At 40.1% G+C, this 57,671-nt stretch carries 60 protein-coding genes, 2 pseudogenes and 1 riboswitch (2 of these 63 cut by a window edge); of the genes and pseudogenes, 58 read left to right on the plus strand and 4 right to left on the minus strand.

The window, feature by feature from the left end:
- A protein-coding gene (gene ribH, locus RUMTOR_RS00380; RefSeq protein WP_004844980.1) for a 6,7-dimethyl-8-ribityllumazine synthase crosses the window boundary here: on the plus strand, positions 1–254 show its 3' portion. The gene continues 220 nt to the left of window position 1, outside the view; the window shows 254 of its 474 coding nt (coding positions 221–474); its start codon lies off the left edge, out of view; its stop codon occupies positions 252–254.
- Between the two features lie 15 nt (positions 255–269).
- Entirely contained in the window at positions 270–920 is a 651-nt protein-coding gene (locus tag RUMTOR_RS00385; RefSeq protein WP_004844981.1) for an HAD family hydrolase, read from the plus strand.
- 117 nt (positions 921–1,037) lie between these two features.
- On the opposite strand, the pseudogene RUMTOR_RS13850 reads toward RUMTOR_RS00385, so the two are convergent.
- Positions 1,038–1,220, minus strand: a pseudogene (locus RUMTOR_RS13850) (hypothetical protein); the annotation flags it as partial.
- Between the two features lie 46 nt (positions 1,221–1,266).
- Between RUMTOR_RS13850 and RUMTOR_RS13340 the strand changes: the two are divergent.
- Together RUMTOR_RS13340 and RUMTOR_RS13855 are read left to right on the plus strand one after the other, a co-directional pair.
- On the plus strand, positions 1,267–1,473 hold the full coding sequence (locus tag RUMTOR_RS13340) for a hypothetical protein (protein ID WP_044929370.1): 207 nt from the start codon (positions 1,267–1,269) through the stop codon (positions 1,471–1,473).
- A gap of 168 nt (positions 1,474–1,641) precedes the next feature.
- Positions 1,642–2,703, plus strand: a pseudogene (locus tag RUMTOR_RS13855) (Fic family protein).
- 120 nt (positions 2,704–2,823) lie between these two features.
- Here RUMTOR_RS13855 and RUMTOR_RS00400 read toward each other — a convergent pair.
- Positions 2,824–3,705, minus strand: a complete 882-nt coding sequence (locus RUMTOR_RS00400; protein WP_004844985.1) for a LysR family transcriptional regulator — start codon at positions 3,703–3,705, stop codon at positions 2,824–2,826.
- Positions 3,706–3,834: 129 nt separating this feature from the next.
- Between RUMTOR_RS00400 and RUMTOR_RS00405 the strand changes: the two genes are divergently transcribed.
- From RUMTOR_RS00405 to RUMTOR_RS00445, 10 genes are all read left to right on the plus strand, one after another.
- Positions 3,835–4,074 carry a hypothetical protein gene (locus RUMTOR_RS00405; RefSeq protein WP_004844986.1) on the plus strand — a complete coding sequence of 80 codons (240 nt, stop codon included), beginning with the start codon at positions 3,835–3,837 and terminating at the stop codon, positions 4,072–4,074.
- Positions 4,075–4,085: 11 nt separating this feature from the next.
- Complete coding sequence (locus RUMTOR_RS00410) at positions 4,086–5,855, plus strand: 1-deoxy-D-xylulose-5-phosphate synthase (RefSeq protein ID WP_004844987.1); 1,770 nt, start codon at positions 4,086–4,088, stop codon at positions 5,853–5,855.
- A 31-nt stretch (positions 5,856–5,886) separates the two neighbouring features.
- Positions 5,887–6,018 (plus strand): aldo/keto reductase, encoded by a 132-nt coding sequence (locus tag RUMTOR_RS12865; RefSeq protein WP_114148659.1) that lies wholly within the window; start codon positions 5,887–5,889, stop codon positions 6,016–6,018.
- A gap of 31 nt (positions 6,019–6,049) precedes the next feature.
- A complete protein-coding gene (locus RUMTOR_RS00415; RefSeq protein WP_044997862.1) occupies positions 6,050–6,580 on the plus strand; it encodes a flavodoxin family protein in 531 nt (176 codons plus the stop codon).
- 155 nt (positions 6,581–6,735) lie between these two features.
- Positions 6,736–7,170, plus strand: a complete 435-nt coding sequence (locus RUMTOR_RS00420) for an Rrf2 family transcriptional regulator (protein ID WP_009243644.1) — start codon at positions 6,736–6,738, stop codon at positions 7,168–7,170.
- Positions 7,171–7,381: 211 nt separating this feature from the next.
- A complete protein-coding gene (locus RUMTOR_RS00425) occupies positions 7,382–7,777 on the plus strand; it encodes a pyridoxamine 5'-phosphate oxidase family protein (RefSeq protein WP_004844992.1) in 396 nt (131 codons plus the stop codon).
- Positions 7,778–7,797: 20 nt separating this feature from the next.
- Positions 7,798–7,909, plus strand: a riboswitch (FMN riboswitch).
- 74 nt (positions 7,910–7,983) lie between these two features.
- The gene (locus RUMTOR_RS00430; protein WP_004844994.1) at positions 7,984–8,607 is read left to right on the plus strand and encodes an ECF transporter S component; all 624 of its coding nucleotides are present in this window, start codon (positions 7,984–7,986) and stop codon (positions 8,605–8,607) included.
- Positions 8,604–9,218 carry a 4Fe-4S binding protein gene (locus tag RUMTOR_RS00435; protein ID WP_004844995.1) on the plus strand — a complete coding sequence of 205 codons (615 nt, stop codon included), beginning with the start codon at positions 8,604–8,606 and terminating at the stop codon, positions 9,216–9,218. The genes RUMTOR_RS00430 and RUMTOR_RS00435 overlap by 4 nt, the downstream gene beginning before the upstream one ends.
- Positions 9,215–10,159 carry an SIR2 family NAD-dependent protein deacylase gene (locus tag RUMTOR_RS00440; RefSeq protein ID WP_004844996.1) on the plus strand — a complete coding sequence of 315 codons (945 nt, stop codon included), beginning with the start codon at positions 9,215–9,217 and terminating at the stop codon, positions 10,157–10,159. The genes RUMTOR_RS00435 and RUMTOR_RS00440 overlap by 4 nt, the downstream gene beginning before the upstream one ends.
- The gene (locus tag RUMTOR_RS00445) at positions 10,156–10,932 is read left to right on the plus strand and encodes a protein-ADP-ribose hydrolase (RefSeq protein ID WP_004844997.1); all 777 of its coding nucleotides are present in this window, start codon (positions 10,156–10,158) and stop codon (positions 10,930–10,932) included. Before RUMTOR_RS00440 ends, RUMTOR_RS00445 begins: the two co-directional genes overlap by 4 nt.
- Positions 10,933–11,135: 203 nt before the next feature.
- Here the strand turns inward: RUMTOR_RS00445 and RUMTOR_RS00450 are convergent, their stop codons facing one another.
- Complete coding sequence (locus RUMTOR_RS00450; RefSeq protein WP_004844998.1) at positions 11,136–11,372, minus strand: DUF6061 family protein; 237 nt, start codon at positions 11,370–11,372, stop codon at positions 11,136–11,138.
- A 312-nt stretch (positions 11,373–11,684) separates the two neighbouring features.
- On the opposite strand from RUMTOR_RS00450, the gene RUMTOR_RS00455 reads away from it, so the two are divergent.
- The 9 genes from RUMTOR_RS00455 to RUMTOR_RS00495 all read left to right on the plus strand — a co-directional run bounded on the left by RUMTOR_RS00455 (position 11,685) and on the right by RUMTOR_RS00495 (position 19,986).
- Positions 11,685–12,287, plus strand: a complete 603-nt coding sequence (locus RUMTOR_RS00455) for a Type 1 glutamine amidotransferase-like domain-containing protein (RefSeq protein ID WP_004844999.1) — start codon at positions 11,685–11,687, stop codon at positions 12,285–12,287.
- Positions 12,288–12,346: 59 nt separating this feature from the next.
- On the plus strand, positions 12,347–12,862 hold the full coding sequence (locus RUMTOR_RS00460) for a GNAT family N-acetyltransferase (protein ID WP_004845000.1): 516 nt from the start codon (positions 12,347–12,349) through the stop codon (positions 12,860–12,862).
- A 336-nt stretch (positions 12,863–13,198) separates the two neighbouring features.
- Positions 13,199–13,603, plus strand: coding sequence for a single-stranded DNA-binding protein (locus RUMTOR_RS00465; protein ID WP_004845001.1), 405 nt, complete (start codon positions 13,199–13,201; stop codon positions 13,601–13,603).
- A 202-nt stretch (positions 13,604–13,805) separates the two neighbouring features.
- Positions 13,806–14,228, plus strand: coding sequence for a DUF3847 domain-containing protein (locus RUMTOR_RS00470; RefSeq protein ID WP_044997880.1), 423 nt, complete (start codon positions 13,806–13,808; stop codon positions 14,226–14,228).
- A 1-nt stretch (position 14,229) separates the two neighbouring features.
- A complete protein-coding gene (gene mobQ, locus RUMTOR_RS00475) occupies positions 14,230–15,777 on the plus strand; it encodes a MobQ family relaxase (RefSeq protein ID WP_044997863.1) in 1,548 nt (515 codons plus the stop codon).
- A gap of 15 nt (positions 15,778–15,792) precedes the next feature.
- On the plus strand, positions 15,793–17,700 hold the full coding sequence (locus RUMTOR_RS00480; protein ID WP_004845005.1) for an AAA family ATPase: 1,908 nt from the start codon (positions 15,793–15,795) through the stop codon (positions 17,698–17,700).
- 102 nt (positions 17,701–17,802) lie between these two features.
- On the plus strand, positions 17,803–18,006 hold the full coding sequence (locus RUMTOR_RS00485; RefSeq protein WP_009243293.1) for an excisionase: 204 nt from the start codon (positions 17,803–17,805) through the stop codon (positions 18,004–18,006).
- An 86-nt stretch (positions 18,007–18,092) separates the two neighbouring features.
- Positions 18,093–19,355 carry a tyrosine-type recombinase/integrase gene (locus RUMTOR_RS00490; protein WP_004845007.1) on the plus strand — a complete coding sequence of 421 codons (1,263 nt, stop codon included), beginning with the start codon at positions 18,093–18,095 and terminating at the stop codon, positions 19,353–19,355.
- Positions 19,356–19,515: 160 nt separating this feature from the next.
- Positions 19,516–19,986, plus strand: coding sequence for a low molecular weight protein-tyrosine-phosphatase (locus RUMTOR_RS00495; protein WP_004845008.1), 471 nt, complete (start codon positions 19,516–19,518; stop codon positions 19,984–19,986).
- Here the strand turns inward: RUMTOR_RS00495 and RUMTOR_RS00500 are convergent.
- Entirely contained in the window at positions 19,975–20,685 is a 711-nt protein-coding gene (locus RUMTOR_RS00500; RefSeq protein ID WP_004845009.1) for a J domain-containing protein, read from the minus strand. The two genes, RUMTOR_RS00495 and RUMTOR_RS00500, sit on opposite strands and share 12 nt — an antisense overlap.
- A gap of 242 nt (positions 20,686–20,927) precedes the next feature.
- Between RUMTOR_RS00500 and RUMTOR_RS00505 the strand changes: the two genes are divergently transcribed.
- The 35 genes from RUMTOR_RS00505 to RUMTOR_RS00670 all read left to right on the plus strand — a co-directional run.
- Positions 20,928–22,232 carry a D-alanyl-D-alanine carboxypeptidase family protein gene (locus tag RUMTOR_RS00505; RefSeq protein WP_009242706.1) on the plus strand — a complete coding sequence of 435 codons (1,305 nt, stop codon included), beginning with the start codon at positions 20,928–20,930 and terminating at the stop codon, positions 22,230–22,232.
- A 153-nt stretch (positions 22,233–22,385) separates the two neighbouring features.
- Complete coding sequence (locus tag RUMTOR_RS00510) at positions 22,386–23,261, plus strand: metallophosphoesterase (protein ID WP_004845012.1); 876 nt, start codon at positions 22,386–22,388, stop codon at positions 23,259–23,261.
- A 227-nt stretch (positions 23,262–23,488) separates the two neighbouring features.
- A complete protein-coding gene (locus tag RUMTOR_RS00515; protein ID WP_004845013.1) occupies positions 23,489–24,247 on the plus strand; it encodes a segregation and condensation protein A in 759 nt (252 codons plus the stop codon).
- Entirely contained in the window at positions 24,237–24,806 is a 570-nt protein-coding gene (gene scpB / locus RUMTOR_RS00520) for an SMC-Scp complex subunit ScpB (protein ID WP_004845014.1), read from the plus strand. Before RUMTOR_RS00515 ends, scpB begins: the two co-directional genes overlap by 11 nt.
- 181 nt (positions 24,807–24,987) lie before the next feature.
- A complete protein-coding gene (locus RUMTOR_RS00525; protein ID WP_004845015.1) occupies positions 24,988–26,268 on the plus strand; it encodes a D-alanyl-D-alanine carboxypeptidase family protein in 1,281 nt (426 codons plus the stop codon).
- A gap of 135 nt (positions 26,269–26,403) precedes the next feature.
- Positions 26,404–28,398 carry a 2-isopropylmalate synthase gene (locus RUMTOR_RS00530; protein ID WP_004845016.1) on the plus strand — a complete coding sequence of 665 codons (1,995 nt, stop codon included), beginning with the start codon at positions 26,404–26,406 and terminating at the stop codon, positions 28,396–28,398.
- Between the two features lie 329 nt (positions 28,399–28,727).
- Positions 28,728–31,181 carry an Ig-like domain-containing protein gene (locus tag RUMTOR_RS00535; protein ID WP_004845017.1) on the plus strand — a complete coding sequence of 818 codons (2,454 nt, stop codon included), beginning with the start codon at positions 28,728–28,730 and terminating at the stop codon, positions 31,179–31,181.
- A gap of 24 nt (positions 31,182–31,205) precedes the next feature.
- The gene (locus tag RUMTOR_RS13600) at positions 31,206–31,334 is read left to right on the plus strand and encodes a hypothetical protein (protein ID WP_004845018.1); all 129 of its coding nucleotides are present in this window, start codon (positions 31,206–31,208) and stop codon (positions 31,332–31,334) included.
- Positions 31,335–31,510: 176 nt separating this feature from the next.
- On the plus strand, positions 31,511–31,939 hold the full coding sequence (locus RUMTOR_RS00540) for a S24/S26 family peptidase (protein ID WP_004845020.1): 429 nt from the start codon (positions 31,511–31,513) through the stop codon (positions 31,937–31,939).
- 131 nt (positions 31,940–32,070) lie between these two features.
- Positions 32,071–32,793, plus strand: coding sequence for a hypothetical protein (locus tag RUMTOR_RS00545; protein WP_004845021.1), 723 nt, complete (start codon positions 32,071–32,073; stop codon positions 32,791–32,793).
- A gap of 57 nt (positions 32,794–32,850) precedes the next feature.
- Positions 32,851–33,117, plus strand: coding sequence for a PqqD family protein (locus RUMTOR_RS00550; RefSeq protein ID WP_004845022.1), 267 nt, complete (start codon positions 32,851–32,853; stop codon positions 33,115–33,117).
- A 113-nt stretch (positions 33,118–33,230) separates the two neighbouring features.
- Positions 33,231–34,670 (plus strand): acyl-CoA carboxylase subunit beta, encoded by a 1,440-nt coding sequence (locus RUMTOR_RS00555; protein ID WP_004845023.1) that lies wholly within the window; start codon positions 33,231–33,233, stop codon positions 34,668–34,670.
- Between the two features lie 14 nt (positions 34,671–34,684).
- Positions 34,685–35,464 (plus strand): OadG family transporter subunit, encoded by a 780-nt coding sequence (locus RUMTOR_RS00560; RefSeq protein WP_009242698.1) that lies wholly within the window; start codon positions 34,685–34,687, stop codon positions 35,462–35,464.
- An 18-nt stretch (positions 35,465–35,482) separates the two neighbouring features.
- Positions 35,483–35,851, plus strand: a complete 369-nt coding sequence (locus tag RUMTOR_RS00565) for a biotin/lipoyl-containing protein (protein WP_004845026.1) — start codon at positions 35,483–35,485, stop codon at positions 35,849–35,851.
- 23 nt (positions 35,852–35,874) lie between these two features.
- The gene (locus RUMTOR_RS00570; protein WP_004845027.1) at positions 35,875–37,026 is read left to right on the plus strand and encodes a sodium ion-translocating decarboxylase subunit beta; all 1,152 of its coding nucleotides are present in this window, start codon (positions 35,875–35,877) and stop codon (positions 37,024–37,026) included.
- An 18-nt stretch (positions 37,027–37,044) separates the two neighbouring features.
- The gene (locus RUMTOR_RS00575; RefSeq protein WP_004845028.1) at positions 37,045–38,460 is read left to right on the plus strand and encodes an oxaloacetate decarboxylase subunit alpha; all 1,416 of its coding nucleotides are present in this window, start codon (positions 37,045–37,047) and stop codon (positions 38,458–38,460) included.
- A 123-nt stretch (positions 38,461–38,583) separates the two neighbouring features.
- Positions 38,584–40,383 (plus strand): aminopeptidase P family protein, encoded by a 1,800-nt coding sequence (locus RUMTOR_RS00580; protein ID WP_004845029.1) that lies wholly within the window; start codon positions 38,584–38,586, stop codon positions 40,381–40,383.
- A gap of 90 nt (positions 40,384–40,473) precedes the next feature.
- Positions 40,474–41,409: a MurR/RpiR family transcriptional regulator gene (locus RUMTOR_RS00585; protein ID WP_004845030.1), complete on the plus strand. Its 936-nt coding sequence runs from the start codon at positions 40,474–40,476 to the stop codon at positions 41,407–41,409.
- Positions 41,402–42,658 carry a BaiN/RdsA family NAD(P)/FAD-dependent oxidoreductase gene (locus RUMTOR_RS00590; RefSeq protein WP_009321148.1) on the plus strand — a complete coding sequence of 419 codons (1,257 nt, stop codon included), beginning with the start codon at positions 41,402–41,404 and terminating at the stop codon, positions 42,656–42,658. The genes RUMTOR_RS00585 and RUMTOR_RS00590 overlap by 8 nt, the downstream gene beginning before the upstream one ends.
- A 30-nt stretch (positions 42,659–42,688) precedes the next feature.
- Complete coding sequence (cmk, locus tag RUMTOR_RS00595; protein WP_004845034.1) at positions 42,689–43,345, plus strand: (d)CMP kinase; 657 nt, start codon at positions 42,689–42,691, stop codon at positions 43,343–43,345.
- 15 nt (positions 43,346–43,360) lie between these two features.
- Complete coding sequence (ispH, locus tag RUMTOR_RS00600) at positions 43,361–44,212, plus strand: 4-hydroxy-3-methylbut-2-enyl diphosphate reductase (protein ID WP_009242693.1); 852 nt, start codon at positions 43,361–43,363, stop codon at positions 44,210–44,212.
- On the plus strand, positions 44,193–45,296 hold the full coding sequence (gene rpsA / locus RUMTOR_RS00605) for a 30S ribosomal protein S1 (RefSeq protein ID WP_004845039.1): 1,104 nt from the start codon (positions 44,193–44,195) through the stop codon (positions 45,294–45,296). The genes ispH and rpsA overlap by 20 nt, the downstream gene beginning before the upstream one ends.
- 238 nt (positions 45,297–45,534) lie before the next feature.
- Positions 45,535–46,854, plus strand: coding sequence for an electron transport complex subunit RsxC (gene rsxC / locus RUMTOR_RS00610; protein ID WP_004845041.1), 1,320 nt, complete (start codon positions 45,535–45,537; stop codon positions 46,852–46,854).
- Positions 46,855–46,872: 18 nt separating this feature from the next.
- Complete coding sequence (locus RUMTOR_RS00615; RefSeq protein ID WP_022003092.1) at positions 46,873–47,805, plus strand: RnfABCDGE type electron transport complex subunit D; 933 nt, start codon at positions 46,873–46,875, stop codon at positions 47,803–47,805.
- Positions 47,805–48,413, plus strand: coding sequence for an RnfABCDGE type electron transport complex subunit G (locus RUMTOR_RS00620; RefSeq protein WP_004845045.1), 609 nt, complete (start codon positions 47,805–47,807; stop codon positions 48,411–48,413). The genes RUMTOR_RS00615 and RUMTOR_RS00620 overlap by 1 nt, the downstream gene beginning before the upstream one ends.
- The gene (rsxE, locus tag RUMTOR_RS00625; RefSeq protein ID WP_004845046.1) at positions 48,406–49,143 is read left to right on the plus strand and encodes an electron transport complex subunit RsxE; all 738 of its coding nucleotides are present in this window, start codon (positions 48,406–48,408) and stop codon (positions 49,141–49,143) included. The genes RUMTOR_RS00620 and rsxE overlap by 8 nt, the downstream gene beginning before the upstream one ends.
- A complete protein-coding gene (locus tag RUMTOR_RS00630) occupies positions 49,144–49,755 on the plus strand; it encodes an electron transport complex protein RnfA (protein ID WP_004845048.1) in 612 nt (203 codons plus the stop codon).
- Between the two features lie 13 nt (positions 49,756–49,768).
- A complete protein-coding gene (locus tag RUMTOR_RS00635) occupies positions 49,769–50,575 on the plus strand; it encodes an RnfABCDGE type electron transport complex subunit B (protein WP_004845050.1) in 807 nt (268 codons plus the stop codon).
- 61 nt (positions 50,576–50,636) lie between these two features.
- Positions 50,637–50,993, plus strand: coding sequence for a NusG domain II-containing protein (locus tag RUMTOR_RS00640; RefSeq protein ID WP_004845051.1), 357 nt, complete (start codon positions 50,637–50,639; stop codon positions 50,991–50,993).
- Positions 50,994–51,008: 15 nt separating this feature from the next.
- Positions 51,009–51,506, plus strand: a complete 498-nt coding sequence (locus tag RUMTOR_RS00645) for a Gx transporter family protein (RefSeq protein ID WP_009242691.1) — start codon at positions 51,009–51,011, stop codon at positions 51,504–51,506.
- 4 nt (positions 51,507–51,510) lie between these two features.
- Positions 51,511–52,125 (plus strand): Holliday junction branch migration protein RuvA, encoded by a 615-nt coding sequence (ruvA, locus tag RUMTOR_RS00650; protein WP_004845054.1) that lies wholly within the window; start codon positions 51,511–51,513, stop codon positions 52,123–52,125.
- Positions 52,126–52,167: 42 nt separating this feature from the next.
- The gene (ruvB, locus tag RUMTOR_RS00655) at positions 52,168–53,172 is read left to right on the plus strand and encodes a Holliday junction branch migration DNA helicase RuvB (protein WP_004845056.1); all 1,005 of its coding nucleotides are present in this window, start codon (positions 52,168–52,170) and stop codon (positions 53,170–53,172) included.
- A 98-nt stretch (positions 53,173–53,270) separates the two neighbouring features.
- The gene (locus tag RUMTOR_RS00660) at positions 53,271–53,681 is read left to right on the plus strand and encodes a cell division protein ZapA (RefSeq protein ID WP_009242690.1); all 411 of its coding nucleotides are present in this window, start codon (positions 53,271–53,273) and stop codon (positions 53,679–53,681) included.
- A 122-nt stretch (positions 53,682–53,803) separates the two neighbouring features.
- On the plus strand, positions 53,804–56,194 hold the full coding sequence (locus RUMTOR_RS00665) for a peptidase U32 family protein (protein ID WP_004845059.1): 2,391 nt from the start codon (positions 53,804–53,806) through the stop codon (positions 56,192–56,194).
- Positions 56,195–56,224: 30 nt separating this feature from the next.
- Positions 56,225–57,671, plus strand: partial view of an FtsW/RodA/SpoVE family cell cycle protein gene (locus RUMTOR_RS00670; protein ID WP_009242686.1) — the 5' portion only. It continues 26 nt past the right edge of the window; the window shows 1,447 of its 1,473 coding nt (coding positions 1–1,447); it begins with the start codon at positions 56,225–56,227; its stop codon lies beyond the right edge, outside the window.

Raw genomic sequence — 57,671 nt, forward strand, 5'->3', positions numbered from 1 at the left:
GAAAATATGATGCAATTATCTGCGTTGGAGCTGTCATCCGTGGAGATACTTCACATTATGATCTGGTGTGTAATGAATCTGCCAAGGGAATCGCACAGGTTGAACTTGCAACAGGAATCCCGGTTTTATTCGGAGTGATCACGACTGAAAATATCGAGCAGGCTATTGCGCGTGCAGGAAGCAAAGCGGGAAATAAAGGCTATGATTGTGCATTATCTGCGATTGAGATGGTCAATCTGATGAAGCAGCTCTAAAAGACAGGAAAATAAATGATGACAAAAACGATCATATTCGATTATGATGGAACGATCCATCATACCCTTGGAATCTATGAACCGGCATTTCGTGAAACCTATCAGTGGCTGACAGAACAGAAGGTTACCGAAGAACGGGAGATAGGCTCGGTGGAAATTGCCGGCTGGCTGGGACTTAACAGTAAGGAGATGTGGAATACATTTTTGCCGGAACTGGATCAGAGCTATAAAGAGCAGGCAAGCAGGATGGTAGGAGATCTGATGGTAAGACAGATCAGGAAACATAAGGCAGTGTGGTATCCGGGAGCAGAGGAGATGCTAACAGCTTTGAAGAACCGGGGATATCACCTTGTGATCTTAAGTAACTGTAAAGCTTCATATCGTGAGGCACACTGGAAGGAATTTGGGATGGAACGATGGTTTGATCGTTTTTATGACTGTGAATCATACAGATTCCGTCCAAAGACAGAAATTGTGCAGGAAATCATCCGGGAATATAGTGGCCCTTATCTGGTAGTCGGAGACAGGAGACAGGATCTGGAATGTGCCAGGTCCTGCAAAAGCCCTTTTATAGGATGCCTGTATGGATATGGTGAGAAAGGGGAACTGAATGGGGCTGATTATTATGCAGAACATATAGAGGATATACTGCAGATGGTGATATGATTTTTGCAATATAAAAATCTGAAGGAAAAAAGTTAAAAATAAGTACTTCTGTAAAATAAAAGGATATAGAAAATTTGCAACAATTTGTTGCAAATTCTGAGGCGGGGATGATTTTAGGATAGTCATAGTGATAGAGGTAATCCACTTTCCTAACCCCATCTGTACAGTAAAGTTCTCAAGTCCAGTTGTACAAAGCGCTACTGCACGAGGAACCAGATGGAATGCATCTCCACTTCCTAAAAGAACTGCCATAATTCCAAACATGGTAAACTGTCGGTTTCCTTTGCCTTTGCGGATTATTTATAGATTTTACTGTGGAAGATTTTGCATAAAGTGTTTTCCGTGCTTGTGTGTACCATTATCTGATATCAAAGCAGTACAGGGTGATTCCGGCCATGCACAGGTCAATATGATTACGGATGCGTACTCTCATATTCCGGATGATGACCAAAGGAAAAATGCAGAGCTTTTTAAAGAAGCATTTTATGAGAAAAAGAATCTGAATCCAGAGAGGCGGGCGTTGCTCAATTCGTTGGCGAAAACGATGAAGTAATGAAAAATAGTGAAAAAATAGTGTAATTTTAGTGAAAAAAACAATTCGTAAAACGATATAATATATGGATGAAATGAGGATATTTATTGTGTATACGGATATTCTATCTCCATCAAATCTATCGAGATCTCCATCATTTGATGATAGAATGATGGAGATAAATCTGAAATGAAGGAGATTCCTATGAGAGACTTTGATTTTATTGTAAGTCCTGCAAAGTTGTTAACACCTGAAATTGTTCAGATGGTTAGCAGCATCCATGAACATAAAGGCAAACAGGAATTATTTCTCGAAGCCAATGTAGATGAATTGAAAACACTCTTAGAAGTTGCATTGATTCAGAGTACGGGAGCATCCAACCGAATCGAAGGTATATTTACAAGCGATAAGCGTTTGGAAGAATTGGTAAGTCAAAAAGCAGAACCCCGCAACCGATCTGAGCAGGAAATTGCTGGTTATCGTGAAGTACTTTCCACAATTTACGAAGGTTATGAATATATCAACCCAAGACCGAACATTATTTTGCAGTTACATTGAGATCTGTACTCCTATTCACAGGGGGCTGCTGGTGGAAGTTATAAGAATTCCGATAATGTAATTGCAGAAACAGATGCCGAGGGTCATCAGAAGGCACGTTTTATTCCAGTTCCCGCATTTCAGACTGATGAAGCAATGGAAGAACTTTGCGCTCGCTTCCTTGAAGCATGGGAAGCTGACCGCATTGATAAACTGGTTTTGATTCCCATGTTCATTCTGGACTTTCTGTGTATCCATCCTTTCAATGACGGAAATGGTAGGATGAGCCGTTTGCTCACTTTATTGCTTTTTTATAAGGCGGGATACATCGTTGGAAAATATATCAGTATGGAAATGTTGATTGAAAAGACAAAGGAAACATATTATGAAGCCCTTCAAGCAAGTTCTACTGGCTGGCATGAGGGAGAAAACAGCTATGAGCCTTTTGTTAAATATTATCTGGGTATCATGTTGAAAGCATACAATGAATTCGAAAGCCGTGTAGAGCATTTGAAGCATCGGAGTCTTTCTAAGCCTGATAGAATTAAAGCGGTTATTGATAACAAGGTTGGCAAAATTACAAAGAAAGAAATCATGGAGCTTTGTCCTGATATAAGCAAAATTACCGTGGAAAGGACTTTGACGAATCTGGTTAAGAGTGGGTATATCGCAAAAGTTGGTGCAGGTCCATCTACTGGTTATGTCCGTGTTTAAAAATATGAAAGCAGCTTATAAATTTAAAGTGTCCTTGACAAAGGGTACACTTTACAGGTGAAATCTAAATCGAAGTTTGTCTTGCTGTGTTCAAATCACAAAAAGGTCATCGTTTCACGATTATGGTAAAACGATGATCTTTTTTATTTCTTCCAATAACAGATTAGCAACAGGAGTGAATATTTGATATTTTTTCCATATAACATACATTTTTGTGTGGAGAGGTGGTGTGATCGGACGGAAGCATAAATCACTTTCTGCATTTGTTTCTACTAACTTTTCAAAGGTAAGCTCAACCCCCAGCCCTTCACGGACAAAAACGGCACCGTTATTGCAGAGATTAAATGTCGCTAATATATTAAGTCGGTCAAGGTTATCGGAACACCAACGGGGTAAATCCATTTTAGCAGACTGTTCCGAACAAAAAATAGGAATATCCAATAAATCATCAAAGGCAATAGCCTCTTTTGCGGCTAATGGATTGTCCTTTCTCATCAGAACACCCCATGTATCGTATTCAGGCACTTCAAGATAATTGTATTTTGATAAATCGGGCGGTTCTACTATAAATGCCATATCCAGAAGTCCACGGTCTAATCGTTCTGTTACCTGTTCGGTATCACCGCTGGTAACATGATAATGGATATTGGGATAAATGCTGCTTAACTTTTTTACAGCACGGGCAAGATATTTTACAAGATAGGATTCTGCACAGCCAATATAAATATCACCTCCTGTGATATCATCCATTGCCTGAAATTCGTTTGTGATTTTGTCAGCCATGGCCAGTAAATCTTCTGCTCTTTTTCGCAGAAGCATACCCTCATCAGTAAGACTGACGCTTGTGCTGCCACGCTTAAATAGTTTTTTGCCAAGCTCTTGTTCCAGATCTTTCATCTGTTTAGACAGCGTTGGCTGTGTAACATGAAGTCTTTCAGCAGCCCTTGACATATTTCCTTCACGTGCAATTTCAAGAAAATAACGAAGTACACGAATTTCCATAGTACACCTCCAACCTTTTTTATTATCCTATACTCAAATGATATTCCTGTCAAGAATATCGTGATATGAATTATAAGTATTAGATATATCGTTTGAAGCATGTATAATTTAAGCAGGAGGTGCAGACAGATGGCAGAAGCAAATGACAAATATGGAATAATTTATCAGAATCTTGTGGACGCAGGCTGTAATCAGAAAACAATCCAGTGTTGCATGAAACTGGCACAAGAAAACAATGTAGAAGCGCTGTTATCACAGTTATGTATGTATAGAAAACATTTAATGGAACAGACACATATTTATCAGGATAACATAGATTGCCTGGATTATTTGATCTACTCGTTAAAGAAATCTAATGAAAATAGATAAGGAGAATGTAAATGACAGATTATAAAATTATTCAAACAATTAACGGACCGGAAGATGTAAAAAAATTGTCTATGGAGCAGCTGGAGGAACTTGCTTCGGAAATCAGAGAGGCATTGTTTAACCGGCTGACTAAAATCGGCGGTCACTTTGGTCCAAATTTCGGTATGGTGGAGGCAGAGATTGCCATGCATTATGTTTTCTCTTCGCCTAAGGATAAGTTTATATTTGATGTATCTCATCAGAGCTATCCTCATAAGATTTTGACCGGAAGAAAGAATGGATATATTTCCGATGAGCACTTTTCAGAGGATTCCGGTTATACAAATCCGGAAGAAAGTGAACATGACTTCTTCAATGTAGGTCACACTTCGACCTCAGTTTCTTTAGCTACGGGTCTGGCTAAGGCGAGAGATATAAAAGGAGATAAAGAAAATATTATTGCAATTATTGGTGATGGCTCCCTCTCAGGCGGTGAAGCACTAGAGGGATTGAATGTAGCTGGATCAGAGATTAACTCCAATTTAATTATTATAGTAAATGATAATGAGCAGTCGATTGCCGAAGTACATGGCGGAATGTATAAAAATCTTGCCGAATTAAGAGAGACAGGCGGAACTGCTTCCAATAATCTCTTCAAAGCGTTTGGATTAGATTATATATATGAGGAAAACGGCAATGACATAGCATCACTGATTTCCTTATTCCGCAAGGTGAAAGATACGGATCATCCAATCGTAGTCCATATCCATACACAAAAAGGAAAGGGATATGAGATTGCTGAAAAAGACAAAGAGGGATGGCATTGGTGTATGCCATTTGACCGTGAAACAGGCAAACCAACAATCTCTTTTGGCGATGGAGAAGATTATACATCTATCACTGCTGAGTATATTATGCGAAAAGCAAAAAGTGATTCTGAGCTTCTTGTGATTACTCCTGCTATGCCGGGCAGTGCAGGCTTAAATCAGGAACAGCGAAAGGAGCTTGGATTGCAGTATGTGGATGTAGGGATTGCGGAAGAACAGGCGGTTGCCATGGCATCTGGTGCTGCAAAAAACGGTGCGAAGCCGCTTGTGGTTACAAACACAACCTTTATTCAAAGAGCGTATGACCAGATTTCCCATGATGTATGTATTAACAATAGTTCTGTCACGATTCTCTTAAACTACAATTCTTTTGATAGTTTGACAGATGTTACGCATCTTGGAATTTTTGGACTGGCGGCATACACGAATGTTCCGAATCTGGTAGTGCTTGCACCTACCTCAAAAGATGAATACCTTTCTATGCTTGATTGGTCAGTTGATCAAAGGGAACATCCTGTTATGATTCTCATCCCCGGAAATCAGGTAACCTATCGTGAAGCAGATAAGGATTTTGACAGACTGAATCATTTTAAAGTGGAAGAAGCTGGTGAAAAGGTTGCAATTCTGGCACTTGGTGATTTTTATCAGCGTGGTGAACAGCTCAGTGCAAAAATAAAAGCAGAACTTGGCTTTACGCCGACATTGATCAATCCTCGTTTTGCTTCTGGTATTGACAAAGAATTACTGGAAAGTCTTTCCGAAAGACATCAGATGGTAATAACCATGGAAGACGGTATTTTAAGCGGCGGTTTTGGCGAGAAAATAGCTTCCTTCTATGGTAGTTCTGATATGAAAGTGAAAAATTACGGACTTGATAAGAAATTTTATGACCGATATGACCCAAATGAATTACTGAAAGAGGTTGGTATGACACCGGTTCAGATTATTGCGGATATTTGCAATCAGATAAAATAGAAATTGGGAGGCTGGAAGTAGTGACACCAGAATTGTAATTCCGGGTTCAAGCAATACTGATCACATCATGGAGAACACGCAGTTGTATGATTTTGAATTAACTGACGAAGAGATGGAGCAGATTGAGGCTTTGGAAAAAAATGAGAAGCATGACTGGTACTAAGATTGAAGAATAAAAAGATAAGGTGATGGAAATGAAGATATTAGTATTAAATGGAAGTCCACATCCACAGGGAAGTACAAAAGATATGGTTAATGCATTTAAGAAAGGAGCTGAGAGTGCAGGATATATCGTTGATGTGGTGGATGTATGCAAAAAGAAGATAGGTGGGTGTTTGGCATGTGAATACTGTCATAGCAAAGGACACGGTGAGTGTATTCAGAAGGATGATATGCAGGAAGTATATAATCTTTTGAAAGAAGCAGAAATGCTTGTTATTGCATCGCCCATTTATTATCACGGCATATCCGGTCAGCTAAAATGTGTAATCGACAGATTTTATTCTGCGGCATATCCGAGAGGACCGAAGAATTTGAAAAAAGTTGCCATGATACTTAGCTCCGGAGATGCTAATATGTATGAGGGTGCTCTTTTCTCGTTCAAAGGAGACTTTCTGGATTATCTTGGACTTGAAAACATGGGTGTGTTTACAGCACATGGGTCTGAAAACAAGAGCGAGAAAAAGAGAGAAGAACTAAGGGCGTTCGGGGCATCGCTGCGTTAGGTAAATTCCATTTGGCGAGATGTCGATAGACCATAAAATTGTTTTTTTCTAAAGCAGACTATTGATTGTATTTATATTAAGTTTTCAACAACAATGTAACCATTGAAATTACATCTGTTTTTTGATATGATTACTGTCAAAGAGAGGTGTTTATAATGCAGATTTCAAGCAGATTTACAATGGCAATCCATATGTTTGCCTGTATAGATACATTTTCAGATCAGAAGATGACTAGTGATTTTATGGCAGCAAGCATTGGAACTAATCCGGTGATTGTTCGTAAAATATTGCAACAATTAAAGGCTGCTGGTCTTATTGAAGTTGCAAGAGGGACAGGCGGTGTGACAATTACCAGACCATTGGAGCAGATTACATTCCTTGATGTGTATAAAGCAGTGGAATGTGCACCAGATGAAGAACTGTTTCATTTTCATGAGAATCCCAATCAGAAATGTCCGGTAGGAAAGAATATTCACCATGTTCTTGATAAGAGACTGTTAGAAGTACAGAAGGCAATGGAGGAAAAACTTTCAGAAATGACACTTGCTGATGTGAAAAAAGATATTGCAGTGTATACAGAGGAAGAGTAGCCTACAGAAGGCTTCGGATGAGTGATTATACCATCACAATTTCCGGAGCCTTTTTGTTTTTCATAATCAATGTAAAATCTTCAAAAGGAGTTGTAACAAAAAAAGTTACAAAAAGCTTGATGTAACTATTGACATTACATTAAACGAATGATATTGTATAGCTACAAGATGTAATAATCATTGTTACAACATATCAAGGAGGTAATTTAAAATGCAGAAAGTAGTAGAATTTTTACAGAAAAACCCGGTTCAGTATTTAGCAACCGTCGGAAGAGATGGAAAGGCAAAATGCCGTCCATTCATGTTCTGTTTTGAGCAGGACGGAAAGCTTTGGTTCTGTACTAACAACACAAAGGATGTTTACAAGGATATGTTAGCAAATCCTGAAGTAGAAGTATCAGTATCTTCCCCTGAATACGCATGGATTCGCCTTCATGGCAAAGCAGTATTTGAGGACAACAAGAGTGTAAAGGAAGGATGCATGAACAATCCTATCGTTAAGGGACAGTATCAGACAGCAGATAATCCTATTTTTGAGGTATTCTATCTTGAAAATCCGCATGGTTTAATCGCAGATTTCTCTGGAAATCCACCTTATGAATTTTAAAGATAATTAACAGAAAAAATTACAGTCTTCGGGGCAAGGTGTAATTCCTGACCGGCAGTATAGTCTGCGAGCAAAAGCTGATATGGTGCAATTCCATAACCGACGGTAAAGTCCGGATGAGAGAAGATATGATAAAACAAGTCCCGCAGGGAATCCCGTCCTGCGGGCTGTTTTAAATTCAGGCATATCTCACAAAAAGGAGATTTATGAGTAACAATACAGCAACTATTAAAACAAGAAAAAATTTAGTTTCTACAAGAACGATAACAATGACAGCTCTACTGGCAGCTATATCATATGTGTTGGCATTTTTAGAGTTTCCGGTTCCTTTGAGTCCATCATTTGCACGAATGGATCTGTCAGATTTACCTGCACTGATTGGGACGTTTGCGTTTGGACCGGTTACAGGAGTGATGATAGAATTGATAAAAAATATATTACAGCTTCTGTCAACATCAACAGGAGGAATTGGTGAACTTGCCAATTTCCTAATGGGGGCATCCTATGTACTGGCTGCCGGTTTTATATACAAATACAAAAAGACTAAGAAAATGGCGAGGTGGGCATGTGTTATTTCAAGTGTGGTTATGGGAATAGCGGCAGCGATTGCAAATTATTTTATTCTACTTTCACTGTTTGAAACATTTATGCCTCTGGAGCAGCTGATTGCATCATTTGGCGAATTTCTGCCATTTATTAAGACTAAGCTGGACGTTGTTCTATTCAATGCATTGCCGTTTAATATCTTAAAAGGCTTGGTAATTGGAGCAATTACCATGATGATATATAAAAAACTTACACCGATACTGAAAGGAGAGACTTTGAAATGACAAAAATGGATTATCTTGAACTTCTGGTGGATGAAATTCATTCAACAACAGTTGCAACGATAGGTTCAGATGGACATCCTCAGACAAGAATCATAGATATGATGTACTATGATGAAGAAGGTGTGTATTTCCTTACAGCAACGGGAAAAACATTTTATGACCAGTTAATGGAGCAGCAGTATGTGGCAATATCCGCAACAAAAGACAAAATTGCGGTGTCTCTGCGTGGAAAAATAAAGAACATCGGAAAAAAGAATCTTGATATTATGTTTGAAAAAAATCCATATATGAAGAAAATCTATCCGGGAGATACGAAAGACGCAATCGAAGTGTTTCGGCTGTATGAGGCACAGGGAGAGTATTTTGATATCAGCAATCCATCAAATATTGTGAGGGATACTATAACAATTGGAAAAACCGAGGCAGTTCAGACAGGGTATTTTATTGGAAAAGAATGTATTGGATGCAAACTGTGTTACTCTGTATGTCCGCAAAAATGCATTGATATATCTTCAGTTCCGGTTACTATCAACCAGAATCATTGTCTGCATTGCGGAAGATGTGCAGAAATTTGTCCGAAGCAGTGTATTGAGAAAAGAGGTTCATTATGATTTTTAAGAAAATCAGAAAAGGGTATGCTGACTGGAGAAACTTTTTATGTAGTACTCCGGCAAGGGATTATGTATTCCAAAAGGATGCATATGAAGACCAGATTGACAGGGCAGCAAAGAATATAAGAAATACAGACTGTGTTATAATCGGGGCAGGAGCCGGGGCATCGACAGCTGCGGGAATCCAATATGGTGGTAAAAGGTTTACAGACAATTTTGCAGAATTTATAAAAAAATACGGTGAGTACTACATGACAGATATGTATGCAGCCGGATTTTATCCATATCCGTCTGAGGAGGCAAAGTGGGGATACTGGTCAAAACATGCATTGATGAACCGCTTTGATCCTCCGGCATTGCCGCTTTATACAGAGCTTTATGATCTTGTAAAGAATAAAGAATATTTTGTACTTACAACCAATGTGGATCATCAGTTTTATAAAGCGGGATTCGATGAAAAAAGAATATTTGCAACACAGGGAGATTATGGGAAAATCCAGTGCCAGAAAGCCTGTCATTCAAAGACTTACGATGCAAAAGACCTGTTTCGTAAAATGGATAAAGCAAGAAGAGACTGCCTGATTCCATCAGAACTTGTACCAAAATGTCCGGTGTGTGGCGGCAATATGGCTATGAATCTCCGTTGTGATAATTATTTTGTGGAAGATGAAGCGTGGCATGAGGCAGCCGACAGGTATGCGGGGTTTCTGGAACAGTATAAAGATAAAAAGGTTGTTCTTTTGGAACTTGGAGTTGGATTTAATACGCCGATTATTATACGTTTCCCTTTTGAAAAGATGGTGAGGGAGAACTCGTCTTATAGTTTGATACGCCTGAATATGGATGAAGCGGTAGTTCCGGAAAGCTTCGGGGAACGTGCAATCGGTATTGGCGGTGATATGGCAAAGGCAATTACTGATATAAGGGGGCTGGTATTATGACACAGGATGAGCGAAGAGAATATCTGATTCAGTATCTTTTAAAAGAAGAAATACCGTTTGGCAGACAGAACATTCCTACGGATAAGCAGGGGCAGGAAAATCTGCTCCGCTCACTTATGAATGTCAGACCGCCAAGACCAATCAGTAATGATTTTTTGAAAATACAGGATGAGTATCTTACAGAAAGAAATATAGAGCGTGGAATTACAGATGTTGACACGCTTGCACCTGTAAAATCCGATTCGAGATTATATATCTGGCAGGGGGATATTACCACTTTGAAATGTGATGCGATCGTGAATGCGTGTAACTCACAGATGCTTGGTTGTTTTTCACCGATGCATGCCTGTATTGATAACTTTATTCATACTTATGCTGGAATGGAACTGCGTCTGAAAATGCATGAAATTATGGCAAAGCAGGGGCAGGAAGAAGAGACCGGCAAAGCAAAGATAACATCGGGATACAATCTTCCGACAAAATATATTCTTCATACGGTAGGACCTATTATACAATGGAAAGTCACAAAAGAAGATGAAGACCTGTTGGCAAGCTGCTACACAGAGTGCCTAAAGCTTGCAGCTGATACTGGTGTGGAATCTATTGCATTCTGTTGTTTGTCTACAGGTGTATTCCGTTTTCCACAGCAACGAGCTGCCGAGATTGCAACGAACACTGTAAAGCAGTATCTTAACAAAGACAGCAGAATAAAAAAGGTAATCTTTAATGTGTTTAAAGATGAAGATTTAAAAATATACAGTGGATTGTTATAAGCGTTTGTTGAAATATCCGATAAATCTTATTGTACTGTTACTGCCTGAGAATGTGATTTATATTGGAATCCGATGTTAAGTGAACGACTGGTGGGAAGAGCGAGAATATTATTAAAAAAAGTGGACAGTTCACCAATTGGGGGCTGTCCACTGAGAGGACGGCGGTTAGTCACTGCCTCCTACTCAATTTTTAACAGGAAATATTAAAGTTCAAGTGAATCTTCTGCATCAACCCACATCTGTAAATTTCCATCAAGATATAATCTTGCATATTCCAGTGGTTCGTCAATAGCAAGTGTATTTAATGCACAGTCTGATCCAGGCGTGATTTTTAAGTCCTTCTCAGCTTCCCAGCAGTCAATGCGAAGCATATAGCCGGCACTGGTATAAACATCAATACTGTTGCATTGTGGATTATATTCTGCAAATATTGTTCTCATCGTATCTTATCTCCTTATCGATCAATAAATCATCAGTTATAAAAATCAGAAGCATTTCAATCAGTTCACCATGTCACTTTTATTTTGTGTTATACTGTTTTATATGATTTTCTTGCCCTTGTATTTTCCCTTATCAGAGTTTGTAAACACTGGCGGGACGATATAACACAAGGGAAACAATAAGGGAAAGCTCACCTGCGACAAATCCAGTGTTTTCAAGGGTTTACAGAGAATTTAATAACAAAATATAACAGTTATTAAATCTCTTAAAACAGGTGAAATCTCAATCGGAATTTATAAAGGAGAATATTGATGAAACTATTTTTATGTTCGCACTTTTCAAGTGTAGGAAGTCTGATAAAGGAAGAAATTGAAAATAAGAAAGTCGCATTTATTCCAACAGCTTCACTGCGTGAAGGCTACACCGGTTATGTCGGCTCGGCTCGAAAATTATTCAAAAAGTTGGGAGCAATCGTAACTGAAATTGATATTTCAACGGAGGCTTATTCAACGATACAGTCTGTTTTTGAAGAAGCAGATGTGATATATTTTACCGGCGGAAATTCTTTCTTCCTTATGGACCAGCTCCGTAAAACGGGAACGGATGAGCTATTGAAGAAGGAATTGGAAAAGGGAAAACTGATGATCGGTGAATCGGCAGGTGCGATTATATGCGCTCCAACTATCCAATATATTGAACAAATGGATGAAAAGCCGGAGGACTACTCACAAGAAGATGATGCAGGGCTTGATTTGATTGATTTCTATGTTCTTCCGCATTATCTTACAGCACCATTTAAGAAAGTTACCGAGAAAATAATAACTGAGTTTTCGGATTTGAATCTATACCCAATTAACAACAGTCAGGGAATTGTAATTGATGGTGAAGATTCAAAGGTTATTTGCAAAGACTAATTTGAAAATTCAAGTTTGTTAAATTGGAAAACTAGAATTTTTGAGGAGATAGATATAAAATGACCTTCCAATTAGTTTGTATAGAACCAAAAGAATTAACGCAATACAAGGCGGCTATGCAGGAAGCATTTCAGAAAGGTTTTGAAGATGCTTTTGGGAAAACAGATGCTGTTATTCTGCCTGAAAAGGACATTGACCAGTCGCTGAATGCGGAGGGTTCTGCTGTCTATAAAGCCGTTGTCGATGGAGAAATGGTGGGCGGTGCTGTTGTTATTATCAATGAGAGTACACAGCATAACCATCTTGACCTGCTTTTTGTAAAGAACGGAGTTCAGAGCAATGGTATCGGTAAGAAGATATGGTTTGAATTGGAACGAATATATCCGAACACGAAAGTATGGGAAACCTGTACGCCGTACTTTGATAAGCGCAACATTCATTTTTATGTGAATGTCTGCGGCTTTCATATTACAGAATTTTTTAATGAAAAACATCCTATGCCGGATACACCGGACGATTTTGTCGGTGATGGCAATGAGGGAATGTTTGCGTTTAAGAAGCAAATGCGTTTATGAAATTTCAGCTTGTCGAACTGAAAAACACTGTAATGACATGTGTAAAACAAAATATAAAACACCCCACTGAGTAGGTAGGACTAAATACTCCTATGATTTCGATTTTGAAGTCATAGGGGTATTTTTTTGTGCAGAAAAATAAAAAATTTCCTTTTCCACCCTGTATTTTCCCCTCTGAACCTTTCGTTATATGAGGGCAAATAAATAAAATTCCTTTTTTATTTGTAAAAAGTCCTCTCTACGTTCTGATATATGAGGAACAAATTACATTTGCCTTAAAAGAATCGGGCCTGATTCAAGAACAAAGAAAAAACGAAAAGAGAAAGGAGAAACTACATGAACAAAACAATCTTAATGGGAAGACTGACAAAAGATCCAGAGGTGAAATATCTCCAGGATGAAAACAGTACTGCAATGGCACGATACACGCTGGCAGTAGACAGACGATATCGAAAGGATGGAAAGGCAGAAACAGATTTTATTTCTTGTGCCACCTTTGGGAAGAATGCTGAGTTTGCAGAAAAATATCTGAAAAAAGGTTTGAAGATTTTAGTAAGCGGACGGATCCAGACAGGAAGCTATGTGAATCAGGAGGGGAATAAAGTTTATGCCACCAACGTGATTGTAGAAGAACATTATTTCGCAGAAGGGAAGAAACTGTCAGGAGCAGAAAAGAAAGAAGATACCGATCCAGATGGATTTATGCATCTTCCAGACGGAGAGGAACTTCCGTTTAAGTAAGAAAAACTCGGATGCTGAAAGCAAAAGAGCGCACTTATATACCTTACAAGGTATGTGCGTCCTACGGAAGTAGCATCTTTCTGAAGGGGAATTCCGAAAGTGTTTGCGGATGCTCCATCCGAAGAAGGGTTCCCCTTCCGGCAGAAATGCCTATCCCATAACAGAGAAAATTGAAGAGTTGAAAAAGGAGAAAAAGAACGATATGGCGAAGAAGAAAACATTTCAGGAATATACTCAGGAAGCGCTTCTTGAGATTGAAAAAACAGAAGCTGCATTGAAACAGGCAAAGCTTGAGAAGGAACAGGCAGAGCATAGGATCCAGAGATCCTTGAACTATCTAGATACACAGAAAAAGAAAAAACGAAAGGCACGAACCCATCTGTTGATTCAGAAAGGAGCAGCCATAGAAGCAATCTGTAAAGATACCAAATATCTGACAGAGGCAGAATTTTATCAGTTGATGGATGAACTTCTTCATGATCCCGCTTGTAAGTTTTGTGATGTCGTTCATGAAATGGTTCGTGGACGGGCGGAAACTGCAGAAGCAAAAGAACGAGAATTAGCAGAAGAGGAAGCATTATTAAAGGCGATGCAACGAGGTGAACTGCCACAGGGAGATGAGTAAGATGGGATGTTATCACTTTCATCTGAATCAATTATCCAGAGGAAAAGGACAGTCTGCCATTGCCAGTGCTGCTTACCGAGCCGGTACAAAACTGGAATGTACGTATTATGGAGAAGTAAGTGATTATACGAGAAAAGGCGGTGTGGTATTAGCGGAGATCCATCTTCCCAAACAGGCTCCGGAGAGATTCAAAGACAGGGAGACCCTTTGGAATGAGGTGGAATGGATTGAAGGAAACAAGAAAGCACAGCTGGCACACAGCTTTGATATTGCCTTGATGAATGAGTTTTCTATGGAAGAAAATATTGAGCTTGCAAGAAGATTTGTGGAAGAACAGTTAGTTGCAAGAGGGATGATCGCAGATCTGGCAATCCATGATCCGAAGAAGGCAAAGGATAAAATTCCCAATCCCCATATGCACATCATGGTTCCCATCCGCCCTTTAAAGGAAGATGGCACCTGGGGACAAAAACAAAAAAAGGTTCCAGTACTGACACCGGATGGACAGCCGGTTCTGAATCAGAAAGGACAACTGGTATTTCGGGCGGTACATACAACGGATTGGAGCAGGAAAGAAACCTTGGAAGAATTGAGAAGTGCCTGGGCGAAGATGTGCAATGAACTGTATGAAGAAAAAGGACTTACAGAAAGAGTCGATGCCAGATCTTATGAGGAACGGGGGATTGATAAGATCCCGATGGTGCATGAAGGACCGAATGTACAAGCAATGGAAGCACGAGGAATTTCCACTGCACCGGGAAGTTTAAACCGACTCATCCGAGCCTTAAATGATATGAAAGAACGGGCAAAGAATCTTCTTCAATGGTCTTTGCTTCGACAAAGCCAGTTGATGGAACGGATGCTGTTCTTACATCAGCCAACCTTAGCGGATTATCTAAGAAACTATTATGACAAGAGAAATGCAGTCGCAGAATCCTACGCTTATGGAACACAAAAGGCGAAGAATACAAATCTGAAACAATTTGCAGAGACGATTCGCTTTCTGGAAGAGCAGGATGTGAGAACCCCGGAACAGCTGACAGAGAAAATCCAGGAATTCGATACGCAGCTGAATGAAGTGAGCCAGCGGTTGAAAAAACAACTGGCTGCTTTACAAAGGGTCAATGTTAACCTTTATGCAATGAAAGAGTATTTTGAAACGAGACCTGTTTATCTGGAATTAAAGAACAAATATTTTGGCAGGGAAAAATTCAAAGAGGAACATAAGAAGGAACTTAGCGGATATTATCGTTCGGAAAGGATCTTAAAAGAAAATCTGGATGCGAATGGAAAAATACCAGAAGGAAAATGGAAGCGAGAAGCAGATTGTTTATCGGAAGAGATTGCTGCTTTACGAAAAGAAGATAAACGGATCCATGCCATGTTACGAAAGTATGAGAAAGTCAAAAATCATGTGGAAGTTTTGATGGCAGAGGAAGGAGAAGGTGTCTCTCTTCCAGAAACAAACAAACGGGAGCAATCCACAGAAACAAAAGAAGCAGTGAGAACCATGAAACCAAAGAAGAAACATCATGGAATGGAATTATAGGAGGAATTTTAGAAGATGGAAGAATATACAAGAGAACAGCTTCAAAGAGCAGATGATACCGATTTATATGTTTTTCTTTCTGGGAGAGGAGAACAGTTCAAACGATGTGGAAAGGAATACCGGTGGTTACGACATGACAGTGTGATGATCAACAAGAACGAATGGTATCGTTTTAGTCAGAATAAAGGCGGTCATGCCATCGATTTTATGAAAGAATTCTACGGTCTTTCTTTTGCAGAGGCAGTCAAAGAATTATTAGGAGAAGAGGGAGTTGGAGAAACCAACAGAAGAACGGCGAAGGAAGATGCAGGCAGACAGAAGGTCTGCCCCATCCCCTTGCCTGGATTGGAATTGCCAGAAAGAAATGAAAGCTGTGAGATTGCAAGGAAGTATCTCATTGAACAGAGAAAACTATCGGAACAACTGGTAGATCAGATGATTGAAAAGGGGGATATTTATGAAAGTAAAAACTATCACAATGTGGTGTTCGTTGGAAGAGATAAAGAACAGAATCCCAGATATGCAGCTATGCGTGGAACTGATGAGAACAGATATCGTGGGGAGGCAAGAGGTTCGGAAAAAGCCTATGGATTTGGCCATATAGGAACGGATGAAAAACTGTTTGTGTTTGAATCTCCCATTGATCTTTTGTCTTATATCACTGCAGTTCCAGAAGAATGGGAAAAGCATAGTTATATTTCCCTGGGAGGATTGAGTGAAAAAGCAATGAAACGGATGTATACAGAATATCCTCATATCCATTCCATCTACTTGTGTCTGGATAATGATGAGCCTGGAAATGAGAGATGCAGGCAGTTTGTTTCTCTTATTCCGGAGGAACTGAGTGTGTACCGATTAGAACCGGTGAAGAAAGACTGGAATGAATGTCTGGTAGCAGAAGTTCCGGTAGAAAATATGGCAAAGCAGATGTGTTGGAGAGATGCCAGGGAAAAACCAGTTCCGGTCATGAAGATGTCGGAGGTTGAGGAAACGGTGGTTCAGTGGTTATGGTATCCGTTCATTCCCTTTGGAAAGGTTACTTTGATCCAGGGGAATCCGGGAAAAGGAAAAACATGGCTTGCAATGGCAATCGCCGCATACTGTACGAATGGAAAAGAACTTCCCAATGCACTTCCCATAGAACCCTTTAATGTGTTGTATCAAACAGCAGAGGATGGGATAGCAGATACCATTAAGCCTAGATTAGCGAAATGTGGTGCAGATATGACAAGGGTGCGATTCATCAATGAAGAAGAAAAACAGCTTTCTATGACGGACGATCGGATTGAAAAAGCCATCCGCCAGAACAATGTACGACTCATGATCATGGATCCCATACAGGCTTATCTGGGATCCAATGTGGATATGAACCGGGCAAATGAGATCCGTCCCTTATTCCGGCATCTCAGTACGATTGCAGAGAGAACTGGATGTGCCATTGTTCTCATTGGACATTTGAATAAGTCATCGGGAAGTCAGAGCGATTACCGTTCCCTGGGATCCATTGATATTGCAGCGGCAGTACGAAGCATCTTATTTGTAGAAAAGGTGGAAAAAGAGAAGGAACAGGATATCCGAGTAGTATATCAGCAAAAGGATTCTCTTGCTAAGAAGGAAAATCCGGTAGCGTTTTCTTTAGGAGAAGGAGGCTTAAAATGGTTAGGAGAATACGATATATCCATTGAAGATCTGCTGATGGGGAAAGCAGGAACGAAAAAGGAAACGAAACTGGAAAAGGCACAGAAGTTGATCCTGGAGTTATTAACCAAACGAAAAGTAATGTGTTTAGAAGAATTAGAGGCAGAACTACTAGCCTATGGGATTTCTTCCAGAACAGGAAGAGATGCAAGAAAACAGTTGGAAAACAGATTGAGCTACGACTGGTGTCAGGGAAGAAAAACAGTTGCGTTAATCACAGAATAAAAGATGACATTGGCAAAAAACTACGTTGGCATTGGCAGTCTTTATAGATACCTTTGCCAGCCGCCAATGTCAAAAACAAAGATAATAGAAGGAGGCATACAAATGACAAGTTATGATATACCTTATTGGAAGAAGTATACATTATCTATTGAAGAGGCAGCATCCTATTTTCGTATTGGAGAAGGAAAGCTTCGTAAGTTAGTCAGTGACAATCCAAATGCAGAGTATTTACTTTGGAATGGGAATCGTGTACAGATAAAACGAACAAGATTTGAAAAATTTATTGATACACTCAGTGCGATATAAAATGAAATTTAAAATAAGGAGGTGTTCGAATTAGGGGTTACATGATATACTAACAATATCATGTTGCGTCCCCTTGGAGGTAGGATATGATTTCAAAGAGACGTGATGATAAAGGCAGAGTTCTCCAGCAAGGAGAATGGCAGGAACCAAGTGGACGTTATCGCTATAAATATACAGATTCACTTGGTAAGCGTAAAATATTATATAGTTGGAGATTGACAGAAGCAGATAAGATGCCGGAAGGTAAACGGGCAGATCTTTCTCTCAGGGAAAAAGAAAGAAAAGTTCAGTCCTTACAGATGCAAGGGATTACAGGAAGTAACATTACAGTGATTGAACTTGTGGAACGATATCTTTCCCTGAAAACAGGAGTAAAGCATAATACATTAGCGAATTACAAATTTGTGGTGAATGTATTGAAAAAGGAAGAATTTGCGTATAAGAAAGTGGATGATGTGAAACTCTCTGATGCAAAGATTTTTCTGATAAAACTACAGAGAGATGGTAGAGGATATAGTTCCATTCATTCCATCAGAGGTGTTTTAAGACCTGCTTTTCAGATGGCTGTGGATGATGACTTGATTCTAAAAAATCCATTTGGATTTGAATTAGGTACAGTACTTGTTAATGACAGTCAGAAAAGACAAGCTGTTTCTCTGGAAGATGAAGCAAAATTTCTCGAGTTTGTAAAGAATGATCCACATTATAATCAGTATTATGATGCATTTTATATCTTATTCAAGACAGGTCTTAGAATATCTGAATTTTGTGGGTTTACTGTAAAAGACTTGGACTTTAAAGAAGATATTATCAATGTGAATCATCAGTTGCAAAGAACTCGAGAAATGAAGTATATCATCGTATCTACAAAGACAACAAGTGGTACTCGGTTACTTCCAATGGAAGCGGATGTAAAAGAAGCATTTCTTCGAATCTTGAAGAATAGAAGGAAACCAAAACGTGAGCCGATGGTGGATGGATATGGAGGGTTTCTGTTTCTGGACAAGAATGGAAGGCCAATGGTTGCACTTCACTGGGAAAAGTACATGCAGCATGCAAGAGAAAAATATAATCGTGAGCATTTGTTGCAATTGCCGCCAATTACTCCTCATGTATGCAGGCATACTTATTGTACCAATATGGCCAATTCAGGGATGAACCCAAAGACACTGCAATATCTGATGGGACATTCAGATATATCTGTAACACTCAATATTTATACGCACACCGGCTATGATGATGCAAAGAAAGAACTTTCCAGATTAAAAGAAGCAAGGGATGAACTGGAAAAGAAAAAGTTTGTAACCCAAAAACATGCACAAATAACTCATGTAAGCCTTATTTCATAAGGAATTTGGGACTTTAAAAATAACCCATTTGTACCACAAATGCCCGAAAAAACATGAGAAAATACAAGAATTTATAAGAAAAAGAACCTTTCAAGAAAAAATGCACAAAAGGCTGAAAAGCCAGTATTTATAAGGCTTTGAGAGGATATGAGGAGATAAAATGGAGAAAATAAAGGTACTATTTATCTGCCACGGCAATATCTGTCGTTCTACTATGGCAGAATATGTAATGAAGGCATTAGTTAATAAATCTGGTTTATCGGATACTTTTTTCATTGACTCTGCGGCTACAAGTCGCGAGGAGATCGGTAATCCGGTTCACTACGGAACGCGTCATAAGTTAGAAGAAGTCGGAATTTATTGCGGAAATCATAAAGCGCGTCAAATGCAGAAACATGAATATGATGAATATGATTATATTATTGGTATGGATTCATGGAATATTAGAAATATAAACAGAATTATAGGTAATTCAGATCCTGAAGGGAAAGTATCGAAGCTGCTTGATTTTACAGAGGAAAAAGGAAAAGACATTGCAGATCCGTGGTATACAGGTGACTTTGATACGACTTACAGAGATGTAAAAAAGGGTTGCGAGGCTCTTTTGAATGACTGCCTCTTACGCTTTTAAAGCGTAGGAGAGCAGTTTTTTTAAATTGTGATGAAAACGTTTGTTTTGATTTTTTAATCGAATTTTTTCGGAATTTGACAATGTTTCTTCTACATAATCATCATAGCGTGAAAAGAGAGTATGATAATCGACAGATTGTTTTTGCCCCCAACGTACAAGTATCCAATTCATTGCATCGGAACTCCAGTAATCCATCGGAATTCCAGCCATTTTAAGAGCGGTAATATATTGGACGGCCTGTGTGGATAATTTTGCGATCTGCTGATTGCGGATCGTTTCTTCTTTTTGATATTTGCCCCATTTCTGAAAAACGCGTTGGGTCAGTGTTTTCTTTTGTGTTTCCTGCTTCATCAACCGAATGCTTTTATTGAGTATAGTTCTAAGCTGATTAGACATATTCCAATATGTGACAAAAGAACCTGTATTTTCTTCTTCGTTTTCCGGAGTTAATGTAAATGTTTTGAAAACGCGTTCGGTTTCGCCGAATGTTTCTTGGTTATATTTGCGGCGCTTTTCCGGATTCGATAAAACCCGGTATGCCTCAAGTATCTCCTGCATAAAAGCGGTTGTGTCAATATTTTTATGTGCATTTGCATCTGGATGATATACTTTCGCCAGTGCATTTTTAGCAGTTGTGATCTCGTCTAAAGTCGCATCTCTTGAAACACCTAAAATATCATAATAAGTATGAGACTTCATTAGTGACCTCCTTATTAATTTTCCCGTTGATTCTCCCTTGCTTAATATACTCTACGGATTGATAAAAGTCAATGAAACAGGTAAAAATGAGCAAGATTTGAGAGGCTTTTATAGGATAGTTATTTTTAGTCAGCGCAGTTATATGCTGAAATCTATCTTGAGGAAAAAGAGAGATTAAGTAATACTTTTTGCAGGATTTGCTTATATTTATAATAGATGAAATTTTGGAGAGTGGATCAAAAATGAGAAATGCAAGAACGGTAATCGCAGGTGTTTTATGTGCATTGATGATCTGTTGCATGTTGGGAAACGCATATACGGTAAAAGGCAAGGAAATGTTATTAGCGCCGGAAAATAAAGAAACAAAAGATCAAAATACAGAAAACAGCAAGATAGAAGATAACAATACAGAGAATGAAGAAGAACTAAATAAAGGCGCAAAAAAGGAGGATACAAGTATGCAAATCGGTGCTCCTTCAGCTCTTTTGATGGAAGCATCTACCGGAACGGTATTGTTTGAACAGGATGCGGATACGAAACGTCCACCTGCAAGTGTTACGAAAATTATGACAATGCTTCTTATTTTTGATGCTGTTGAAAGTAAAAAAATTTCTTTGGAAGATAAAGTTCCCGTATCGGAATTTGCAGCGTCTATGGGCGGCTCTCAGGTGTTTTTAGAGACAGGGGAAACTCAGACGGTCGATACAATGCTAAAGTGCATTTCAATCGCAAGTGCAAACGATGCTTGTGTGGCAATGGCAGAGTATATAAGCGGCAGTGAAGAGGCTTTTGTACAAGAAATGAACAAGCGGGCAAAAGCATTGGGGATGCATAATACAAATTTTGTAAATTGCAACGGTTTAGATGCACAGGGGCATGTGACGACTGCAAGAGATATTGCGCTGATGTCGCGGGAATTAATTACGAAATATCCTCAGATTCATGAGTATGCGATGACATGGATGGAAAATATTACTCATGAAACGAAGAAAGGTACTTCGGAATTTGGACTTACAAATACAAATAAACTTGTAAGGCAGTATGAATATGCTACCGGTTTGAAAACAGGGTCGACAGGAGAAGCAAAATTTTGCGTTTCGGCAACGGGAAAGAAGGATGATGTGGAGTTGATCGCGGTTGTTATGGCTGCCGATACATCGAAGGAGAGATTTGCGGATGCGGTTAAAATGATGAATTACGGTTTTGGAAAATGTCAGGTGTATTCGGACGAGAAACCGATGAAAACAAAATATGCAGTTGTAAAAAATGGAGTCGAAGAAAATATAGAAGTAGAGCGCGGAGAAAAGTTTACTTATCTAGATGTAAAAGGAAAGGATATGAAGAAAATTAAAAAAATTGAGAAAATAAATAAAAAGATATTAGCGCCGGTTCGAAAAGGAGATGTTGTAGGCTCGATCGTTTATACTCTGGATGGAAATGAAATCGGGCGCAGCGATATCATAGCAAAAAGAGGTGTACAAAAAGCAGGATTTTCGGATTATTTAATAAAGGTATCGGCAAAATTTTTGATTGGAGAAAAGAATTAATAAAAGCTGCTTTAGATCTGCGGAATAATTTCACACAAAAAGTTGTTTACGTGCTGATGTGAAGAAATACTTGAGTTTCAGAATACCGCTGTTTTATAATGAGAGAAAATGAGGAAAGTTTTTTATAGGAATATCGTTAAAGGAGTTTTATAAATGAATAATACAGCATGGTGGATAATTATTTTTATCCTTATTTTGCTCATTTTAGCGGCAGGAGAAATTTATCGGGAAACTCATACATTCCGGGTGAGAAAATATAAAGTAAAAACGAAAAAAAACATCGGCATTCAAAACTGTGTAAAAGTGATTTTTTTAAGTGACCTTCATAACTGTGTATACGGAAATAAAAACGATAAATTGTATAAGGCGATTCAGGCAGAAATGCCGGATATGATTTTAATCGGAGGGGATATGCTGGTCGCAAAAGAAGGCAGTTCCGTACAGGAAGCTCTTGAGTTTGTGAAGAAATTACCGCATATTTGTCAGGTGTATTACACAAATGGCAACCATGAACAGAGAATGAAAGAAAATACAGATATATACGGGGATACATACGAACGATACAAAGCAAAGCTGGAAAATTGTGGAGTATGCTTTTTGGAGAATAAAGCCGAAAATATAGAAAAAAACGGTATGAAGTTTAGTATCTATGGCCTGGAACTGGATTCGTCTGTGAATAGAAAATTTAAAAAAGCAGATGTTACGGAGAAAACGGTTGAAGAAAAAATCGGAAAAAAGGGAAAAGATTATTCGATATTGATGGCGCATAACCCGGCATATATGGATGCTTATAAAAAATGGGGAGCCGATTTGATCCTATCCGGACACTTGCATGGAGGATTAGTGCGGTGTCCGGGGATTGGGGCAGTTGTGACGCCGCAGGGGTTTCTCTTTCCGAAATATTCAGGGGAAATGCGCAGAGAAGGAGAACAGACGATAGTTGTAAGTAGAGGACTGGGAAGTCATACGATCAATATTCGTTTGTTTAATATGCCGGAGGTTATCGCAATCGAGGTCTGTGTCCGGTAATAAGGCGGCAAGCTGACGAAGTAAAAAATATATGATCCGGCAGGGAAAACAATGACGGGAAAACGAGGCGGAAAAACGATAAAGACGATAAAAGAAAAACATTGTCAAAAGTAAAAAGCTCCTTTATAATGTAGAGTTGGCGTTAGAAATTTCTGCGATTTTCTTTTGTTGCGGAAATGGTGAACTGGCGAAATGTTAAGCAGCTGTTTAAATGATGGAGATAATTTATGGGAATTCCGGTAAAACTTGAAGTTTTTGAAGGTCCGTTGGATCTTCTGCTTCATTTGATCGATAAAAATAAAATAGATATTTATGATATTCCAATCGTAGAAATTACGAATCAATATATGGAATATATAAGGAATATGCAAAAAGAAGATCTGAATATTATGAGTGAATTCCTTGTTATGGCAGCTACGCTTTTGGATATAAAATGTCGAATGCTGCTTCCGAAAGAGGAAACGGAAGAGGGGGAGGAAGAAGATCCGCGGCGTGAGCTTGTAGAACAGCTTTTACAGTATAAAATGTATAAGTATATGGCGTATGAGCTGAAGGACAGGCAGACGGATGCAGACATGATACTTTATAAAGATCCGACAATACCGGAAGAAGTGAAAGAATATGCAGAACCGGTTGATCTGGATGAACTTCTTGGAGATCTTACATTGAAAAAATTAAATGAGATATTTAAAGAAGTGATGAAAAGGCAGGTTGATAAGATCGATCCGGTTCGGAGCAAGTTCGGAAAAATAGAAAAAGAAGAAGTCACCGTATCAGACAAGTTTATATATATACACGAATACATGCATACACATCATAAGTTCTCCTTCCGACAGCTACTCGAGAAGCAAAAGAGCAAGATGCATATTGTAGTGACATTTCTGGCGGTTTTAGAAATGATGAAGCTGGGAGAAATTCGTGTGGAACAGGAAGAAACATGCGGCGAGATCATGATTGAAAGGGTGGAAGAGGCGTATGGAAATTGAAAAACTTCAAAGTGCGATTGAAGCAATCTTGTTTACGATGGGAGATTCTGTTGAAATAAGTAAACTTGCATTTGCAATCGGACATGATGAAGAAACGACCAAAAAACTTGTTCGGAATATGATGGAGCGTTATGAAAAAGAGGATAGAGGAATCCGTATTATTGAGTTGGAAGATTCTTTTCAGTTATGTACAAAAAAGGAAATGTACGAATATTTAATTCGTGTAGCGAAACAGCCAAAGCGCTATGCTCTTACGGATGTACTCTTAGAAACACTTTCAATCGTTGCCTATAAGCAGCCTGTAACAAAATTAGAAATAGAAAAAATCAGAGGTGTTAAATCGGATCATGCAGTAAATAAACTCGTTGAATATGGATTAATTGAAGAGACGGGAAGATTGGATGCCCCCGGAAGACCTCTTTTGTTTGGAACAACAGAAGAGTTTCTTCGTCGGTTCAGCGTGCAGTCGTTAGATGATCTTCCGATGCTGAATCCGGAGCAGATCGAGCATTTTAAAGAAGAAGCCGAAGATGAAGCACAGTTGAAATTAGATATTTAAAAACAGGTTGAAAAAACAGGGATGGCATAAGCGGTGCACATCCTGTTTTTTTTGCAACAGTGACCGTCTACAATCTCGAAATGTGTTTTTTGTACTGTGGATGATGATAATATTTGTAGGAATAAGCTTGTATGGGAGGGCATATAGATAGAAAGACTATCGGCATAGAAGGTGTTTCGGAATGGAAAGAAAGAAATTTAAAAAGAGATTTAAGATGAATACAAGAAGTATACTGTCATTCATAATGTTGTTTGCGTTATGTCTGTCGGCAGTCTGGAATATTTCATGGGCTGATTGCAGGGCACAAGAGAAAATTATGGATGAAAGTCACAAGAGTATTAAGGTCAAGCCTTCTGATCTATACGCCCGTTCGGCCGTTTTAATGGACGCCGAGACAGGGCGTATTTTGTTTGGAAAAAATAAAGACGAACAGATGCCGATGGCGAGTACGACGAAAATTATGACATGTATTCTGGCGCTTGAAAACGGAAATTTATCTGATAAAGCAGAAGTTAGCAGCGTCGCGTCTGCACAACCGAAAGTAAAGCTTGGAATGACACAAGGGCAGACTTTTTATTTAAAAGATCTTCTCTATTCGCTTATGCTTGAATCGCATAATGATTCAGCCGTCGCAATAGCAGAATGTATTGCGGGAAATGTTGATAAATTTGCGGATATGATGAATAAAAAAGCTTCTCAGTTAGGCTGCAATTCTACATATTTTATTACTCCGAACGGGCTTGACGGACAGGATGAAAACGGAATTCATCATACGACGGCAGAAGAGTTGGCGAGGATAATGAGATATTGCATTATGGAATCTCCGCAAAAGGAAAAATTTTTAGAAATCACACGGGCAGATGCGTATACATTTACCGATTGCAAAGGAGAAAAAAGTTATTCCTGTGTAAATCATAATACATTTTTAAAAATGATGGATGGAGCTCTCAGCGGAAAAACAGGGTTTACGCAAGATGCAGGATATTGTTATGTCGGAGCGCTGCGAAAAGACGGAAAAACATTGATTGTGGCGCTTCTTGCATGTGGATGGCCGAATAATAAAGGGTATAAATGGTCGGATACAAAGAAATTAATGACATACGGAATGGAAAATTATTGTTATAAAGAGATTTCTCCGGATAAGATAGACAGAACAGAAAAAATCTATATAAAAAACGGATATACAGGAGGGTTTCCTAAAAAAGGAAAAGATCTTTTAGAAGTAGAGATCTCAGGGGAATCTAAAAAAATTTTAGTAGGAGCAGATGATAAAGATGAGATAGAAATAAAAATTAAGAAGGAAATTTGTGCTCCGATAAAAAAGGGAACTGTAATAGGAGAGATTGTTTATCGTGTAAATGGAGAGCGGATCATATCATATGAGGTTGTTGCGGGAAAAACAGTAAAAGAAAGAACACTTTGGATATGTGCAGAATATCTACGAAGAAAATTTCTTCTGTAAAGTATGAAAATACGAAACATTAAAAAAAATCAATATAAATGATTAAATTTGTCACTAGAATGAGTAAATATAATGTGATAGTATGTGAATGATAAAAAAAAGCAATATCATTGATATAATATAAGGAGAACTGTAATGATGACAACGAGAGAAAATTGGAAAAAATATGAAAAAACTTATTTTATGCCTCCGACACCTTGTTACGACTGGGTAAAAAAAGATTGTGTTGATAAGGCGCCGATCTGGTGCAGCGTAGATCTTAGAGACGGAAATCAGGCGTTGATCGAACCGATGAGTCTTGATGAGAAATTGGAGTTTTTTCAGCTTCTCGTTGACGTTGGTTTTAAGGTGATCGAAGTTGGTTTTCCGGCGGCGTCTGAGACAGAATATCAGTTTATCAGAGCATTGATCGAGCAAAATATGATTCCGGATGACGTTACGATCCAGGTTCTTACTCAAGCGAGAGAACATATTATCAAAAGAACATTTGAAGCTGTGCAGGGCGCGCCTCATGCGATCATACATGTATACAATTCTACTTCTGTTGCACAGAGAGAACAAGTATTTAAAAAGAGTAAAGAAGAGATTAAGCAAATTGCGGTCGATGGTGCGAAATTGTTGAAAAAACTGGCAAAAGAGACGACCGGTAATTTTACATTTGAATATAGTCCGGAAAGTTTTCAGGGAACAGAAGTTGACTACGCACTTGAAGTGTGTAATGCTGTTTTGGATATATGGGAGCCGACTTCAGATAATAAGGCAATCATCAACCTGCCGACCACAGTAGAAAATGCAATGCCTCATGTTTTCGCAAGTCAGGTAGAGTACTTTAATAAATATCTCCTTCACAGAGAAAATGTATTACTGTCCTTGCATCCTCATAACGACAGAGGATCAGGTATCAGTGATGCGGAGCTCGGTATTTTGGCAGGAGCAGATAGGATTGAAGGAACATTGTTCGGCAATGGAGAAAGAACCGGAAATGTTGATATTATTACATTGGCAATGAATATGTTTTCTCAAGGTGTAGATCCTGAATTAGATTTTTCAAATATGAGTGATATATGTGAAGTGTATGAACGAGTGACGCGTATGCATGTCTCTCCAAGACAGCCTTATGCAGGAGAACTTGTATTTACGGCTTTTTCCGGATCTCATCAAGACGCGATCGCAAAAGGTATGGCATGGAGAGAAGATCGGCAGTGTGATAAGTGGAACGTGCCGTATTTACCGATCGATCCGCAGGATGTCGGAAGACGGTATGATTCTGACGTTATAAGAATCAATAGTCAGTCAGGCAAGGGCGGCGTGAACTATATCTTGAAACAGAGCTTTGGAATCAGCCTGCCGGAGAAGATGAAAGAAGAAGTCGGTTATCTTGTCAAAGACGTTTCCGACAAAGCGCATAAAGAACTTACGCCGGACTGGGTATATCATATTTTTGAAGATAACTATATTACGGCAAAGACGATTTTTACAGTTGATGAATGTCATTTCAAACAGGAAAACGGAATGGTGGCTGATGCGGTGATCCATCATAACGGTAATGACCGAAGAATTGTGGGTGTAGGAAACGGTCGGTTAGATGCGGTGAGCAATGCGATAAAACATTATTTTGATGTGGATTATCAGTTGGCATTTTATGAAGAGCATTCCTTGACAAAAGGCTCTTCTTCGAGAGCTGTCGCTTATGTCGGCATAATATACAATAAAAAGAAATACTGGGGAGTCGGAATAGATGCGGATATTATAAAAGCGTCGATAGAAGCGCTTGTAGTTGCTGTAAATAAATTGAGTGAAATTGTGGATGGCGGAAAAGATGAAAGACTGCTGGAGATTACAAATTATATTTATGCAAATTATAAAAATGTGACATTAGAAGATCTTTCGGAAAAATTCTTTCTGTCAAAACCATATTTGTCAAAATATATTAAAGAAAAGTCAGGCATGACATTCGGCGATATTCTCAAACAGATCCGAATGAAAAAAGCGCGTGCAATGCTTAGAAGCGGGAATGCCACTGTAGAAAGCATTGCAGAGATGGTCGGGTATCAGAATGTAGAACATTTCAATCGAGTGTTCAAAAAAATGTATCATACAACACCGGTACAATATCGGAATAAAAAGTAAAATGATAAAAACAGCATGATAGCAGGGGATAGGAGGAACTATCGCTTTGGTGACTAATAAATCTCAAAGCGATAGTTCCTTTTGTGTAATTATAAATATTTTTGAAAATAAAGGATTGTTTATGATGCACAAAAAAATAAGAAATAAAGATTATTATATATTTATATTGACAGAAATATGCGGGGGGGGGGTATACTTATGCTGACATTATGTAAACATTGTGCGTTTTTGAAAAAAGAAAAAATAAGTGTTTTATATATAATACTTTAAGCAATGTTTACGAAGTTAAATTTATGAAATAAACGGGTGGGAAGAAGGAGGAAAAAAGAATGAAAATGAAAAGAGTTCTGGCGTGTGCTTTATCAGCGGCCATGATTGTGACATTCGTGTCATTTGGCAATATGGGAGTTGGAATGGTACATGCTGCTGTAGATATCGAGAACGAGTCTGTAACTGTAGAAGAAAAAGTTTTAAAGGAGATTGAGTCAGAAGTTCTGAAGGCAAATGCAAAAGCAAATTCGGAGCAGAAACCGGCAGCTTGGGATAATGATGGTGAAGCTGGGTGGGCATTTGATGATGAGAATCATTGGTGGCATTCTAGATATCAGGGAAATCCTGTAGAAGGGGAAGTAAACAGTGGATTAGTAAGCGCAAGCAATCCTATTTGGATTCAGACAGGATTTGGAGAAGCAAAAAAAATTAAGAAAATAACTTATCTGTCAAGAGACAATGGTATGGGTTCTATTAATGCATATAAGGTTCAATATGCCAATGTTCAGCAGGGCGAACCGAGAGATGATGATTTTCATGATATTGCAGGTGCGGCCGGAAATTTGCAGAATGCTCGTACTGCACAGGAGATTGTATTTAACGAAGCAGTAACCGCAACGCATATCCGTCTTGTTGCAACATCGATTTATGCGAATGGCGGACAACAGTATGTGGCGGCAAAGCGCATTCGTGTGTTTGAAGAAACTGAGGGAACAGAAGGAGTAACTTATAATTTCTATAAACAATCAGATTTTTGGGATTATGAAGTTGCATATGGCAATTTGGCTGATCAGACAGAGAATGCAGATAGATGGCATTATCAGATTAAGAAGCCTTCAGAAGGAGGGTGGATTGATATTCCGGCAAATGCATTAAAAACAAAAGATAACGGTGAAAAAAGCTGGATGAATGATGATAAGGGCTTGGATGGCACATATTATTACGCAAAGCTGAATAAGGATGAAATTACATCTACATTTCAAGGTGAGGCGTATACAGCAGTAGCATATGCGTGGAAAGCTCCAAAGAATGGTTATTTTAAGATGACATTGGAAAGTCCGATAACACAGGCAAGCAGTCCGGCACCGAGTTTCTTTGTTTGCCACTCAAGTGATAATCAGGATGGCAAAGATTTATTCCGTAATATCGTTGGTGCAAATAGTACAATTACAAGTAAAATTGCAAGAGTCCACACAGGAGAATGGCTTCGTTTAGGAGCAACTACAAAGAATGCATGGGCAAGTGGTTTGAAACCGGTAGTGATGGAAGTTACTGCAAAAGATTATGCAGTTCAGTATTTAGAAGAAGTAAGTGGTATTGAAGAAGGGAACAGTTATACAGAAGCTTCCAAACAGGCAGTTAAAGAGGCACGATCAGCATTACAAGAAGCGATTCTGCCGGAAGTTCCGGATATGGTAGTTGTTGAGCAGAAGATTACAGCGTTAGAACAGGCGATTGCAGGATTGCAAGAGTATGTTCCGGTAACAGAAGTTACATTAAATGTAACTGAGGCCAATTTGAAAGTCGGTGAGACAGTACAATTAACGGCTACAGTTGCACCGGATAATGCTAGCCAAGAAGTTCTCTGGGTATCTGATGCAGAGGGTATCGCTTCTGTTGATAGTGCAACTGGATTAGTTACAGCTAATAGTGCGGGAACGGCGATTATTACAGCAACTTCCACAATGAATCCGGAAAAGAAAGCACAATGTACAGTTGTTGTTACTCGTGATGATACAACATTAGATGTAGCAATCAAAGCAGCAGAAGAGAAAATACGGGAAGAGAATTTTGAAAATAAATATACAGAAGCTTCAAAAACAGCTCTTAGAGAAAATTTGGAGAATGCGAAACTTGCGAAAGAGAACGCGAACCTTTCTGTGGAAGATGTGAAATTAGTTGTTGATGCATTAAACGCTTCAATCGAAGAATTACAATTAAAAGCAGTAGTTACAATCAATAATAACGATCAGATAGAAACAAAATACTGTGAAATCGGAGATCAGGTGACTGTTGTTGCACAGAATGTGGAAAATAAGAAGTTTTCACACTGGACATTCAATGGAACACCTATCTGTTATTCAAGTCCGTATACTTTTACAGTATATGGAGATGCAACAATAGAGGCGGTTTACGTTAATGCTGAAGAAGAAGTAACTCCGCAGGCAGCTATGATGTGCAGCGTGTCATACAATAAATCTACGCAGACTATTAAATTTACAGCAAAACGTTCCGTACCTGAAGGATGTAAGATTGTAAAACATGGAATGATTTTAACAAGCAGAACTGCATGGAATGATTTGTATGCAGAGAATCCAGAAAATTTTGTGTTAGGAGCAAGCAGAATTCTTACAAAAGAAGCAACGACTACAGGTTTAGCAGGAAATTACTCTGTTAATGTAAAATGCACAAAGCCGAATATTTGGTATGCAAAAGGTTACGTTGTGTATACTGATAAGAACGGTGAGGAACAGACTGTATATAGTGATGTTGTGAGTTATGAAGTAAAATAATAAAATTAAGAGGAGAAGAGAAAGATGAAAAGAGCATTTTTAGAGCCGGAGATGGAAGTTGTTAAATTTCAGGACGAGGATATCATTACAACTTCTATTATAGAAGATAACGAAACAAGTGGTGACATTATCGATGGAGATGAGAATCTGTAAAGTAACATTTCTGGCAGAAGTAATGTGGGGTATCGTACAAGATGCGATACCCTTGCTTTTTATTACTATATTTGGTTAAATGTTATGTTTTTTGAACAGGAAAAAAGGATATATCCGTTGTATTGGGATCAGGATAAAATTAAAATAGAAAAGTAAGCGTTTGGGGCAATGAATTTATGCGTAATACATCTTTAGAAGAAGAACTTCGATCTGGAAAAACCTGTGTCTCCACAACCGTTGGAGACAGCATGGAACCGATGTTGCGTAATCGAAAGGATACAATTATTATAGAACCGGTTCATGGAAGACTGAAGCGATATGACCTTCCACTTTATCGAAGACCGGACGGGAAATATGTACTGCATCGTATTCTGCATGTGAAGAAGAATGGGTATGTTATCTGTGGGGACAATCGTTGGTGGAAAGAGAATGTGCCGGATGAATGGATAGTCGGTGTAGTGACAGAGTTTTATCGTGGAGAAGAGCATATATATATAACAGATCGGAAGTATCGTCTGTATGTTCATTTATGGTGCGACTTCTTTTGGATTCGTGTGTTGATCCTTCGAGTGAAACATATTTTACAGCGAATAAAGAAGAAATGAATACAGGAAAAAAGTAAGAAAAAGTAGGTTTGCGAGAATAGAGAGTCTTGTCGAACCTTTCTTTTTTTTGTATACTTTAGTAGATTATAAATTATGAGAGAGTGTGAAAAGTAGCAGGGAAGGGAAATGATATGAAGAAGAAAACACTGCTTATTAAAACAGCAGATTTATGTATCCGAATTCATTATAAATATCCGTATATTGAACAACAATGTGAAACATGGAGGGTGAATGAAGGATACGAACCGGATATTGAAGTGTCTGTTACAGATGAAGAAATTGAAACGGAATACGCGGGGTATCGTGCAGAAAGCGTGAGCAGAGCTTTGTGTGAGAGTACATGTATTTACCGTGCGATCGCAAGAAAGCTGATTGCCTTTCAGGCATTTGTTATGCACGGCGCCGTATTGGAGTTAGACGGAAAAGCGTATGTATTTACCGCGAAGAGCGGAGTCGGAAAGACAACACATACGAAGCTGTGGGTCGAGTATTTTGAAGGCAGAGCAAGTTATATTAACGGGGATAAGCCGATCATCAGATGTAAAGACGGCGTATGGTATGCATATGGCACACCGTGGATGGGAAAAGAAAAGTTTGGAAGTCAAAGTTCTGCGCCGATTCAGGCAGTTTGCTTTATTGAACGGGGAGAAGAAAATAAGATTCAAAAGATTGCTGATAAGGAAGTTATAGACAGAGTGTTTCATCAACTGTTTTTCCCTGAAGATCCTGAGACGTTGATCGAGTTCATGGGATTGGCAGACGATTTTGTTCAAAAGCTTCCGTTTTTTGTATTAAAGTGCAATATTTCAGCAGAAGCTGTACGGGTGGCTTATGAGACTTTGAGTAAAGTATAAGTTTGAAGAAACACAATTAAGGCGATAAAAAAGAAATAAAATCAGGAGAATACGAAGATGAAAATAAAAGAAGGATTTATCAAACGTCAGGTAGGAGAACGCGTCGTAGTCGTTCCAATTGGAGAAGCGGCAAAAAACTTTCATGGTATGATCAACCTTAATGAGACAGGCGGAGAATTGTGGGATCTTCTGAAAGAAAATACAGATGAGGATAAGTTGTTAGAGTCCATGCTGGAGATTTATGAGATTGAACCTGAGCAGGCGCAAAAAAGCATGAAAACTTTTCTGAGAAAATTAAGAGAGGCGGGGGTTTTGGAGGAATAAAGAGAAAGCCTTGCAGTAAGTTTTAATTGAAATCTTATAGATGTTAGTATATACTAAAATAGGCAGAAATTTTGGTTTATTTAAACAAATTTATTTATATGGAGGGCTAAAATATGAGCTACAATGCAACAGGAAACTCAGCGGGCAGAAGAATTGCTACATTGCTTGATGAGGGAAGCTTTGTTGAGATCGGCGGCGCAGTTACTGCCAGAAGCACAGATTTCAACTTGCAGGAAAAAGAAACTCCGGCTGATGGTGTTATTACCGGTTATGGAGTGATTGACGGCAATCTTGTGTATGTGTACAGTCAGGATGCCGCAGTGCTCAACGGAGCGATTGGAGAGATGCATGCAAAGAAGATCGCAAATATCTATGATATGGCGATGAAGATGGGAGCTCCTGTCATCGGTCTTATCGATTGTGCCGGATTGAGACTTCAGGAAGCTACGGATGCTTTAGAAGCTTTTGGAAGTGTTTACTACAAGCAGGCAATGGCATCGGGAGTTGTTCCGCAGATTGCGGCGATTTTCGGTATGTGCGGCGGCGGACTTGCAGTTGTTCCGGGACTTGCTGACTTTACATTCATGGAAGAAAAAAGCGGAAAGCTTTTTGTAAATTCTCCGAATGCGCTTGCAGGAAACGAGATTTCAAGATGTGATACTTCCGCTGCAAAATACCAGAGTGAGACGGCAGGTCTTGTCGACGGTATCGGAACAGAAGCGGATATTTTAAATGAAATTCGTTCTTTGATCTGCATGATCCCGGCAAATAATGAAGATGATCTGTCCTATGAAGAATGTATGGACGATCTGAATCGTATTTGTCCGGATGTTGAAAATGCGGCAGCCGATACTGCAATCGTTCTTTCACAGATTGCAGATGATCAGATTTTTACAGAGATGAAGAAAGATTACGCAAAAGAAATGGTGACAGGGTTTATTCGTCTGAACGGTATGACGGTCGGGGCTGTTGCGAATCGTACAAAAGTTTACGCAGAAGACGGAACAGAGGCAGCATCATTTGATTGTGCACTTACAGTGGATGGCTGTAAGAAAGCGGTTGACTTTGTGAATTTCTGTGATGCATTCTCGATTCCGGTGCTCACATTGACAAATGTAGAAGGATTTTCAGCTACGCTCGACTCTGAAAAAGATATGGCAAGAGCTGTGGCAAGAATGACTTATGCGTTTGCTGAGGCAACAGTGCCGAAAGTGAATGTAATTATAGGAAATGCTTATGGAAGCGCGTACATCGCGATGAACAGCAAATCAATCGGTGCGGACATGGTATATGCATGGGAAAATGCAAAGATCGGTATGATGGATGCAAACCTTGCGGCTCGTATCATGTATGATGACGCGGATATGGAAACACAAAAAGAGAAAGCGGCAGAATATGAAAAAATCCAATCCAGTGCTAAATCAGCGGCTCGCAGAGGATATGTTGATGCGATCATCACGCCTGCCGATACGAGAAAATATGTGATCGGCGCATTTGAGATGCTGTTTACAAAGAGAGAGGATCGTCCGAATAAGAAACACGGTACGGTTTAGTGAGGTGAGGCGAAGTGAAGAAAAAAATCAGTTTATTAGGGCTTATCCTCATTCTTGTTTTTAGTTTTTCGGGATGCGGAAAGTCTGATGATACAGTAGAATATGATCAGGAACAGCTTGAGCAGTATGCCGATTTTATAGTTCAGAATTTCAGTATGATGGGAGAGGCGGATTTTCAGAACTTTTCCGATATGTCTGATCTTGAACTTGAAATGACTCTTCTTCAGGCAGGCGTACCTGTAACAGGAGAAAATTTCCTGACGATGATGGGGGCGTGGGATGCCGGAGAACAAGAATGCGGAGAGTTTGTCGGCTTAAAAGACGGTTATACAATGGAAACAACAAATGAAGGCGCACTTCTGACTGTTGAAGGAGATTTTGCGGAAAGAGACGGAGCGCTTGAATTTGCGTTTGATAAGAAAGGAAATATCGAGAGTCTGACGATCGGAGCACATTACAGTACGGCGGAGATTTTGAAAAAAGCAGGACTTAATACGATTCTCGGAATGGGAACGGTTTTTGTTGTATTGATCTTTATTTCATTTATTATTTCACTGTTTAAATTTATTCCGGCGCTTGAACAGAAGTTTAAAAAGAGTGCAAAAACAGAGATTGTAAATGAAAAACCAACGGCAGCTTTGAAAACGGAGATGCCGGAAGTGTCGGAAGATGTTACGGAGGATACAGAGCTTGCAGCGGTAATTGCGGCGGCAATCGCGGCATCTGAAGGAACATCGGCAGACGGATTTATCGTTCGTTCTATAAAGAGAAGAAAATCAAATAAATGGAATTAAAGAAAAGGAGATAAGAAAATGAAAAATTATACAATTACAGTAAATGGGAATGTATATGATGTAACAGTGGAAGAAAAAGGCGCAGGCGCTGTTCCGGCTTTGAAACCGGCTCCGAAAGCAGCTCCGGCTCCGAAAGCGGCACCTGCTCCAGTGGCAAAAGCAGCGGGCGCAGGAAACATTCAGGTGAAAGCAGGCGCGGCAGGAAAAGTATTCCAGATCCCGACAAGCGTAGGTCAGAGTGTTCAACAGGGTGATACAGTGATCGTGATCGAGGCAATGAAGATGGAAATTCCGGTTGTTGCACCGGAAGCGGGAACGATCGCAAGTATTGATGTGGCTGTAGGAGATGCGATAGAATCAGGAGCAGTATTAGCTACGTTAAATTAGTTACTGACGGAGGTTTTTAACAAATGGAATATATTTCAAATACACTGGGAAACCTCATTGAACAGACAGCGTTTATGAATCTTACGGTCGGAAACCTGATCATGATCGCAGTTGCGTGTGTGTTTCTCTATTTAGCAATCAGACACGGCTTTGAGCCGCTTCTGCTTGTACCGATTGCTTTCGGTATGCTGCTTGTAAATATCTATCCTGATATTATGCTTCATGCCGAGGACTCAGCGAATGGTACGGGTGGATTACTTTATTACTTCTATGTCCTTGACGAGTGGTCGATCCTTCCGTCTTTGATCTTCCTCGGTGTAGGAGCAATGACGGATTTCGGACCTTTGATCGCGAACCCGAAAAGTTTCCTTCTCGGAGCTGCCGCTCAGTTTGGTATCTTTGCTGCATATTTAGGCGCTATGGCAATGGGATTTTCAGATAAAGCTGCCGCAGCGATCTCCATTATCGGAGGAGCTGACGGACCGACATCTATTTTCCTTGCCGGAAAACTGCAACAGACAGCGATTCTCGGACCGATCGCGGTAGCGGCATATTCTTATATGTCACTTGTACCGATCATCCAGCCGCCGATCATGAAACTTCTTACGACGGAGAAAGAACGTAAGATCAAGATGGAGCAGCTTCGTCCGGTATCAAAATTAGAGAGAATTCTTTTCCCGATCATTGTAACGATCGTTGTTTGTACGATTCTTCCGACGACAGCTCCTCTTGTAGGTATGCTTATGCTCGGAAACTTGTTTAAAGAGTCCGGTGTTGTAAGACAGCTTACAGAGACCGCTTCTAATGCGTTGATGTATATCGTTGTAATTTTGCTCGGAACATCTGTGGGAGCGACAACAAGCGCTGAGGCGTTCTTGAATTGGGATACTTTAAAAATCGTTGCTCTCGGACTGATTGCATTTGCGTTCGGTACAGCGGCGGGAGTGTTGTTCGGTAAAATCATGTGCTGGGCAACGAAAGGAAAAGTCAATCCGCTGATTGGGTCTGCGGGCGTATCTGCAGTTCCTATGGCGGCGCGTGTTTCACAGAAAGTGGGAGCCGAGGCTGATCCGACTAACTTCTTATTGATGCATGCGATGGGTCCGAATGTCGCGGGTGTTATCGGTACTGCGGTTGCAGCCGGAACATTTATGGCAATCTTTGGCGTTAAGTAATTGATGGAGGAAAAATAAATGGCAGAAATTGAAAAAAAACCGGTTAAAATAGTAGAAACGATTCTGCGTGACGCGCATCAGTCATTGATCGCTACAAGAATGACTACAGAACAGATGCTTCCGATCATTGAAAAGATGGATCAGGTCGGTTATCATGCAGTTGAATGCTGGGGAGGAGCTACGTTTGATGCGTCTTTGCGCTTCCTGAAAGAAGATCCATGGGAGAGGCTTCGTAAATTCCGTGACGGATTTAAAAATACAAAACTTCAGATGCTGTTCCGCGGACAAAATATTCTGGGGTATCGCCCGTACGCAGATGATGTAGTAGAATACTTTGTACAAAAATCAGCGGCAAATGGAATTGATATTATCCGAATTTTTGATTGTCTGAATGATATCAGAAACTTGAAGACAGCAGTGACGGCCGCAAATAAAGAAAAAGCACATGCACAGGTAGCGATGTCTTATACACTTGGCGATGCGTATACTCTTGATTACTGGGTGGATCTTGCAAAGAGAATCGAAGATATGGGAGCGAATTCTATTTGCGTTAAAGATATGGCAGGACTTCTTGTTCCGTATGAAGCGACAGAACTTGTCACAGCGCTGAAAGAGGCAGTAAATATCCCGATTGAAATGCATACGCATTATACATCGGGAGTTGCTTCGATGACTTATATGAAATCTGTAGAGGCAGGAGCTGATATCATTGACACCGCAATGTCTCCGTTTGCTCTCGGAACGTCGCAGCCGGCAACGGAAGTGATGGTGGAAACGTTCAAAGGTACGCCGTATGATACTGGATTAGATCAGAAACTGTTATCTGAGATTGCGGATTATTTCCGTCCGATCAGAGATGAAGCGCTTGAAAGCGGACTGCTTAATCCGAAAAACCTCGGAGTTAATATTAAGACTTTATTATATCAGGTTCCGGGAGGAATGCTTTCTAATCTGACATCTCAGTTAAAAGAACAGGGAGCGGAAGAAAAATTCTATGAAGTGCTTGAGGAAGTACCACGCGTGCGTAAAGATCTTGGCGAGCCGCCGCTTGTTACTCCGTCTTCTCAGATTGTCGGAACACAGGCTGTATTTAATGTTCTGATGGGTGAGAGATATAAGATGGCGACAAAAGAGACAAAAGATATTCTTGCAGGAAAATATGGCGCGACTGTAAAACCGGTTGACGCTCAGCTTCAGAAAAAGATTTTAGGTGAGAATGCAGAGATCATCACATGTCGTCCGGCAGATTTGATCCCGAATGAGCTCGATACACTTCGCAAAGAGTGCGAGCAGTGGATACAGCAGGATGAAGATGTTCTTACGTATGCATTATTCCCGCAGGTTGCCGTTGATTTCTTTAAATACAGACAGGCACAGCAGACAAAAGTTGACGCTGCAGTAGCAGATACTAAGAACGGAGCATATCCGGTATAGATAAAAGGAATAGTGACAGGATCGAACGATTGAATTTATTCAGGAGATCGATCCTGTTTTATTTGTACTCTTTTTCGTTTAGTGGTATCATAAAAAGGAATTTTGAGAAGCGGGAGGTCTTGAATGAAATATTCGGGAAGCATTTCAGATAGAATTAAGGCTCTTAGAGCCGAGATGAGACGGGAGAAGATAGATCTTTATATTATTCCGTCAACAGATTATCATAACAGTGAATATATAGGTGAATATTTTAAGGAACGTCAATATATGACCGGATTTACAGGTTCTGCGGGAACTGTAGTGTTTACAGAGGAGAAAGCGGGGCTTTGGACAGACGGGCGCTATTTTATACAGGCAGAACAAGAACTGCAGGGCAGTGAGATCATCCTTTTTAAAGCAGGGGAGCCGGGCTGTCCGGAAATCGAAGAATTTATACGGACAGAATTGCCGGAAGGCGGAAAGATCGGATTTGATGGCCGTACGATTCGGGTAGAACAAGGAAAAGAATTTGAAAAGATTGCCGAAGAAAAATGCGGAGCGCTGTCTTATCTTTCGGATCTTGTCGATGTTGTCTGGAAAGACAGACCGCCTTTGCCGACGGAAAAAGCGTTCTTTTTGGATGAATTTTACTCGGGAGAAACAGCAGCTTCTAAGTTGGAAAGAGTAAGGTGTAAGATGGATGAATCAGGAGCTGATGTACATCTGTTATCAAGTCTTGATGATATTGCGTGGCTATTAAACATCAGAGGAAACGATATCTTGTGTTGTCCTCTTGTTTTGGCATATTTAATAATCTATAAGGATCATGTTGAATTGTTTGCAGATGAAGAAAAGTTCTCCGATGATATGAAACGGGAATTTGCGAAAAATCATGTTGCTCTAAGACCATATACAGAAATCGAAAATGCGGTCGGAAAACTAAGCGGCAGGAAGAAAATGCTGATAGATCCCGAGCGTCTTAGCTATGCTTTATATAAATTGATACCGGATGAAACTGAAATGATAGAGAAAGAGAATCCGGAAATCATAATGAAATCTGTAAAAAATGATATTGAAACAGAGCATATTCGCAGGGCGCATTTAAAGGATGCGGCTGCACATACAAAATTTATATATTGGCTGAAAGAAAATATCGGGAAAACAGAGATTACCGAACGGTCAGCTTCCGCTCGTTTAGAAGAGTTTAGAAAAGAGCAGGATGGATATTTAGGACCAAGTTTTGAACCAATCAGCGCATACTACGAACATGGAGCGATTGTCCATTACAGTGCATCGAAGGAAAGCGACGCACGATTAGAAAAGGGGCATTTTCTTTTAACAGATACCGGAGGACATTATAAGGATGGATCGACTGATATTACAAGAACCGTGGCTTTAGGTGAAGTGAGTTATCAGGAAAAAGAAGATTTCACTCTTGTTTTGCGTTCGATGCTCAGACTTATGAACGCTGTGTTTTTGGAAGGGTGCAGCGGTGCGAATTTAGACTGTCTTGCAAGAGAAGTGTTTTGGAAGGAAAGGCTGAATTTTAATCATGGCACGGGTCATGGGGTTGGATATCTTTTGAATATTCACGAGCCTCCGATTAATTTCAGATGGAAGGAAGGCAAAAATGCTGCGCCGGCTCTTCAAAAAAATATGATAATTACAGATGAACCTGGGATTTACAGAGCAGGCCGACATGGCGTCAGAATTGAAAATGAGCTTCTTGTCGTAGAAGATACGCAGAACGAGTTCGGAAAGTTTTTGAAATTTGAGCCGCTTACCTATGTTCCGATTGATCTTGATGCAATTCTCCCTGAAAAAATGAGTGATGAAGAAAAAAAGATGCTGAACGAATATCATGCTGCCGTTTATGAAAAAGTCGGAATGTATTTAGAGGAGAACGAGCGAGAGTGGCTGAAGCGATATACAAGACCGATATAAATTATGCACATCTGCAAATCGGACAATGACAGTAAAGAAAAAATAAGATATAATCAGTTGGTGATAATTGAGAAAAAGTAGGAAACAAAAATGGGACAAAATGAAACAACGACAAATGAACTTTTATTAAGAATTAAAGAAAAATATAAAAAAATGAGTAAAGGACAGCGGCGTCTTGCAGATTATGTATGCAATGATTACGACAAAGCGGTTTTTTTGACGGCTGCCAAATTAGGAGAGATCGTCGGGGTCAGTGAGTCAACTGTAGTGCGATTCGCTACACAGCTTGGCTATAAAGGATATCCGGGATTTCAAAAGGCATTAGAAGAACTTGTCCGTAATAAGCTGAATTCGATCCAGAGGATGGAAGTGACGTATGGAAGAATCAGCCAAAGTGAAATACTGGAAACTGTTCTTCAATCCGATATAGATAAGATTAAGATGACTCTTGCAGATATCGACCATAAAGCATTTGATCTTGCGATTGACACGCTCCTGAATGCGAGGAGAGTTTATGTAATAGGGATCAGAAGCTGCGCTCCGTTAGCATCATTTTTAGGATTTTACTTAAATCTTGTTTGTGATAACGTATCTGTTGTCGATGTAAACAGTTCCAGTGAAATATTTGAACAGTTGATCAGAATTAACGAACATGATGTTATCATAGGGATCAGTTTTCCGAGATATTCTATGCGGACATTAAAAGCATTGGAGTTTGCAAGTAACCGAAAGGCAAAAGTGATCACTTTAACGGACAGCGTCCATTCGCCTATGAATCTGTATTCATCGTGCAATCTGATTGCAAGAAGTGATATGGCGTCGATCGTAGACTCTCTTGTAGCGCCGTTAAGCGTAGTGAATGCTCTCGTAGTGGCGCTTTGCATGAAGAGACAAAAAGAAGTTGTATCAACACTTGAGACGTTAGAGGAAATATGGGGAGAATATGAAGTGTACAGCAGAGATGAATTAGATCCTATGAAACGTTCGTTTTTCCCGGATGAAACGGCAGGAGGAAAAGATGAGTAAAGTGATAGTTGTCGGAGGCGGAGCCGCAGGAATGATGGCGGCTGTATTTGCCGCCGAAAACGGGCATCATGTTCAGATTTATGAGAAAAATGACAGATTGGGCAGGAAATTATTTATAACGGGAAAGGGACGCTGTAATATTACAAATGCATCGGATGTTGAAGAATTATTTCAGGCGGTAGTTAGTAACCCAAAGTTTTTATATAGTGCATTTTACAGTTTTACGAATGAACAGGTGATCGACTTTTTTGAAAATCTCGGTGTGAAGACGAAGGTTGAAAGAGGAAACAGAGTCTTTCCTGTTTCCGATCATTCGTCGGATATAATCGGGGCGCTTCAAAGAGAACTGCACCGTCTCGGCGTTCAGATATCTCTTTGTACGGAAGTGGAAAAAATATGTGTAGAAAACGAGAAAATAACAGGAATCATTATTTCTGATGATTCCCAAAAACAAAAGCAGCATTTTGTTGACGCAGATGCGGTGATCATAGCGACTGGAGGGATTTCTTATCCTGCTACAGGATCGACAGGAGACGGATACCGATTTGCAAAAACATGCGGGCATAAGGTTACCGAACTTTTTCCGGCTCTCGTTCCGATGGAAGTAAAAGAATGGTATGCAAAACAGCTTCAGGGTCTGTCGCTTCGGAACGTATGTATCCGTGTGACCGACGGAAAAAGGAAATTATATGAAGAATTCGGAGAGATGCTGTTTACCCATTATGGAGTGACAGGTCCGGTTATTTTAAGCGCTAGCAGTATTGTAGGAAAAAGGCTGAAAGAAAAAGAGCTGACTTTACATATCGACTTAAAACCGGCGCTTACAGAAGAACAGCTCGACAAACGGATTCTCAGAGAGTTCGATGCGAATCATAACAAACAGTTTAAAAATGCAGTCGATAGTTTGTTTCCGGCAAAACTAAAACCTGTTATGACAGAACTTTCAGGTATTGCGGAAGAAAAGAAAGTAAATGAGATTACAAAAGAAGAAAGAATGCGGTTTGTACGTCTGATCAAAGATTTTAAAATGACGCTTACAAGTTTAAGAAGCTATAGCGAGGCGATCATTACAAAAGGCGGAGTAAGCGTAAAAGAGATCCATCCGGGAACAATGGAGTCAAAGTTTGTTAAAAATTTATATTTTTCGGGAGAAGTTTTGGATCTTGATGCTCTTACAGGAGGTTATAATCTTCAGATTGCATGGTCTACGGCATATCTTGCGGGAATGAATGCCGGAAGAGAAGAATAAAAGAAAAAGCAGTAAGAAAGGGGAAAGAAAATGGGATATAATGTGGCGGTGGACGGCCCGGCAGGAGCCGGAAAAAGTACGATAGCAAAACTGGTGGCGAAAGAAAAAGGATATATATATGTAGATACAGGAGCAATGTATAGAGGATTGGCGATCCATTTTCTGAAAAAAGGAATTTCGCCGGAAGACAAAGAGGCTGTTGCAAAAGCGTGCATAGATGCAGATGTAAGTATTGTGTACGAAAACGGAGTACAGCAGGTTTATTTAAACGGTGAAAATATTACAGGCATGCTTCGTACAGAAGAAGTTGGAAATATGGCGTCAAAAACGTCGGCTATCCCGGCGGTTAGGGAAAAGCTTTTAGAATTGCAGAAAACGCTGGCACGCGAAAAAGATGTGATCATGGACGGACGGGATATCGGAACAAATATTCTTCCGAATGCAGATGTGAAAATCTATCTGACTGCCAGCGTAGAAACAAGAGCAAAACGTAGATATGATGAGCTTGCGTCAAAAGGAGAATCATGTGACTTTGACGAGATTGCACGGGATATCAAGGAAAGAGATGAACGTGACATGACAAGAGAAATTGCACCGTTGAAAAAAGCAGAGGATGCGATCTTAGTAGACAGTTCGGATATGACGATTGATGAAGTGGTAAGTAAAATATGCAGCTTCTGTAATTAGTGAGAGGAAAATACAGTGAAAGTGATAAAAGCAAAGACTGCCGGATTTTGTTTCGGAGTAAAGCGGGCGGTTGACACGGTATATAAGCAGGTAGATACAAAGTGTGGACAGATTTATACGTATGGTCCGATTATCCACAATGAAGAAGTTATCAAAGATATGAGGGATAAAGGGGTTATCGTACTACGTTCTGAAGAAGATTTGGATATGATCAGTCAAGGTACGGTCATTATCCGGTCTCACGGAGTGGAAAAACGCATTTATGAAAAGATCGAACAAAAAGGTCTTAGAATTGTAGATGCTACCTGCCCATTTGTGAAAAAGATTCATAATATTGTATCTGAAAAGAGCGGAGAGGGATTTCATATTATTATAATCGGAAACCCGGAACATCCTGAAGTTGTAGGGATAAAAGGATGGGCGAAAGACAATGTAACCGTCATACAAAGTGCGGAAGATGCGGAATGTTTTACAGCGGATCGAAAAGAGAAAATCTGCATTGTTTCCCAGACGACATTTAATTACAATAAATTTAAAGATTTAGTTGAAATTATAATGAAAAAGAGTTATGATGTAAGTGTTTTAAATACAATCTGTAATGCTACAAAAGAGCGTCAGACTGAAGCTGAAAGCATTGCAGAGTCGGTGGATGCTATGATCGTTATTGGAGATAAACATAGTTCCAATACTCAGAAATTAGTTGAGATCTGCCGCAAAGCATGTGACAATACGTACTATATACAGACACTTGACGATTTGGATTTGAATCAATTAGGGTCAGTGGAAACAGTAGGTATTACAGCAGGGGCATCCACGCCCAACAATATAATTGAGGAGGTTCAAAATAATGTCAGAATTATCTTTTGAACAGATGTTAGACGAGTCATTTAAAACGATTCACAATGGAGAAGTAGTTGAGGGAACGGTAATCGATGTAAAACCGGAAGAGATTATCCTGAATATCGGTTATAAGGCAGACGGTATCATTACAAAGAATGAATACTCCAACGATCCGTCAGTTGACCTCACAAAAGTAGTATCCGTAGGTGATACGATGACAGTCAAAGTTTTGAAAGTAAACGACGGAGAGGGTCAGGTTCTTCTTACATATAAGAGACTTGCAGCCGAGAAAGGAAATGAGAGACTGCGTGAAGCGTTTGAGAACAAAGAAGTCCTCAAAGCTACAGTTACACAGATTCTCGGAGGCGGCATTTGCGCTACAGTTGATGAAGTCAGAGTGTTTATCCCGGCAAGCCTTGTATCTGATTCTTATGAGAAAGATCTTGGAAAATATGAAGGTCAGGAAATTGAATTCGTAATCAGCGAGTTCAATCCGAGAAGAAACCGTGTGATCGGAGACAGAAGACAGCTTCTTGTTGCAGAACGTGCCGAGAAACAGAAAGAACTGTTTGCAAGATTACAAGTCGGAGACAGAGTAGACGGCGTGATCAAAAATGTGACGGATTTCGGAGCGTTTGTTGATCTTGGCGGAGTTGACGGACTTCTCCATATTTCTGAAATGTCATGGGGAAGAATTGATAATCCGAAGAAAAACTTCCACGTAGGTGATACTCTTACTGTTCTTGTGAAAGACATTCACGATACAAAAGTTGCCTTAAGTTTGAAGTTCCCGGAGACAAACCCGTGGGCGAATGCTTCAGAGAACTTTGCAGTAGGTACAGTGATCACAGGCAAAGTTGCACGTATGACAGATTTCGGTGCATTTGTTGAACTTGCACCGGGAGTTGATGCGCTTCTTCATGTATCTCAGATTTCGAGAGAACATGTTGAGAAACCATCGGATGTTCTTTCTGTAGGTCAGGAGATTACAGCTAAGATTGTTGACCTGAACGAAGAAGAGAAGAAGATCAGCCTGAGCATGAAAGCATTGGAAGCTGATCGTGATGAAGAAGATGCAGTATCTGTTGATTACGAAGCAGATGCTGAGTAATTATCTTTTGTATTTTATATAATGGATAAGATAGGGGACGATACTTGCATAGAGTGTCGTTCTCTTTATTATGTTAAAAAGATAACATTCTTCTGAAAATACAGAATTGTATGATTTTGTCGTTTGAATGACTGGATTTTTATGCTTCATTCTAGTAAAATAACGTAATATGAAAATAATGCGGGAATAGAGTGTGATAAGTAGATTCTGTTTCGGCGGGAAAGAAAGGAAGAATATCATGGGACTTCTGACATTTAAAGGCGGTATCCATCCGGATGACGGAAAGCGTTTTTCAAAAGACAGTGAAATACGTACATTACTGCCGAAAGGGGAACTGGCGTATCCGCTTTCACAGCATATCGGAGCGCCTGCGAATCCGATCGTAAAAAAAGGAGATCATGTTTTAAAAGGACAGAAGATTGCGGAAGCAGGAGGTTTTGTGTCATCACCGATCCATGCTTCTGTATCCGGAACTGTGAAAGGAATTGAATATCGGTTTAATCCGGCAGGTACAAAAACAGAATGTATCATCATTGAAAATGATGGAGAATACGCGGAAATAAACGATCTTACGGTGAAACCTTTTGGTGAGATGACAAGAGAAGAGATCATTGAGAGAATCGGTGAAGCCGGTATTGTCGGAATGGGAGGCGCAGGTTTTCCTACGAGGGTAAAGCTTTCTCCGAAAGAACCTGAAAAGATAGAATATATTATTGCGAACTGTGCAGAGTGTGAACCGTATATTACGGCAGATTACAGAAGGATGTTGGAGAATACCGGACAACTGGTGAACGGTATGCGTATAATCCTTTCGCTGTTTCCGAATGCAAAAGGAATCTTTGCGGTAGAAGATAATAAAAAAGACTGTATTGAAAAATTAAACAAAGAAACAGAAAATGACCCGAATATGGAAGTGAAGGCACTCATGACAAAATATCCTCAGGGAGCGGAACGTCAGTTGATCTATGCAGTGACAAAACGTGCGATCAATTCATCTATGCTCCCGGCAGATGCGGGTTGTATTGTTGATAATGTGGAAACATTGATCGGGATTCATATGGCAGTAGCTGAGGGGAAACCTCTTACGGAACGTGTTGTTACTGTAAGCGGAGACGCCATAAATTCTCCGGGAAACTTTAAAGTTCTTCTTGGAACAAACCATATGGAATTAATTGAAGCGGCGGGTGGATTTTCTCAACAGCCGGAAAAATTGATATCCGGAGGGCCTATGATGGGATTCGCCATGGTAAGTGCAGAAGCTCCGGTAACAAAAACATCTTCTTCTATTCTTGCGTTTAAGGAAGATATAGTTTCAAAAAGCGTGGAGACGGCATGTATCAACTGTGCAAGATGCGTTGATGTCTGTCCGAGTCGTATTATACCTTCACGATTAGCCGATCTTGCCCAAAGACATGATGAAAAGGCTTTTGTTGCGATGAATGGACTTGAATGTGTGGAATGTGGATCATGCAGTTATGTGTGTCCGGCGAAAAGACCTTTGAAACAGGCTATCGGTTCTATGAGAAAAATTGCGCTTGCAAATAAAAGAAAGAAGTAAGTGAGAGGTGAGAGAAAAGTGAATGAAAATTATCATGTATCAGCATCCCCGCATATTCGGGATAAGATAAAAAGCAGCAATATCATGCTTCTTGTTGTGATTGCCCTGCTCCCTGCTACTGTATTCGGAATTTGGAATTTTAGACATGAAAATGCGTGGATCTTAGTTGTTGCTACAACGGCGGCTGCTGTGCTTGCAGAGTATATCTATGAAAAATTAATGCATAAACCGGTTACAATCGGTGATTTCAGCGCAGTTGTTACAGGTCTTTTACTTGCATTGAATCTTCCGCCGACGCTTCCGTGGTGGATGGGGGTACTCGGAGCCGTATTTGCAATCGTTGTTGTAAAACAGCTTTTCGGTGGATTGGGACAAAATTTTATGAATCCGGCCTTAGCTGCAAGATGCTTTCTTCTAATCTGTTTTACGCAAAAAATGACGTATTTTGTGTATGACGGCGTGACAGGCGCAACTCCGCTTGCACAATTAAAGAGCGGCAATGTAGTAAATACGATGGATATGCTTCTTGGAAATGTCCGGGGAACGATCGGAGAGACATCGGTGATCGCGATTATGATCGGAGCGATGTTCTTAATATTGACAGGAGTGATAGATCTTAGAATTCCGGGATCTTATATCGTATCATTTGTTATTTTTATCACGCTTTTCGGCGGCAATGGATTTGATCCGTGGTACATAACCGCTCATTTATGCGGCGGCGGTCTGATGCTTGGAGCATGGTTTATGGCAACAGATTATGTGACTGCTCCGATTACGAGCAAAGGAAAGATTTTGTATGGCATTTGTATGGGAATCTTAACCGGACTGTTCCGTTTGTTCGGAGCTTCGGCAGAAGGGGTATCTTATGCAATCATCATCAGTAACCTTTTGGTTCCGTTGATCGAGAAGGTTACTCTTCCGAAACCTTTCGGTAAAGGAGGAGAAAAGTAATGAATAAAATTATAAAAAATACGTTGATCTTAACTGCAATAACAGTTGTTTCAGGACTTTTGCTCGGAATTGTTTACGATGTTACAAAAGAGCCGATTGCGCAGGCGCAGGAGCGTACAAAACAAAAGGCGTTTCAGACAGTGCTTCCCGAGGCTTCAGAGTTTACATCCAGCAATTTCGATGAAAAAGAGGCGGCAAAAATTTTAAAAGAAAACGGTTATACAGACGATATAACAGAAGTAGCGGAAGCGACAGATAAAAAAGGGAAAGTAATCGGTTACGTGATCAATGTCACTTCTCACGAAGGGTATGGCGGCGACATTGAAATTTCTGTAGGAATCGCCTCGGACGGAACAGTGAAAGGAATTGAGATGCTCTCCATCGGAGAGACGGCGGGATTAGGAATGAAAGCGAAAGACGCTGAATTTAAAGATCAGTTTCGGGATAAAAAAGTGCAAAAATTCACTTATACGAAAAATGGAGAAAAAGGCGATGATAAGATCGATGCCATCAGCGGCGCTACGATTACGACAAATGCAGTGACTAATGCCGTTGATTCAGCACTGATTTATTATCAAACGGAGTTAGGAGGCGGTATCAATGAATAAATGTGCAGAACGTCTTTATAATGGCCTTGTGAAAGAAAATCCTACGTTCGTTCTCATGCTCGGTATGTGTCCGACTCTTGCGGTTACAACATCTGCGATCAACGGAATCGGTATGGGGCTTTCTACGACAGCGGTACTTGTGATGTCAAATATGTTGATTTCTATGTTGAGAAAAGTGATTCCGGCATCAGTGCGTATGCCTGCTTTTATCGTTGTTGTAGCTTCTTTTGTTACGATCGTTGATTTTTTGATGGCGGGATTTGTTCCCGGGCTTTATAAATCACTCGGATTGTATATCCCTTTGATCGTAGTAAACTGTATTATTTTGGGGAGAGCGGAAAGCTATGCATCAAAAAATCCGGTGCTTCCTTCGATTTTCGACGGGATCGGTATGGGACTTGGATTCACGGTCGGTCTTACGGCAATCGGTATTGTGAGAGAACTGCTTGGTGCAGGCGAGGTGTTCGGCATTCGTGTTATGCCGCAGTCATATGAACCTCTTACGATTTTTGTTCTTGCCCCGGGTGCGTTTTTTGTATTGGCATGTCTTGTAGCTCTTCAGAATAAAGTGAAAGCGAATCTTGAGAAAAAAGGAAAAAAAGTTCCGGTATCGTCAGGATGCGGCGAAGGTTGCTCTGCATGTGCAAGCAAAGGAATCTGCGGAGGTCATCTCGCAGAAAACGAACCACATCATGAAGAGACGAATGTAAAAGAAGAGGAGGAGGCATAAATGCAGGAATTACTTTTGATTGCAGTCGGAGCTGCGTTTGTAAATAATGTTGTCCTTAGTCAGTTCCTCGGTATCTGTCCGTTTTTAGGTGTTTCTAAAAATGTAAAAACTGCAGCCGGAATGGGCGGAGCAGTTGTATTCGTTATCACAATCGCTTCGTTTGTAACAGGATTGATCTATAAATTCATCCTTGGAAACCCGAAAATTTTAGGAGGAGAGCTCCAATATTTAAACACTATCGTATTTATCCTTGTCATAGCAGCTCTTGTACAGTTCGTAGAGATGTTTTTAAAGAAAGTGATGCCTCCGTTATATAATGCCCTCGGCGTTTATCTTCCGCTGATTACAACGAACTGCGCGGTTCTTGGCGTAGCGCTGACAAACGTACAAAACGGATATTATGAAAAAGGTGTCGGGATCGGTTTGCTGACCGGTGTAGTGAACGGATTTGCGACAGCGGCGGGATTTTTTGTTGCGATTGTTCTTATGGCCGGAATTCGGGAAAAAATCGAACACAATAATGTTCCCGAAGCATTTAAAGGAACTCCGATCGTTCTTGTGACAGCCGGACTGATGGCAATCGCATTTTGCGGATTTTCAGGATTAATATAGGAGGTGCGATAGAATGAATATAACAGCGATTCTTTTGGCTGCCGCGATCGTCGGTGGAGCCGGATTATTTATCGGTATTTTCCTAGGTGTATCCGGAAAAAAATTCGCAGTTGAAGTTGATGAAAGAGAAGAGGCGATTCTCGATGTTTTACCTGGAAATAACTGTGGAGGCTGCGGTTATGCAGGATGTTCAGGCCTCGCTGCGGCGATTGCTCAGGGAAAAGCGGATGTAGGAGGATGCCCGGTCGGAGGCGCTTCTGTAGCTGGGAAGATCGGTGAGATTATGGGCGTAGACGCCTCGGCAAGCGAAAGAAAAACTGCATTTGTAAAATGCGGCGGAACATGTGAAAAGACAAAAAGTGAATATGAATATTATGGAATCAAAGACTGTATCATGGCAAGTCAGATGCAGGATGGAGGAGCAAAAGGGTGTGCATACGGGTGTCTCGGATATGGCTCATGCGTGGATGCCTGTCCGTTTGATGCAATCCATATTGTAGATGGAATAGCAGTTGTTGATAAGGAAGCATGTAAAGCATGTGGAAAATGTGTGGATGCATGTCCGAAGCACCTGATCGAATTGATCCCGTATAAGCAGAAAACATTTGTGCAGTGTAACTCAAATGAGAAAGGGAAAGCATTAATGGACGTCTGCCAAGTCGGATGTATCGGATGTCGTCTCTGCGAGCGAAACTGCGAAGCCGGGGCTATTACAGTTAATAACTTTTTGGCTCATATAGATGCCGACAAATGCACAAATTGCGGCGTATGTGCAGAAAAATGTCCTCGAAAGATCATAACAGTACGGTTTGAAGCGTGAGTAAATGAAGCGTTAAAAGTGTAGTGTATCGCCGGGATTTTCAACGTGTGTGAGGTTAGAAATGAAGAAAAACGATAACATTCTTATACTTGGCATCCTGTTCATTGCGCTGGTCGTGCTGGGAATTCAGCTATTACACTCGGCAAACGGTACGGAGAAAGTAAAAATTACTGTAGACGGGAAGGTTTTTGGCACATATCTGTTGTCTGAAGATCGAACTGTTTCAGTGAACGAAACGAATATAGTTTTAATTACGGAGGGTACGGTTTCAATGGAGTCCGCTGATTGTCCGGATCAGATTTGTGTTCACCATCAGAGGATCAAAAGAAGTGGAGAAAGTATTATATGTCTTCCGAATAAAGTCGTTGTGTCGATAGAAGGCGGAGGCGAAGAAAAACTTGACGGAACTGTACAATAGTCAGGAGAGAGTGATTTGAGAACCAGAGCTGCATATTTCGGTATATTTACAGCGCTGGCATTGATTTTAGGTTATGTGGAACTGCTGATTCCCATTCACTTTGGGATTCCCGGAGCAAAACTGGGACTTGCGAATCTTATAACAATTCTTGTTCTATATAAAATGGGGTGGAAAGAAGCGTTTCTCTTATCTGTTGCCCGCGTTGTTTTAGGCGGTTTTATATTCAGTAATCTATTTTCTATTTTATATAGTCTGGCAGGCGGGATTTTAAGTCTGATCGTTATGGGAATATTGAAAAAAACAGGGAAATTTACTGTAGTCGGTGTCAGCGTCTGCGGCGGTGTTTTTCATAATGTCGGTCAGCTTGCGGTTGCCATGGCTGTGGTTCAGACATACGAAGTAGGATATTACTTCCCTGTACTTTTGATTGCGGGGCTTTTGACGGGAATGCTCATAGGAATGATATCTGCCGAAGTACTGAAACGAACTAAAAATTTACGATTAAAGGAATAAAAAAATGATTTCATATGTAAAAGGTGAATTAGCTGCGATCGAGGAACAAAAAGCAATTATTGATGTGGGCGGCATAGGGTATGGTGTGTTTATGCCACATCAGGCACTGGCGATGTTACCTTCTGTAGGAAATGAAGTGAAACTTTACACTTATCTGAATGTGCGGGAAGATGCCATGCAGCTTTTTGGATTTTTGACAAAAGATGATTTGGAAATATTCCGGCTTGTGATCGGAGTAAGCGGGATCGGGCCGAAAGGCGGTTTGAATATTTTGTCATGTATGTCTCCGGATGAACTGCGGTTTGCAATCATGTCGGGAGATGCAAAAATGATTTCGTCAGCGCCTGGAATCGGGAAAAAGACTGCCGAAAAACTAATTGTAGAACTTCGAGACAAAGTAGATATTGAAAAAATGCTTGATCATGCTGCTCATCCGGAAGAAACAATACAGACAGATATGGCGAAAACATCGGCAAATGAAATGCAATCGGAGGCGGTACAGGCTCTTGTTGCGCTTGGTTACGGGAGTGCGGAAAGCCTTCGCGCGGTAAAGAAAACTTCTGTACAATGTCAGACTGTAGAAGATATATTGAAAGAAGCGCTGCAGTATCTTTTCTGATGAGAGGATGTGGATAAGGCGGAAAGGAAATAATGGACGGCAATGGGAAAACGAATCATAACGACAGAAAACTTAGAGGAAGACATTAAGATTGAAGGAGAATTGCGTCCGCAATCTCTCGGCGAATATATCGGTCAGGAAAAGGCAAAAGAAACACTTGGCATCTATATAGAAGCTGCTAAAGCGCGCGGGGAAACACTTGATCATGTGCTTTTTTACGGGCCTCCGGGACTTGGAAAAACAACGCTTGCCGGAATTATTGCGAATGAAATGGGTGTACACATGAAGGTAACGTCAGGACCTGCAATCGAAAAACCGGGAGAAATGGCGGCAATCTTAAATGGTCTTCAGGAAGGAGACGTTTTGTTTGTCGATGAGATTCACAGGTTAAACCGACAAGTAGAAGAGGTTCTTTATCCTGCTATGGAAGATTTTGCCATTGATATTATGATCGGAAAAGGGTCGGCCGCCCGCTCGATCCGTTTGAACCTGCCTAAATTTACACTTGTCGGCGCAACAACGAGAGCGGGAATGTTAACAGCTCCTTTACGCGATCGTTTCGGTGTTATGCACCGTTTGGAATTATATACTCCGGAAGAACTAAAAACGATCATATTACGTTCGGCATCTGTGTTAAATGTAGAGATCGAAGAGGACGGGGCTTTAGAACTTGCTCGCCGATCCAGAGGAACTCCCCGCCTTGCAAACCGTCTGTTGAAACGTGTAAGAGATTTCGCTCAAGTAAAATACGATGGCAAAATCACGAAAAAAGTGGCAGATTATGCGCTTGACCTTCTTGATGTCGATAAGTATGGTCTGGATCATATCGATCGAACGATTCTGCTGACAATGATTGAAAAATTCCAAGGCGGTCCGGTTGGTTTGGATACACTGGCGGCGGCGATTTCAGAAGATGCAGGAACATTGGAAGATGTGTATGAGCCGTATCTTTTGAAAAACGGATTTATACAGCGGACTCCGAGAGGACGCATAGTAACTGATCTGGCATACCGGCATCTCGGGATAGAATCTTTTGCGGATGAATAATTTCGGAATAGTTATGAAACGGATAGTTCCGAAAAAAGTAGTTGGTTTTTACCGCTAAATAGTTTATAATGAATTTTAAGAAACGCGAGGAGGAAGCTATGAGTTCAGCAAAACATTTTACGGAAGTATTGATCGGAGGAAAAGTATATACTTTGAGCGGATTTGAGGGCGAAGAGTATCTGCAGAAAGTGTCTTCCTATTTGAATCATAAGATAACAGAATGTACAAATAGTGAAGGATACAGAAAACAGAGCGCTGACACAAGAAATGTACTTCTCGCTCTTAACATTGCCGATGATTACTTCAAAGCAAAAAAACAGGGTGATTCGCTGGAGAGTGACATTGAACTAAAAGATAAGGAAATGTATGATTTAAAGCATGAACTTATTTCAGCGCAGATCAAACTGGAGAATGCGGAAAAAGAGTTGGCAAAATTAAAAGAAGAGAACAACGATCTTCAAATGCAGATTGTGAAGCTCGAGACAGAAATGAAAAATCGCAGAAGATAAAAATAAGGCTGTCAGTCATATGACAGCCTGTTTCTTTTGGATAGTGTCTTTTTAGATAGTTGTTGTTTTATATAAAGGGAAAACACCTGTATGTTAAAGGGGATGTAGGGAAAGGAGTCAGCATGGAAAAACGCCGGATTGAAATATTGGCGCCTGCCGGATCTTATGCTTCTTTTAAAGCTGCGATCAACGCAGGAGCGGATGCTGTGTACGCCGGAGGTCCGAAATTTGGAGCAAGAGCATATGCGGATAATTTTACAAAAGAAGAGTTGATCGAAGCGATCAAAGAAGCTCATATATACGGAAGAAAGCTTTACCTTACGGTAAATACACTGCTGAAAAACAACGAAATTTCAGAGTTACCCGAATATCTGAGTCCGCTTTATGAAGCGGGGTTAGATGCGGTGATCGTTCAGGATATAGGAGTTCTCGAACTTGTAAGAGAGTACTTTCCGAAGATGGATATTCATGCGAGTACGCAGATGACGATCACAGGGTATCGCGGAGCGGCATTTATGGAAGGGCAGGGAATCAGCCGTGTTGTTCCGGCAAGGGAATTATCTCTTGAAGAAGTGCGTATGATCAAAGAAAAAACAGGGTTGGAGATAGAATGTTTTGTACATGGTGCACTTTGTTACTGTTATTCCGGTCAATGCCTTTTAAGCAGCATGATCGGCGGACGCAGCGGGAACAGAGGTCAGTGTGCTCAGCCTTGCAGACTGCCGTATACAGTAGAAGGTGAAAAAAAATATTATTTAAGTCCGAAAGATATTTGTACGCTGGATCTGATCCCGGAACTTGCGGAGGCGGGAATCGATTCGTTCAAGATCGAAGGTCGTATGAAAAAGCCGGAGTATGTAGCGGCAGTAACTGCAATGTACCGGAAATACACAGATTTATATATGCAAAACGGAAAAAAGGGATATAAAGTTTCTTCCGAGGATAAACGTATACTGATGGATCTGTATAACAGAGGAGGATTTTCGGCAGGTTATTATCGACAGCATAACGGGCAGAATATGATAGCGTCGGATCGTCCAAACCACGCAGGCGTTCCGGCAGTAAAGGTAGAAAGCCAAAAAGGAAGATTGATCAAAGGAAAAATTCTTACAGACCTGCATGCAGGGGATGTGTTGGATATTTCAGGAAGCTATACTATTGGAAAAGATCAGAAAAAAGGGGAAGCTTTTTCAATGGTAGTGCAGAAACAAGTTTATATAAAACAGGGATCGACAATAAACAGAGTGAGAAACGAAAGTCTTATCACTTCGATTCATAAGCAGTATATCGGAGATTCAATCAGACAGAAGATAGACGGAAAACTTACGCTGGAAGTGGGAAAGCCGGCAAGTTTGAAATTGTACTGTAATGAAAGTACATATACTGCGTACTCAAAAGAAATTGTCGAACAGGCGCAGAACCGCCCGATGGAAAGAGAACGGATCGTTTCTCAAATAGAAAAATTAGGGAATACGCCCTTTGTTTTTGAAACTTTGGATATTAAGATGGATGAAGCGATTTTTCTCTCGATTAAAACACTTAATGATCTTCGCAGAGAAGCGGTAAGCGGATTGTGCGAGGCACTATCGGGGAAATATTACAGAAAAACAACAGATGAAAAAAAAGAAAAGAGAATTGCAGCTGAGGTTATAGAAGAAAAGAACAATACTTATGATCAATTTAAAAGAAAAGAAAACTTTTCTTATTCGGTTCTCGTGGAAAATAAAGAACAGCTTTCGGCAGTCTGCGCCTATTTGGAGAAAAGAGAAACGGAGAATATAAAAATCGCACGTATCTACGCCGAAAGCAATATTTTTCAGGAAGATATCCCGGGATACATCGAAAAATTAAAAAAGAAAAAGATAGAATTTTATCTTGCTCTTCCGCATGTATTCAGAAAAGGAAGCGCAGAACGGATTGAAAAATGTATCAGTCGGTTTTCGGAAAAAGAGTTAGACGGCGTACTTATTAGGAATTGGGAACAGTATACGCTGCTTTGTCAATTACAATTTGACAAAAAAGTAATTTCGGATGATAATTTATATGTGTTTAATCGGTTTTCAAAAGAGTTTATGAAAAAAGCAGGTTTCTCTGAGTTTACAGCGCCGGCAGAATTAAATGAGAGTGAGCTTAAAATACTTGGACTTGAAACTGCGGAACTGACAGTATATGGTTATCGCCCGGTTATGATTTCGGCGCAATGTATTATGAAGACGAGAGGAAAATGTACAAAAAACTCTTCCTTTACGCAGATGAAAGACAGGATAGGAGAAGAGTTTCTCGTTCAAAACCGATGTGATGAATGTTATAATATCGTTTATAACAGCGCTCCTTTATATTTGGGCACACAAAAAGTAAAGATTCAAAAGCTTTCACCGAAAAGACTGAGGATTCGATTCGGAGCAGAGCGAAAGGAAGAAGTAAAGAAAGTATTAGAACAAGCAATCGATGCATTTGGAGAAAAACCGCAGTTTGATTATACACAGGAGCATTTCAAACGCGGCGTACTGTAAGTGCGCTCGATTATCGTCAGGAGAAATAACGTGGTAAATATTATCATTCAATTATCTAAATATGTAATTATCATACTTATGGCTGCTTATACGTTTTCCTGTTTCTCGATTTTTACGAGAAATTATGAAGATGAAGAAAAAAGAGTGCTTATCCGGCAGGATGTATTGATGTTTCTTTTGCAGTTTGCAGCGTTTGGTACAATGTATTTGGCAACAAAAGATATTCGGATCTTGTTTTTATATGCAGTATTGACGGTGATTCTTCTTGCGGTCATTCTTTTGTATAATTTGATTTATCCGAATGTGTCAAGGCTTGTTGTAAATAATATGTGTATGCTGATCACTGTCGGGATGATCATGATCACGAGATTGTCCGCAGATAATCCGTCTCCTTACGGCACGGCGGTAAGACAGCTTGTATTTGTTGCTTTGGGAATTACCTTTGGACTTGTTGTTCCGGTTTTGATCCGAAAAATGAAGTTCCTTGATCAGTGGACATATATTTATGCGGCAGTAGGAGGAGCAGCTCTTCTTGCAGTTGCATTGTTCGCACAGATTTCCGGCGGGGCAAAGCTGGGATTCGAAATTGCAGGCATAAATATACAGCCGTCTGAGTTCGTAAAAATTATTTTTGTATTTTTTGTTGCAGCAAGTCTGAATAAATCAAAAGAATTTAAAAATATCGTTGTGACAACTGCGATTGCGGCAGCACATGTATTGATCTTAGTTCTCTCTACGGATTTGGGAGCGGCACTGATCTTCTTTGTTGTTTATCTTGTTATGCTTTTTGTCGCGACAAGACAATGGCTGTATGCGATAGCGGGACTTGGAGCCGGAGCAGCCGCGGCAGTTGTCGGTTATCATTTGTTTTCGCATATTCAGGTCAGGGTAGAGGCGTGGCAGGATCCCATCGGGACGTACAGCGGAAGCGGTTATCAAGTGGCACAATCGTTGTTTGCGATCGGTACGGGAAGCTGGTTTGGGACAGGACTTTTTAAAGGACAGCCGGATACGATACCTGTTTCGGAGACAGATTTTATCTTTTCTGCTATTACAGAAGAAATGGGAGTGATTTACGCACTTTGTCTGATTTTGATCTGTGTAAGCTGTTATGTGATGTTTCTGAATATTGCAATGGAATTGAGAAATAATTTTTATAAGTTAATCGCACTTGGATTGGGAACGTGTTATATTTTTCAGGTTTTCCTGCAAATAGGAGGCGTCACAAAATTTATTCCGTCTACAGGAATGACTTTGCCGTTTGTAAGTTATGGCGGAAGTTCGATGTTAAGTACGATGATTATGTTTGGAATCATTCAGGGACTATATATTATAAGAGAAGATGAAGAAGAGGAACGGGAAAAAGAAAAACTAAGAAAAGAAAGGAAAAGAAAAAATGGCGTGGGAAGAACAGCGCCCCGAAAGACGGCAAAAAGCGGACCGAAATTCGAAGAAGTCCCAAGACAGAGGCCGCGGA

This window comes from [Ruminococcus] torques ATCC 27756 (genome assembly GCF_000153925.1).
In the GTDB taxonomy this organism is placed as follows: Bacteria; Bacillota; Clostridia; order Lachnospirales; family Lachnospiraceae; genus Mediterraneibacter; species Mediterraneibacter torques.

Coding starts and splice junctions, on each gene's coding strand:
- RUMTOR_RS00385 (WP_004844981.1), top strand. CDS start 270: ATGATGACAAAAACGATCATATTCGATTATGATGGAACGATCCATCAT.
- RUMTOR_RS00400 (WP_004844985.1), bottom strand. CDS start 3,705: ATGGAAATTCGTGTACTTCGTTATTTTCTTGAAATTGCACGTGAAGGA.
- RUMTOR_RS00405 (WP_004844986.1), top strand. CDS start 3,835: ATGGCAGAAGCAAATGACAAATATGGAATAATTTATCAGAATCTTGTG.
- RUMTOR_RS00410 (WP_004844987.1), top strand. CDS start 4,086: ATGACAGATTATAAAATTATTCAAACAATTAACGGACCGGAAGATGTA.
- RUMTOR_RS00415 (WP_044997862.1), top strand. CDS start 6,050: ATGAAGATATTAGTATTAAATGGAAGTCCACATCCACAGGGAAGTACA.
- RUMTOR_RS00420 (WP_009243644.1), top strand. CDS start 6,736: ATGCAGATTTCAAGCAGATTTACAATGGCAATCCATATGTTTGCCTGT.
- RUMTOR_RS00425 (WP_004844992.1), top strand. CDS start 7,382: ATGCAGAAAGTAGTAGAATTTTTACAGAAAAACCCGGTTCAGTATTTA.
- RUMTOR_RS00430 (WP_004844994.1), top strand. CDS start 7,984: ATGAGTAACAATACAGCAACTATTAAAACAAGAAAAAATTTAGTTTCT.
- RUMTOR_RS00435 (WP_004844995.1), top strand. CDS start 8,604: ATGACAAAAATGGATTATCTTGAACTTCTGGTGGATGAAATTCATTCA.
- RUMTOR_RS00440 (WP_004844996.1), top strand. CDS start 9,215: ATGATTTTTAAGAAAATCAGAAAAGGGTATGCTGACTGGAGAAACTTT.
- RUMTOR_RS00445 (WP_004844997.1), top strand. CDS start 10,156: ATGACACAGGATGAGCGAAGAGAATATCTGATTCAGTATCTTTTAAAA.
- RUMTOR_RS00450 (WP_004844998.1), bottom strand. CDS start 11,372: ATGAGAACAATATTTGCAGAATATAATCCACAATGCAACAGTATTGAT.
- RUMTOR_RS00455 (WP_004844999.1), top strand. CDS start 11,685: ATGAAACTATTTTTATGTTCGCACTTTTCAAGTGTAGGAAGTCTGATA.
- RUMTOR_RS00460 (WP_004845000.1), top strand. CDS start 12,347: ATGACCTTCCAATTAGTTTGTATAGAACCAAAAGAATTAACGCAATAC.
- RUMTOR_RS00465 (WP_004845001.1), top strand. CDS start 13,199: ATGAACAAAACAATCTTAATGGGAAGACTGACAAAAGATCCAGAGGTG.
- RUMTOR_RS00470 (WP_044997880.1), top strand. CDS start 13,806: ATGGCGAAGAAGAAAACATTTCAGGAATATACTCAGGAAGCGCTTCTT.
- mobQ (WP_044997863.1), top strand. CDS start 14,230: ATGGGATGTTATCACTTTCATCTGAATCAATTATCCAGAGGAAAAGGA.
- RUMTOR_RS00480 (WP_004845005.1), top strand. CDS start 15,793: ATGGAAGAATATACAAGAGAACAGCTTCAAAGAGCAGATGATACCGAT.
- RUMTOR_RS00485 (WP_009243293.1), top strand. CDS start 17,803: ATGACAAGTTATGATATACCTTATTGGAAGAAGTATACATTATCTATT.
- RUMTOR_RS00490 (WP_004845007.1), top strand. CDS start 18,093: ATGATTTCAAAGAGACGTGATGATAAAGGCAGAGTTCTCCAGCAAGGA.
- RUMTOR_RS00495 (WP_004845008.1), top strand. CDS start 19,516: ATGGAGAAAATAAAGGTACTATTTATCTGCCACGGCAATATCTGTCGT.
- RUMTOR_RS00500 (WP_004845009.1), bottom strand. CDS start 20,685: ATGAAGTCTCATACTTATTATGATATTTTAGGTGTTTCAAGAGATGCG.
- RUMTOR_RS00505 (WP_009242706.1), top strand. CDS start 20,928: ATGAGAAATGCAAGAACGGTAATCGCAGGTGTTTTATGTGCATTGATG.
- RUMTOR_RS00510 (WP_004845012.1), top strand. CDS start 22,386: ATGAATAATACAGCATGGTGGATAATTATTTTTATCCTTATTTTGCTC.
- RUMTOR_RS00515 (WP_004845013.1), top strand. CDS start 23,489: ATGGGAATTCCGGTAAAACTTGAAGTTTTTGAAGGTCCGTTGGATCTT.
- scpB (WP_004845014.1), top strand. CDS start 24,237: ATGGAAATTGAAAAACTTCAAAGTGCGATTGAAGCAATCTTGTTTACG.
- RUMTOR_RS00525 (WP_004845015.1), top strand. CDS start 24,988: ATGGAAAGAAAGAAATTTAAAAAGAGATTTAAGATGAATACAAGAAGT.
- RUMTOR_RS00530 (WP_004845016.1), top strand. CDS start 26,404: ATGATGACAACGAGAGAAAATTGGAAAAAATATGAAAAAACTTATTTT.
- RUMTOR_RS00535 (WP_004845017.1), top strand. CDS start 28,728: ATGAAAATGAAAAGAGTTCTGGCGTGTGCTTTATCAGCGGCCATGATT.
- RUMTOR_RS13600 (WP_004845018.1), top strand. CDS start 31,206: ATGAAAAGAGCATTTTTAGAGCCGGAGATGGAAGTTGTTAAATTTCAG.
- RUMTOR_RS00540 (WP_004845020.1), top strand. CDS start 31,511: ATGCGTAATACATCTTTAGAAGAAGAACTTCGATCTGGAAAAACCTGT.
- RUMTOR_RS00545 (WP_004845021.1), top strand. CDS start 32,071: ATGAAGAAGAAAACACTGCTTATTAAAACAGCAGATTTATGTATCCGA.
- RUMTOR_RS00550 (WP_004845022.1), top strand. CDS start 32,851: ATGAAAATAAAAGAAGGATTTATCAAACGTCAGGTAGGAGAACGCGTC.
- RUMTOR_RS00555 (WP_004845023.1), top strand. CDS start 33,231: ATGAGCTACAATGCAACAGGAAACTCAGCGGGCAGAAGAATTGCTACA.
- RUMTOR_RS00565 (WP_004845026.1), top strand. CDS start 35,483: ATGAAAAATTATACAATTACAGTAAATGGGAATGTATATGATGTAACA.
- RUMTOR_RS00570 (WP_004845027.1), top strand. CDS start 35,875: ATGGAATATATTTCAAATACACTGGGAAACCTCATTGAACAGACAGCG.
- RUMTOR_RS00575 (WP_004845028.1), top strand. CDS start 37,045: ATGGCAGAAATTGAAAAAAAACCGGTTAAAATAGTAGAAACGATTCTG.
- RUMTOR_RS00580 (WP_004845029.1), top strand. CDS start 38,584: ATGAAATATTCGGGAAGCATTTCAGATAGAATTAAGGCTCTTAGAGCC.
- RUMTOR_RS00585 (WP_004845030.1), top strand. CDS start 40,474: ATGGGACAAAATGAAACAACGACAAATGAACTTTTATTAAGAATTAAA.
- RUMTOR_RS00590 (WP_009321148.1), top strand. CDS start 41,402: ATGAGTAAAGTGATAGTTGTCGGAGGCGGAGCCGCAGGAATGATGGCG.
- cmk (WP_004845034.1), top strand. CDS start 42,689: ATGGGATATAATGTGGCGGTGGACGGCCCGGCAGGAGCCGGAAAAAGT.
- rpsA (WP_004845039.1), top strand. CDS start 44,193: ATGTCAGAATTATCTTTTGAACAGATGTTAGACGAGTCATTTAAAACG.
- rsxC (WP_004845041.1), top strand. CDS start 45,535: ATGGGACTTCTGACATTTAAAGGCGGTATCCATCCGGATGACGGAAAG.
- RUMTOR_RS00620 (WP_004845045.1), top strand. CDS start 47,805: ATGAATAAAATTATAAAAAATACGTTGATCTTAACTGCAATAACAGTT.
- rsxE (WP_004845046.1), top strand. CDS start 48,406: ATGAATAAATGTGCAGAACGTCTTTATAATGGCCTTGTGAAAGAAAAT.
- RUMTOR_RS00630 (WP_004845048.1), top strand. CDS start 49,144: ATGCAGGAATTACTTTTGATTGCAGTCGGAGCTGCGTTTGTAAATAAT.
- RUMTOR_RS00635 (WP_004845050.1), top strand. CDS start 49,769: ATGAATATAACAGCGATTCTTTTGGCTGCCGCGATCGTCGGTGGAGCC.
- RUMTOR_RS00640 (WP_004845051.1), top strand. CDS start 50,637: ATGAAGAAAAACGATAACATTCTTATACTTGGCATCCTGTTCATTGCG.
- ruvA (WP_004845054.1), top strand. CDS start 51,511: ATGATTTCATATGTAAAAGGTGAATTAGCTGCGATCGAGGAACAAAAA.
- ruvB (WP_004845056.1), top strand. CDS start 52,168: ATGGGAAAACGAATCATAACGACAGAAAACTTAGAGGAAGACATTAAG.
- RUMTOR_RS00660 (WP_009242690.1), top strand. CDS start 53,271: ATGAGTTCAGCAAAACATTTTACGGAAGTATTGATCGGAGGAAAAGTA.
- RUMTOR_RS00665 (WP_004845059.1), top strand. CDS start 53,804: ATGGAAAAACGCCGGATTGAAATATTGGCGCCTGCCGGATCTTATGCT.